Annotated in this window: 56 protein-coding genes and 2 tRNA genes (1 of these 58 cut by a window edge); 35 read left to right on the top strand and 23 right to left on the bottom strand. The window is 70.7% G+C overall.

The window, feature by feature from the left end:
- The 3 genes from ACIRVH_RS03530 to ACIRVH_RS03540 all read right to left on the bottom strand — a co-directional run.
- The coding region (locus ACIRVH_RS03530; protein ID WP_403947831.1) for a hypothetical protein at nt 1-476 on the bottom strand (476 nt) is incomplete at its 3' end.
- Nucleotides 477-556: 80 nt separating this feature from the next.
- Nucleotides 557-781, bottom strand: a complete 225-nt coding sequence (locus ACIRVH_RS03535) for a DUF397 domain-containing protein (RefSeq protein WP_403947832.1) — start codon at nt 779-781, stop codon at nt 557-559.
- A gap of 89 nt (nt 782-870) precedes the next feature.
- Nucleotides 871-1,362 (bottom strand): hypothetical protein, encoded by a 492-nt coding sequence (locus ACIRVH_RS03540; RefSeq protein ID WP_403947833.1) that lies wholly within the window; start codon nt 1,360-1,362, stop codon nt 871-873.
- 192 nt (nt 1,363-1,554) lie between these two features.
- Between ACIRVH_RS03540 and ACIRVH_RS03545 the strand changes: the two genes are divergently transcribed.
- The gene (locus ACIRVH_RS03545) at nt 1,555-2,832 is read left to right on the top strand and encodes a transcriptional regulator (protein WP_403947835.1); all 1,278 of its coding nucleotides are present in this window, start codon (nt 1,555-1,557) and stop codon (nt 2,830-2,832) included.
- Here the strand turns inward: ACIRVH_RS03545 and ACIRVH_RS03550 are convergent.
- Nucleotides 2,813-3,475, bottom strand: coding sequence for an HAD family hydrolase (locus ACIRVH_RS03550; protein ID WP_403947836.1), 663 nt, complete (start codon nt 3,473-3,475; stop codon nt 2,813-2,815). The genes ACIRVH_RS03545 and ACIRVH_RS03550 overlap by 20 nt on opposite strands.
- Nucleotides 3,476-3,603: 128 nt before the next feature.
- On the opposite strand from ACIRVH_RS03550, the gene ACIRVH_RS03555 reads away from it, so the two are divergent.
- Both ACIRVH_RS03555 and ACIRVH_RS03560 read left to right on the top strand, forming a co-directional pair.
- A complete protein-coding gene (locus ACIRVH_RS03555) occupies nt 3,604-4,140 on the top strand; it encodes a YDG/SRA domain-containing protein (protein WP_403947838.1) in 537 nt (178 codons plus the stop codon).
- A complete protein-coding gene (locus ACIRVH_RS03560) occupies nt 4,076-4,567 on the top strand; it encodes an HNH endonuclease (protein ID WP_403947839.1) in 492 nt (163 codons plus the stop codon). Before ACIRVH_RS03555 ends, ACIRVH_RS03560 begins: the two co-directional genes overlap by 65 nt.
- Before the next feature lie 46 nt (nt 4,568-4,613).
- Here the strand turns inward: ACIRVH_RS03560 and ACIRVH_RS03565 are convergent, their stop codons facing one another.
- Nucleotides 4,614-5,627, bottom strand: coding sequence for a hypothetical protein (locus tag ACIRVH_RS03565; protein ID WP_403947840.1), 1,014 nt, complete (start codon nt 5,625-5,627; stop codon nt 4,614-4,616).
- A gap of 161 nt (nt 5,628-5,788) precedes the next feature.
- Between ACIRVH_RS03565 and ACIRVH_RS03570 the strand changes: the two genes are divergently transcribed.
- Together ACIRVH_RS03570 and ACIRVH_RS03575 are read left to right on the top strand one after the other, a co-directional pair.
- Nucleotides 5,789-6,832 (top strand): permease, encoded by a 1,044-nt coding sequence (locus ACIRVH_RS03570; RefSeq protein WP_403947841.1) that lies wholly within the window; start codon nt 5,789-5,791, stop codon nt 6,830-6,832.
- The gene (locus ACIRVH_RS03575; RefSeq protein WP_403947843.1) at nt 6,829-7,590 is read left to right on the top strand and encodes a TIGR03943 family putative permease subunit; all 762 of its coding nucleotides are present in this window, start codon (nt 6,829-6,831) and stop codon (nt 7,588-7,590) included. The genes ACIRVH_RS03570 and ACIRVH_RS03575 overlap by 4 nt, the downstream gene beginning before the upstream one ends.
- On the opposite strand, the gene ACIRVH_RS03580 is transcribed toward ACIRVH_RS03575, so the two are convergent.
- The gene (locus ACIRVH_RS03580; RefSeq protein ID WP_403947845.1) at nt 7,580-9,055 is read right to left on the bottom strand and encodes a beta-1,6-galactanase; all 1,476 of its coding nucleotides are present in this window, start codon (nt 9,053-9,055) and stop codon (nt 7,580-7,582) included. The genes ACIRVH_RS03575 and ACIRVH_RS03580 overlap by 11 nt on opposite strands.
- 238 nt (nt 9,056-9,293) lie before the next feature.
- Here ACIRVH_RS03580 and ACIRVH_RS03585 point away from each other — a divergent pair, with 238 nt between their 5' ends.
- A complete protein-coding gene (locus tag ACIRVH_RS03585) occupies nt 9,294-10,064 on the top strand; it encodes a class E sortase (RefSeq protein WP_403947847.1) in 771 nt (256 codons plus the stop codon).
- A gap of 53 nt (nt 10,065-10,117) precedes the next feature.
- Here the strand turns inward: ACIRVH_RS03585 and ACIRVH_RS03590 are convergent, their stop codons facing one another.
- Complete coding sequence (locus ACIRVH_RS03590; RefSeq protein ID WP_403947849.1) at nt 10,118-11,527, bottom strand: MFS transporter; 1,410 nt, start codon at nt 11,525-11,527, stop codon at nt 10,118-10,120.
- A gap of 68 nt (nt 11,528-11,595) precedes the next feature.
- On the opposite strand from ACIRVH_RS03590, the gene ACIRVH_RS03595 reads away from it, so the two are divergent.
- The 5 genes from ACIRVH_RS03595 to ACIRVH_RS03615 all read left to right on the top strand — a co-directional run bounded on the left by ACIRVH_RS03595 (nt 11,596) and on the right by ACIRVH_RS03615 (nt 15,465).
- Nucleotides 11,596-12,123 carry a winged helix-turn-helix transcriptional regulator gene (locus ACIRVH_RS03595; protein WP_403947851.1) on the top strand — a complete coding sequence of 176 codons (528 nt, stop codon included), beginning with the start codon at nt 11,596-11,598 and terminating at the stop codon, nt 12,121-12,123.
- 42 nt (nt 12,124-12,165) lie between these two features.
- Nucleotides 12,166-12,492, top strand: a complete 327-nt coding sequence (locus ACIRVH_RS03600; RefSeq protein WP_403947853.1) for a DUF6412 domain-containing protein — start codon at nt 12,166-12,168, stop codon at nt 12,490-12,492.
- A 278-nt stretch (nt 12,493-12,770) separates the two neighbouring features.
- Complete coding sequence (locus tag ACIRVH_RS03605; RefSeq protein ID WP_403948722.1) at nt 12,771-13,487, top strand: YidC/Oxa1 family membrane protein insertase; 717 nt, start codon at nt 12,771-12,773, stop codon at nt 13,485-13,487.
- Nucleotides 13,488-13,626: 139 nt separating this feature from the next.
- Complete coding sequence (locus tag ACIRVH_RS03610; protein WP_403947855.1) at nt 13,627-14,484, top strand: fumarylacetoacetate hydrolase family protein; 858 nt, start codon at nt 13,627-13,629, stop codon at nt 14,482-14,484.
- 270 nt (nt 14,485-14,754) lie between these two features.
- Nucleotides 14,755-15,465: a hypothetical protein gene (locus tag ACIRVH_RS03615; protein WP_403947856.1), complete on the top strand. Its 711-nt coding sequence runs from the start codon at nt 14,755-14,757 to the stop codon at nt 15,463-15,465.
- A 10-nt stretch (nt 15,466-15,475) separates the two neighbouring features.
- Here the strand turns inward: ACIRVH_RS03615 and ACIRVH_RS03620 are convergent, their stop codons facing one another.
- From ACIRVH_RS03620 to ACIRVH_RS03630, 3 genes are all read right to left on the bottom strand, one after another.
- Nucleotides 15,476-16,360: an LLM class F420-dependent oxidoreductase gene (locus ACIRVH_RS03620; protein ID WP_403947857.1), complete on the bottom strand. Its 885-nt coding sequence runs from the start codon at nt 16,358-16,360 to the stop codon at nt 15,476-15,478.
- Between the two features lie 92 nt (nt 16,361-16,452).
- Nucleotides 16,453-16,953 (bottom strand): heme-degrading domain-containing protein, encoded by a 501-nt coding sequence (locus ACIRVH_RS03625; RefSeq protein WP_403947859.1) that lies wholly within the window; start codon nt 16,951-16,953, stop codon nt 16,453-16,455.
- Nucleotides 16,953-18,020 (bottom strand): Gfo/Idh/MocA family oxidoreductase, encoded by a 1,068-nt coding sequence (locus ACIRVH_RS03630; protein ID WP_403947860.1) that lies wholly within the window; start codon nt 18,018-18,020, stop codon nt 16,953-16,955. Before ACIRVH_RS03630 ends, ACIRVH_RS03625 begins: the two co-directional genes overlap by 1 nt.
- Nucleotides 18,021-18,076: 56 nt before the next feature.
- Here ACIRVH_RS03630 and ACIRVH_RS03635 point away from each other — a divergent pair, with 56 nt between their 5' ends.
- The 15 genes from ACIRVH_RS03635 to ACIRVH_RS03705 all read left to right on the top strand — a co-directional run bounded on the left by ACIRVH_RS03635 (nt 18,077) and on the right by ACIRVH_RS03705 (nt 32,268).
- Nucleotides 18,077-19,213, top strand: a complete 1,137-nt coding sequence (locus ACIRVH_RS03635) for an ROK family protein (protein ID WP_403947862.1) — start codon at nt 18,077-18,079, stop codon at nt 19,211-19,213.
- A 165-nt stretch (nt 19,214-19,378) separates the two neighbouring features.
- Nucleotides 19,379-19,663, top strand: a complete 285-nt coding sequence (locus ACIRVH_RS03640; RefSeq protein WP_403947864.1) for a hypothetical protein — start codon at nt 19,379-19,381, stop codon at nt 19,661-19,663.
- A 79-nt stretch (nt 19,664-19,742) separates the two neighbouring features.
- Nucleotides 19,743-20,600, top strand: a complete 858-nt coding sequence (locus ACIRVH_RS03645; protein WP_403947866.1) for a hypothetical protein — start codon at nt 19,743-19,745, stop codon at nt 20,598-20,600.
- Nucleotides 20,601-20,650: 50 nt separating this feature from the next.
- Nucleotides 20,651-21,406: a GntR family transcriptional regulator gene (locus tag ACIRVH_RS03650; protein WP_403947868.1), complete on the top strand. Its 756-nt coding sequence runs from the start codon at nt 20,651-20,653 to the stop codon at nt 21,404-21,406.
- A 140-nt stretch (nt 21,407-21,546) separates the two neighbouring features.
- On the top strand, nt 21,547-22,671 hold the full coding sequence (locus ACIRVH_RS03655) for a TIGR03364 family FAD-dependent oxidoreductase (protein ID WP_403947870.1): 1,125 nt from the start codon (nt 21,547-21,549) through the stop codon (nt 22,669-22,671).
- Between the two features lie 5 nt (nt 22,672-22,676).
- On the top strand, nt 22,677-23,375 hold the full coding sequence (locus ACIRVH_RS03660) for an HAD family hydrolase (RefSeq protein ID WP_403948723.1): 699 nt from the start codon (nt 22,677-22,679) through the stop codon (nt 23,373-23,375).
- A 1-nt stretch (nt 23,376) separates the two neighbouring features.
- On the top strand, nt 23,377-24,423 hold the full coding sequence (locus ACIRVH_RS03665; RefSeq protein WP_403947871.1) for an ABC transporter ATP-binding protein: 1,047 nt from the start codon (nt 23,377-23,379) through the stop codon (nt 24,421-24,423).
- The gene (locus ACIRVH_RS03670) at nt 24,416-25,297 is read left to right on the top strand and encodes a 2-aminoethylphosphonate ABC transporter permease subunit (RefSeq protein WP_403947873.1); all 882 of its coding nucleotides are present in this window, start codon (nt 24,416-24,418) and stop codon (nt 25,295-25,297) included. The genes ACIRVH_RS03665 and ACIRVH_RS03670 overlap by 8 nt, the downstream gene beginning before the upstream one ends.
- Nucleotides 25,284-26,081: an ABC transporter permease gene (locus ACIRVH_RS03675; RefSeq protein WP_403947875.1), complete on the top strand. Its 798-nt coding sequence runs from the start codon at nt 25,284-25,286 to the stop codon at nt 26,079-26,081. Before ACIRVH_RS03670 ends, ACIRVH_RS03675 begins: the two co-directional genes overlap by 14 nt.
- 48 nt (nt 26,082-26,129) lie before the next feature.
- On the top strand, nt 26,130-27,185 hold the full coding sequence (locus tag ACIRVH_RS03680) for a 2-aminoethylphosphonate ABC transporter substrate-binding protein (protein ID WP_403947877.1): 1,056 nt from the start codon (nt 26,130-26,132) through the stop codon (nt 27,183-27,185).
- 180 nt (nt 27,186-27,365) lie between these two features.
- Nucleotides 27,366-28,892: an alkaline phosphatase family protein gene (locus ACIRVH_RS03685; RefSeq protein WP_403947878.1), complete on the top strand. Its 1,527-nt coding sequence runs from the start codon at nt 27,366-27,368 to the stop codon at nt 28,890-28,892.
- Nucleotides 28,893-29,020: 128 nt separating this feature from the next.
- Nucleotides 29,021-29,800 (top strand): HAD-IIA family hydrolase, encoded by a 780-nt coding sequence (locus ACIRVH_RS03690; protein ID WP_403947879.1) that lies wholly within the window; start codon nt 29,021-29,023, stop codon nt 29,798-29,800.
- Nucleotides 29,801-29,918: 118 nt separating this feature from the next.
- The gene (locus ACIRVH_RS03695; protein ID WP_403947881.1) at nt 29,919-30,464 is read left to right on the top strand and encodes a hypothetical protein; all 546 of its coding nucleotides are present in this window, start codon (nt 29,919-29,921) and stop codon (nt 30,462-30,464) included.
- A 15-nt stretch (nt 30,465-30,479) separates the two neighbouring features.
- Complete coding sequence (locus tag ACIRVH_RS03700; RefSeq protein WP_403947882.1) at nt 30,480-31,139, top strand: class F sortase; 660 nt, start codon at nt 30,480-30,482, stop codon at nt 31,137-31,139.
- A 103-nt stretch (nt 31,140-31,242) separates the two neighbouring features.
- Complete coding sequence (locus tag ACIRVH_RS03705) at nt 31,243-32,268, top strand: glycoside hydrolase family 6 protein (protein ID WP_403947884.1); 1,026 nt, start codon at nt 31,243-31,245, stop codon at nt 32,266-32,268.
- Here the strand turns inward: ACIRVH_RS03705 and ACIRVH_RS03710 are convergent, their stop codons facing one another.
- The 4 genes from ACIRVH_RS03710 to ACIRVH_RS03725 form a co-directional block, all read right to left on the bottom strand.
- The gene (locus tag ACIRVH_RS03710) at nt 32,269-34,206 is read right to left on the bottom strand and encodes a galactose oxidase-like domain-containing protein (RefSeq protein ID WP_403947886.1); all 1,938 of its coding nucleotides are present in this window, start codon (nt 34,204-34,206) and stop codon (nt 32,269-32,271) included.
- Nucleotides 34,203-36,257, bottom strand: a complete 2,055-nt coding sequence (locus ACIRVH_RS03715) for a glycosyltransferase family 2 protein (RefSeq protein ID WP_403947888.1) — start codon at nt 36,255-36,257, stop codon at nt 34,203-34,205. Before ACIRVH_RS03715 ends, ACIRVH_RS03710 begins: the two co-directional genes overlap by 4 nt.
- Nucleotides 36,258-36,564: 307 nt before the next feature.
- Nucleotides 36,565-37,287, bottom strand: a complete 723-nt coding sequence (locus tag ACIRVH_RS03720; protein WP_403947889.1) for a FadR/GntR family transcriptional regulator — start codon at nt 37,285-37,287, stop codon at nt 36,565-36,567.
- A 172-nt stretch (nt 37,288-37,459) separates the two neighbouring features.
- Nucleotides 37,460-37,533: transfer RNA gene (locus ACIRVH_RS03725), tRNA-Lys, on the bottom strand.
- Between the two features lie 184 nt (nt 37,534-37,717).
- Between ACIRVH_RS03725 and ACIRVH_RS03730 the strand changes: the two genes are divergently transcribed.
- The 5 genes from ACIRVH_RS03730 (at nt 37,718) to ACIRVH_RS03750 (ending at nt 43,280) form a co-directional block, all read left to right on the top strand.
- Nucleotides 37,718-39,019, top strand: a complete 1,302-nt coding sequence (locus tag ACIRVH_RS03730; RefSeq protein WP_403947890.1) for a peptidoglycan-binding protein — start codon at nt 37,718-37,720, stop codon at nt 39,017-39,019.
- Nucleotides 39,020-39,114: 95 nt separating this feature from the next.
- A complete protein-coding gene (locus tag ACIRVH_RS03735; protein ID WP_403947892.1) occupies nt 39,115-40,254 on the top strand; it encodes an SPFH domain-containing protein in 1,140 nt (379 codons plus the stop codon).
- A 144-nt stretch (nt 40,255-40,398) separates the two neighbouring features.
- Nucleotides 40,399-41,013, top strand: coding sequence for a lytic polysaccharide monooxygenase (locus tag ACIRVH_RS03740; protein ID WP_403947894.1), 615 nt, complete (start codon nt 40,399-40,401; stop codon nt 41,011-41,013).
- Nucleotides 41,014-41,104: 91 nt separating this feature from the next.
- Nucleotides 41,105-41,569, top strand: a complete 465-nt coding sequence (locus ACIRVH_RS03745; protein WP_403947896.1) for a DUF3592 domain-containing protein — start codon at nt 41,105-41,107, stop codon at nt 41,567-41,569.
- Between the two features lie 40 nt (nt 41,570-41,609).
- Entirely contained in the window at nt 41,610-43,280 is a 1,671-nt protein-coding gene (locus ACIRVH_RS03750) for an AMP-binding protein (RefSeq protein ID WP_403947897.1), read from the top strand.
- A gap of 53 nt (nt 43,281-43,333) precedes the next feature.
- On the opposite strand, the gene ACIRVH_RS03755 is transcribed toward ACIRVH_RS03750, so the two are convergent.
- The 6 genes from ACIRVH_RS03755 to ehuB form a co-directional block, all read right to left on the bottom strand.
- Nucleotides 43,334-43,410 (bottom strand) — tRNA-Lys (locus tag ACIRVH_RS03755).
- Nucleotides 43,411-43,494: 84 nt separating this feature from the next.
- Nucleotides 43,495-44,253 carry an IclR family transcriptional regulator gene (locus tag ACIRVH_RS03760; protein WP_403947899.1) on the bottom strand — a complete coding sequence of 253 codons (759 nt, stop codon included), beginning with the start codon at nt 44,251-44,253 and terminating at the stop codon, nt 43,495-43,497.
- A gap of 213 nt (nt 44,254-44,466) precedes the next feature.
- Nucleotides 44,467-45,237 carry an ectoine/hydroxyectoine ABC transporter ATP-binding protein EhuA gene (gene ehuA, locus ACIRVH_RS03765; RefSeq protein ID WP_403947901.1) on the bottom strand — a complete coding sequence of 257 codons (771 nt, stop codon included), beginning with the start codon at nt 45,235-45,237 and terminating at the stop codon, nt 44,467-44,469.
- A 52-nt stretch (nt 45,238-45,289) separates the two neighbouring features.
- Nucleotides 45,290-45,934, bottom strand: coding sequence for an ectoine/hydroxyectoine ABC transporter permease subunit EhuD (ehuD, locus tag ACIRVH_RS03770; protein ID WP_390851289.1), 645 nt, complete (start codon nt 45,932-45,934; stop codon nt 45,290-45,292).
- A complete protein-coding gene (gene ehuC / locus ACIRVH_RS03775) occupies nt 45,931-46,677 on the bottom strand; it encodes an ectoine/hydroxyectoine ABC transporter permease subunit EhuC (protein ID WP_403947904.1) in 747 nt (248 codons plus the stop codon). The genes ehuD and ehuC overlap by 4 nt, the downstream gene beginning before the upstream one ends.
- A gap of 15 nt (nt 46,678-46,692) precedes the next feature.
- Complete coding sequence (ehuB, locus tag ACIRVH_RS03780; RefSeq protein ID WP_403947906.1) at nt 46,693-47,589, bottom strand: ectoine/hydroxyectoine ABC transporter substrate-binding protein EhuB; 897 nt, start codon at nt 47,587-47,589, stop codon at nt 46,693-46,695.
- 227 nt (nt 47,590-47,816) lie between these two features.
- Between ehuB and ACIRVH_RS03785 the strand changes: the two genes are divergently transcribed.
- Entirely contained in the window at nt 47,817-48,311 is a 495-nt protein-coding gene (locus ACIRVH_RS03785; protein ID WP_403947908.1) for a DUF3830 family protein, read from the top strand.
- Here the strand turns inward: ACIRVH_RS03785 and ACIRVH_RS03790 are convergent.
- A complete protein-coding gene (locus ACIRVH_RS03790; protein WP_403947910.1) occupies nt 48,292-49,680 on the bottom strand; it encodes an amidase in 1,389 nt (462 codons plus the stop codon). The two genes, ACIRVH_RS03785 and ACIRVH_RS03790, sit on opposite strands and share 20 nt — an antisense overlap.
- Before the next feature lie 16 nt (nt 49,681-49,696).
- Complete coding sequence (locus ACIRVH_RS03795; RefSeq protein ID WP_403947911.1) at nt 49,697-50,650, bottom strand: D-2-hydroxyacid dehydrogenase; 954 nt, start codon at nt 50,648-50,650, stop codon at nt 49,697-49,699.
- A gap of 130 nt (nt 50,651-50,780) precedes the next feature.
- On the opposite strand from ACIRVH_RS03795, the gene ACIRVH_RS03800 reads away from it, so the two are divergent.
- From ACIRVH_RS03800 to ACIRVH_RS03810, 3 genes are all read left to right on the top strand, one after another.
- Nucleotides 50,781-51,578 carry a decarboxylase gene (locus ACIRVH_RS03800; RefSeq protein WP_403947913.1) on the top strand — a complete coding sequence of 266 codons (798 nt, stop codon included), beginning with the start codon at nt 50,781-50,783 and terminating at the stop codon, nt 51,576-51,578.
- Nucleotides 51,575-52,312 (top strand): decarboxylase, encoded by a 738-nt coding sequence (locus tag ACIRVH_RS03805; protein ID WP_403947915.1) that lies wholly within the window; start codon nt 51,575-51,577, stop codon nt 52,310-52,312. Before ACIRVH_RS03800 ends, ACIRVH_RS03805 begins: the two co-directional genes overlap by 4 nt.
- A 101-nt stretch (nt 52,313-52,413) precedes the next feature.
- Entirely contained in the window at nt 52,414-53,502 is a 1,089-nt protein-coding gene (locus ACIRVH_RS03810; RefSeq protein WP_403947917.1) for an LLM class flavin-dependent oxidoreductase, read from the top strand.
- Here the strand turns inward: ACIRVH_RS03810 and ACIRVH_RS03815 are convergent.
- A protein-coding gene (locus ACIRVH_RS03815) for a putative bifunctional diguanylate cyclase/phosphodiesterase (protein ID WP_403947919.1) crosses the window boundary here: on the bottom strand, nt 53,481-54,784 show its 3' portion. 511 nt of this gene lie beyond the right edge of the window; 1,304 of the gene's 1,815 nt are visible here — the last part of the coding sequence; its start codon lies beyond the right edge, outside the window; it ends in the stop codon at nt 53,481-53,483. The genes ACIRVH_RS03810 and ACIRVH_RS03815 overlap by 22 nt on opposite strands.

A 54,784-nucleotide genomic window follows, 5' to 3' on the forward strand; every position in this document is an offset into this window, starting at 1 on the left:
GCGGCCCGGGAAAGAGAACACGAGCCGTCAATCAGCCCACTACACTCACCCAAACCACCCCTGAACAGGGAAAACGTCAAAGCGCTGCTGGAGTAATAGAACCCGAGCGACACATCGCCCCCGGAACTCAGCTTCTCGACAGCCAAGTTGACCGATACGGCAAGTTCGATGAAGCCACGCTCCCATTCGGAGGCAAACCGGGGCGCGTACTCGGCCACGCGCGCTGCGATCCAGGAGGCCGCGTCCTTCGCCTCATCCCACGTGTCACGAACCAGGGAACGCGGTTTGACGAGCCAGTAAGCCGTCTCCAGCGGAGGGAGGTCCACGGTCGTGAACGCCGCCGCCACCTCGCGATAGCGCTGGGTCAGCTCGGGCTTGCTTCCGGCCGGAGGCGCCACGGGATGCGGAGGCCGCCGGAGGGCCTCCTGGTCAAAACGCTCTTTCGCCCCGACCCATAGATAGCCGTGGTAGTGCACCAGTCGTTCCTGTCGGGCGTCGAAGGTCGAGGGAGGGCCGGTCCCGGTTCCATGCGGGAGCCGGGACCGGCCAGGGGGGATCAGACAGGCAGCCCGAACCTCGCCGGATCGATGCCGGCTGCGTCCAGCTCCTCGGTGGTGAACCGCATCGGCTCCACATCCGGCCGCTTGCTGTTCCCCAGCGCCCAGGCGTCGTTGCCGATCCGGGCCAGGGTTACGCACCCCTCAGTGCAGGGACCTCCGCAGGCCTTCGCGAAGGAGGCCCCGCTGATGTCGAGCCCGTACAGCTTGGTTCCGTCCAGCATCACTGCACCTTCCTGCTCAGCTAACGCGGCCATGACTGACCGCCGCCGCCCTAGGTGGGCGGGAGTTCATCGGGGAGGAGGCGGGATCCTCAGGCCTCGGCGCAGGGGGGCAGTCGGGACCGGCCTAACTCGACCAGCGGGATGATCGATCGCGGTGCGCACAGGTCGCCCTCGTAGCGAGGCGGAACTACCCAGTACGTGCCGGGTGGTTGTTGCTGGTCGAGTCGTGGCACTCCGAGGTAGGTGCCGTGCCCGAGACATGTCGCGATGTCGTCGTATGCCCAGACCAGACCAGCGTGCCCTTGGATCAGGGCGTAGTAAGTCCCGCCCGTGACACGGTGGTCGTAAATGATGGAACCGCCCAGCAACTCGCCGAGAGAGGCCGCGACCTTGTCCCGGTCGCATGAAGCCACAGCGGCATGAACCACGTCGGCTGGCATACGCACTGCGGCAAACCGATCGCCGAGAGGCAGGAGTGCGACGCCTTGGATTGCCCACTCGGCCCTTGCCCGCTCGGGCGCTGGATGGGCCCGGGCGAGCCACGCTGCAATGGCCCTGTCCAACGCCTCCTGTGTATCCACGCCTGACTCCTGTCCTGGGTTCCATCAGGTACGGCACACAGCGTTCTGGAAGCAGTAGACATATTCGAGGACTTGGAAGGGTCGCTGGAGGGACTCCAGGAGGGCCTTGGGTGCCCCTTCTGAGGTAAAGGCTGCTCAACAAGGGACTCTGTGTGGGACTGTTGGAGGAGTCAGCAGCAGGAGGTGTCCCAAGTGCCCAGGCCCACAGGCAACGTCCGACTCAAAGCTGCTCGCGTAGCCGCCGGGTTCAACTCGCAGCAAGATCTGGCCGATGCCCTCACTCGGCACGCCAAGGACATGGGCATTCGAGGGTTGTCGATCGGGGTACGGCAGGTCCGGCGCTGGGAGTCGGATACTCCTCCCTGGCCGCAGCCGGACTGCCAGCGCATGCTGGTTCACCTGCTAGGTCAGAGCATGGAGGCGCTTGGCTTCGCACCCCCGTGGAGTTCTGGCGGATCGCAGCAGACTGGTCACTCGCGGCGGCCCCTGATCGCCGGTGACGCTGCGACACAGGGGCTGGTGACGCTGCCTCGTCGACCCGGTGCAGCGTCACAACCCTCCACGGCCGGAGCCGACTTCCAGGCAGTCACTCGTTCTCATCGTCGGCTTTACTGGTCGGTCACGCCAACCCAGTTGCACCCAGCTGTTGTTGCTCACGCAACTCTGGGCTGTGCCTTGCTGCCGGAGACGACGGATTCGACTCGTCGCACGGTGGCCGCAGCCCTGGCCGAGACGCACCTCCTGGCAGGACGGATCGAGTTCTTCGATCTCCGTGAACCGAGCAGGGCCAACGGCACACTCCTACTTGCCCTGCAGGCCGCTGGGGAAGCCGACGACTCGTTGCTCGGCTCGGCGATCCTCGCCCACATGGCCTTCGTCCCGGGCTGGGTAGCGGATCGTGACGGAGCCCTGGAGCGCATGACAGCGGCCCGTACATACGCCCGTCGTGCTCCTGCCTCCGCCGAGTTCCTTGCCTGGCTCGACGCGGTGGAGGCTGAATGCGAAACCCGGTGCGGGAACACCCGTACAGCACTGAACCTGATCGGTCACGCCGAGGACGTACTGGCAGCCGGTAATGACCACTCGTCGCGGGATTGGATGGACTGGTTCTCCCCGGCCCGTCTGGCAGCCTTCAAGGGCAACACTCAGATGATCGCGGGGCACCTTCCGCAGGCCCGCGAGAGCCTCCTCCACGCCCTGGCCTCGATGACGCCGGCCGAGGACAAACAGCGCTCAGTGATCTACGGCGATCTGGCAGCCGTGGAGGCAGCATCGGGAAATCCCGAGCAGGCGTGCGGGTACGCGGAGCAGGCCCTCGATCAGCTGGCGATCACCTGGTACGCCACCGGCATGGACCGAGTACGCGAGGTTCGCCGCGCGCTCAGTCCTCACCAGCATGCGCGCTGTGTCCGTGACCTCGACGACCGTCTGTACGACTGGACGACAACGCTCAGTGCCCTGGGCCGTTGAACTTGCTGATCAGCTTCGGCAGTTCCAGGAGGCTCTCGACACGGAAGGTTGGCAACTCCCTGGCCTCATCGGTGTTCCACTGGATCGTGGCCCAGGGCCCGCGACGCACAAGTGCGGTCCGCATGCCGGCCTCCCGCGCGGGTCGGATGTCGTTGTCGCACCGATCCCCGACGTAGAGGATCTCGTCTACGTCGAACGGCACGGTCTCGGCGACCCTCTTGAAGAACCCGAGGTCGGGCTTGCTGGCCCCCCAGTCGTCCGACGTACCGATCAGATCGACGTCGTGTGAGAACAACTCTCGCAAGATCTTCCCGGCCCGCACGGTCTGGTTCCCAGCGATACCGAGCCATAGCCTGTCGGCTCGCAGCGCGGACAGGGCTGGGCGGACGTCCGAGTACAGGTCCTCGTCCCCGAACGTCTCCGGCTGCTTCGCGTCGGCTCGCTTCTCCCGCTCCGCATACAGGTCGAACCCGGGCCGAAACTCCTGGAAGACCTCCCGGTAGTCCCGCCCCTGCGCGATCACGGCCCCGAACATTGCATGGAACGTGTGCCGTGGCACCCCCAACCAGTCGGCCCAGGTCCCGTACTCCCGGGTCTCGTCCACGAGGCACTCACCTACGTCGAAGACGACTGCGCGAATCATGGGGGCAGGGTACCGACGTGGGATAAGTCCTCTGCCGCCGAGAGCTAGATAGACGTGCAGCATCCGCGATCAGCCAACTTCGCGCGTCAGGTGTGACATGAGTGATCAACCTGGGTCACCATGGGGCGATGGGAGAGCGAGTCATCGGTCACATAGACGGCGTAGTCCCTGGTGCGGTCTTCCCGCGCCGGACGGATGTGAAGCGAGCCAACCTGCACAGCGACACCATGCGGGGCATCTCGCGGCTGAAAGACACCGACGGCAGTTACGTTGCGGACGCGATCGTCTTGAACGGCGGCTACGAGGACGACGAAGACGACTGGATATCGATCAAGTACACCGGCGCCTCTCCGGACAAAGATAAGAGCAAGGACGGTAAGAGGCTACTGCGAAGCCAGTCTTGGGAGTACCGGGATAACGCTGCGCTCAAGCTCAGCTTCGAGCGAGAGTATCCCATTCGGATCCTCCGTGGGCCTGAGGGGGACTCGCGCTATTCATTGCCCGGAAACTATAGGTATGACGGTCTGTATCAGATCACCGCGTCTCGCACGGCCTTCTCCAAGTCGCCAGCCCCCGACGGCTCTCGCATAGAACGTGCTGGTGAGGCAGGAGGAGCTCCTCAAGGAGGGGTCGGAACAGACTTCCGTCGACCCGGGCAATCTTGAGCATCTGGACAGTGAACGGTTCCCCGCGACACGCACAACCAGCATTCAGAGGATTGTGCGCGATGCCGCTGCGGCGCAGCGTATCAAAGAACTGTACGAGCATGAGTGTCAAATATGCGAGATGCGGTTGATGGGGCCAGATGGAAAGCCTTACAGTGAAGGTGCTCACATAAGGCCGTTGGGTAATCCCCATAATGGGCCGGATGTTGAGAGGAACATCCTCTGTCTCTGCCCTAACTGTCACGTGCGCCTCGATATCGGTGCCATCGTCATCGGTGACGATTGGTCGATCATCGTGCGTGCTGGAATGTTCGGCGAAAACATACGGCCGACGCTCAAGAGGCACAAGAAGCACAGGGTGTACGAGGAGTACGTGCGCTATCACAGGGACTGGTGGCAGGAAGAGAGGGGCCCCAGCCAGGTGTGAGGCCGGGGCCTGCCCATGTGTAGGCCTGATTTCGGGGGCGAGGTCCCTACTCGGCCCCGTGGCACCCTCCGTAGACCTGCGTCGACCCACACCAACAAACCGCCCCCCGCTGCGGCGGCCAAACCACAGCCCTCCCCCGCGCAGCCAAAGTCGTCGCATACTGCGGCAGCAACGCCACATCCCCCGGCGACGCCCCCTCCGACGCCGCGAACGCCTCGTACGACGGCACGGTCCCCGTCACGATGCCAAGGTTCGGGGTGCCCGAGGACGACAGTTCGCGGAGCGAGGACTCTATGGTCGTGAGGTGCTCGGGGTGGGAGGGGTACTCGTCGGTCAGGTCCGGGTACGCCGAGAGCAGTTCGCCCAGCTCGTCGGCCGGCCAGTGCAGGACCGCCACGGGGAAGGGGCGGGACAGGGCCTCCCGGTATGCGCCCAGCTCCGCCCGCAGTCGGGAGATCTCGGCCTCAAGTTCCGCGGGGTTGTCCGAGCCCAGGGACCACACGCGCTTCGGGTCGTGGAGTTCGTCCAGGGAGACCGGGGACGAGTGGAGGGTGTCCGCCAGGGTGTCCCAGTCGTCGTGGGCCAGGCCCAGCATCCTGCGTACGCGGTGGCGGCCGAAGAGAATCGGGTGGGTCGAGTAGGGGGGCTCCGAGTCGTCCGTCAGGAGCAGGCTCGCCGCCTCCGTGAAGGTCTCCGCCGCCGCCTGCAGCTCGTCGTGCGACTCCAGGGACTCGGCCACGATCACCCAGGGGGCCGGGTCGCGGGGCGCCGATGCCCGGATTCCGTCGATGATCGCCCTCGCCTCCGCCTCGTGGTCGTACTCCCAGAGGTTCGACGCCTTCAGGGCCCGCACCAGGTGGGGGTTCTCCAGCGAAGCAGGCTCGGACAGCAGACGGTCGTAGAGCGTCGTCGCGGCTGGGCGATCGCCGGAGAGTTCGAGGTGGGCCGCGGCGCGTAGCAGCAGGGCCTCGGCGTCCTCGGGGTACAGGCCGGAGGTCCGCTCCAGGCGTGCCGCCTCGGCGGTGTGGTCGACATTCTCGGCAGACGTGTCGGGGCGCATGGGTGACACCGTACTGCCGGGCGGTGACAAACGTGAGGCGCAAAGGGGAGGGAAAGAGGTGAGAAAGGGGAGGTGGGAAGTGGGTCCGGGCGCGCGGGAGATGGCGTGAGGGGCGATATGGGCCGCTATCGTCGACGCTGACATCGACAAGCGGAGTCGGCATGGAGAACACAGGCGCCCTGGTCGCCGAGGAGCAGGCGGCGGTCGGCGCCGTGGCGGACGGTGCGGGAGACCGCGAGAGGCGGGAGGAGCGGGGCCGGTACTGGCCGCTTCTGCTGATCGGATCAGCCGTCGTGCCCGGCACGGCCGTCGTTCTCCTCGGGCGCTGGGGGGACGCCCCTGCCGTGCAGGCCTGGCGGACCGTGTGCCTGGCCGTCACCGTGCAGGCCCTGCCCTTCCTGTTGCTCGGCACGGCCCTGTCCGGCGCGATCAACGCGTTCGTACCGGAGCGGGTGTTCACCCGGATGCTGCCGCGGCGGCCGGTGCTCGCCGTACCGGTCGCCGGTGTCGCCGGGGCCGTCCTGCCCGGGTGTGAGTGCGCTTCGGTGCCGGTCGCCAGCAGTCTGATCGGGCGTGGGGTCGCACCCGCCGCCGCCTTCGCCTTCCTGCTGTCCGCTCCGGCCATCAACCCGGTCGTGCTCACCGCCACCGCCATCGCGTTCCCCGGGAACCCCGCCATGGTGCTGGCCCGCCTGCTCGCCTCGCTCGCCGCCGCCGTCGTCATGGGGTGGCTCTGGCTCCGGTTCGGGCGGGAGGAGTGGCTGCGGCCCTCCGTACGGCACACCGGGCACCAGGAGGGGCACAGCCGGTGGAACGAGTTCCGGCTCGGGTTCCAGCACGACTTCCTGCACGCCGGCGGGTTTCTCGTCCTCGGGGCCATGGCGGCTGCCACCTTCAATGTCGCCGTTCCCCGCTCCGTCCTCGACACCTTCGCCGGGGCGCCCTGGCTGTCCGTGCTCTTCCTGGCGGGTCTGGCTGTGCTGCTCGCCGTGTGTTCCGAGGCGGATGCCTTTCTGGCCGCCTCGCTGACCGGGTTCCCGCCGGTCGCGCGGCTGGCGTTCATGGTGGTGGGGCCCATGGTCGACCTGAAGCTCATCGCCCTGCAGGCGGGCACCTTCGGGCGGGCCTTCGCCGTACGGTTCTCCGCCGCCACCGTCGTCGTGGCCGTCGCGTGCAGCTCGGTGATCGGCGGGGTGCTGCTGTGAAGCGATTCCTCCAGCCCCTCCTGCTCGTGCTCTGCGGGCTCGGACTGCTGCACGTCTCCCTCTTCACCGACCTGTACCTGAGGTACGTCAAGGAGGGGATGCAGCCTCTGCTGATCGCCTCCGGGGCGGTGCTGCTCCTGCTGGGCCTGGCCGGCGCCGTGCTCGACAAGCAGAAGGAAGAGGAGGAGGGAGAAGAGGGGCACGGTGGGCACGGGCACGATCACTCCGGCCTGCCCCGTGTCGCCTGGCTGCTCCTGCTCCCGGCGCTCAACCTGCTCTTCTACGCGCCTCCCGCCCTCGGCGCCTACACCGCCTCCCGGCAGCCTCCCAAGGTCATCGCCGAGGAGAGCGACTTCGATCCGCTCCCCGCCACCTCGCCCGTCCCCATGACCCTCTCCGACTTCACCAGCCGGGTACAGCAGGACCGGGACGACCAGGACGTCAAGGGGCGCAGCATCCTGATGACCGGGTTCGTCACACCCGGAGAGCCGGGCGGGAGCTGGGACCTGACCCGGGTCATCCTCAACTGCTGCGCCGCGGACGCCCAGTCCGTGAAGGTGCGGATCTACGGCGGTCCCGAGCTGCCCGCCAACACCTGGGTGACGGTCACCGGGACCTGGCACCCGGGTGGAAAGCTGGGTACCAGGTCCGCGCCGGTCGCGCTCGACGTCCGTACGGTCAAGAAGGTGCCCCGCCCGTGGAACGCGTACCAGGACTCGCTCCCTCCCGGGGCCCTGAGCCTCGGGGCTACACGGTGACCCCGTCGACCTGCAGTGTCTGCACCGACCTCGCCGCGAAGGGCACGGCCACGGTTCTGCCGGACAGGTTCGTGTCCGAGTGGGAGGTGTAGAGGTCCCCGCCGCCCGTCGTCACCGTGTTCCAGCGGGGGACCAGGCCGCCCGTCCCGCCCGTCACCGTGGTGAAGCGAGACAGGTCGAAGGTGAGTGTCTGGGCCGAGGACGAGGTGTTCGCCGCCACGATCACCAGGCGTTTCGCCGACTTGTCCAGCGCCGCCACCGCGTAGCTCACGCCCGTGTCCAGGATCGTCATCCCCGGGCGGATGTGGCGGCTGAACTGGGCCATCACGTAGTACTTGGTCTGGACGGCCCCGGGCTGCAGCGTGCTCGCGTCGTACGCGATCATCGCCCAGCCCGCGCTCGGGTCCATCACCTGCCAGTAGACCCAGGCCGTGGGGTGCAGCCAGCGGAAGTCGTAGAGGAGGTTGCCGGCCAGGGTCATCCCCGTGCCGTCGCTGTCTCCCGTTTCCGAGTTCCACAGGGCCTTGCCCGCCGTCCTCACCACGTCCGTGTACAGCAGGTCCCTGCGGCCGCCCGAGCCCTGGTAGCCGTGGACGTTGACCCGGTTCACGTAGCCCTTCGTCGTGGCGGAGAAGGAGTTCCAGGTGGTGCGGGCCAGGTCGTAGCTCGTCTCGTCCGATGCCGAGATCTTCGTGGCGGTCAGGCCGCGCTTGTCCAACTCGGTTCTCAGGTACGGGAGTACGGCCGACTGGAGCGTCGCGTCCATGTGGCAGCCCTCCTGGGTGCCCGTCGCCGTCCACCAGGACGACGACGGCTCGTTGAAGGCCTCCACCGTCGCGAAGTTCACGCCCCAGTTCTGCTTCGCGTAGAGGGCCACCGCCGCGAGGTGTGAGGCGTGCTGGCGGTAGTTCCAGGACTGGAGGTTGTTGCCGCCGCCGGAGGCACCGGAGGGGTTGTGGTTGAGGCACATCCACCACATCGGGGAGTTGGCGAACAGCTCGGTCGTGGCGCCTCGCGCCGTCGCCTTCACCAGCATCGCGCGCTGCGTCGCGTCCGCAGTCCACTTCCAGGCCGAGGACGTGGGGTCCTCGTTGTTCCAGTCCTGCCAGTAGCCCTCGATCTGCTTGAAGGACGGGATGTTGGGGGAGGCCGCCATCGACTCGCCGCCGACGCTGTTCGTGCTGCACGCGCCCAGGTTGTAGCGGGCGATGTTGAGGCCCAGGCCGGGGAGCGCCGTGCCGTTGTACGTCGTCGTCCTGGTGGTGAAGAAGAGGTCCGCGAAGTCGTCCCGGGCGCCGAAGACGTTCGCCCACCAGGCGAGCGAGGTGCCCCAGCCCTCCCAAGTGCCGTAGGTCGTCGACGGGTTGACGGCGATCGTGGCGTCGGCGCGGGCCGTGCCCGTGGCCAGGGCGCTGCCCAGGAGGCCGCCGCCCGTGGCGGCCAGCAGCGTTCTGCGTCGGATCATGGCTTCTTCTCTGCCTCTCCGTGCGGCTCGAACACCGGTTCCCGGACCGGCGTCGACTCGTCCCCCCGCATGCCAACACGAAGCATCGGGTGTGGCGTTGGAGGTTGTCGAGGGTTGTGACAGCCCTTTCTAAAACCCGTTGAGGAAGCCGATGTCAGCGGCCGGAGGCCTTACGGCTCTGGTGAGTTCACCCGACTCGCCCTATCGTGCGGGCGGCTCCTGGGAGGTGGGTGTGCGGATGCGTGTCGTGCAGCACCGTGATCGGCGCAGGCGGGCCAGGTGGCGGCGGGGGCTGTGGGGTGGCGGCGAGGTGCTCGTCACCGTCGGGGCCGTGCTCATGCTGCTTGTCGTACACCAGTTGTGGTGGACCAACAGGGAGGCGCGGCAGGGGGCCGAGCGGAAGGTCGCCGCCCTGGAGAAGGAGTGGGGGAGCGGCAGCTCCGCTTCGGGTGGCGCGCCCTTTGCATCGGCGTCGGCGCCGGCGGCCACGAAGGCTCCCGGCCGTGCGCGGCAGCGGCCGTACACCCCCGTCCTCGTCTCCGGCACGCCCCGTCGCTCCCAGGCGTACGCCGTCCTCACCATCCCCCGGCTGCATCTCCGTGTCCCCGTCGCCGAAGGGGTGAGCAAACCGGACGTCCTCAACAAGGGGTATGTCGGCCACTACCCGGGCACCCAACAGCCCGGCCAGGCAGGGAACTTCGCGCTCGCCGGGCACCGGAACACCCACGGCGAGCCCTTCCGGTACCTGCCGAGGCTCCGGCCCGAGGACACCCTGCAGGTGGAGACGGGGTCGGCCACGTACACGTACGCCGTCGACAAGATCCTTCCGCAGACGTCCTCCCGGGACTCCGGGGTCGTACGCCCCGTGCCGCGGTCGCTCGTCCGGCCCTCCTACGGGTACGACCAGCCGGGCTACTACATCACCCTGACCACCTGCACCCCCGAGTTCACCTCGCGCTACCGGCTGGTGGTCTGGGGGAAGCTGGTGTCGATGCGGCCCAGGGGGTAGGCCGCAGTCCCGGGGTCCGACCCAGGGGGTAGGCCGGGCTCAAGGGCCTTCTCTCACGCCCGCTCACGCAGCACCGACACGGCCACGGCGCCGAGCGCTGCCAGACCCGCCGACACCACCATCGCCACGTCCGCGCCCCGCGCCAGGCCACCGCCCGACGACGTGACGAGGGCGATGGTCAGGGCCACGCCCGCGCAGGAGCCGATGTAGCGGAACGTCTGCTGGGCGCCGGAGCCCATGGCCGCCCGGCCGGCTGGTACCGACTCCACCGCCAGGAGGGGCAGGGCTGCGTTCAGGAGGCCGCTGCCCACGCCGCCGAGCACCAGTCCGGGCAGCAGCCGCGTCCAGGAGCCAGCGCCGATCGCGCCCAGCATCGCCAGCGCGCCGACCGCGTGGAGCAGGAAGCCGGCCGCGAGCTGCCGGCGCGGTGCCACCCGCCCCGCCAGCCGCTTCGCCTGCAGCGCGACGGTGAAGGAGACGCCGGACCAGAGCAGGAACAGCCACGCCGTGTCCATCGCGGACATGCCGAGGGCCTGCTGCAACAGGGCCGGCAGGAAGCTGAACAGGCCGATCACGGTCAGCCCGGTGAACAGGCCGCCGGCGGAGGAGGCCAGGAAGCGGGGATGGCGCAGCAGGCCCAGGTCGATCATCGGGGTCTTCGCCACGCGGGTCTCCACCAGTGCGAACAGCCCGAGCAGCACCACGGCCGCCGCCAGCAGCAGGCCGACCGGAGCCCGCAGCCATCCGTCCCGGCCCAGCGTCAGCGCGGCCACCAGGGCCACCAGCGCCAGCCCGAAGGTGAGGGCGCCGAGCACGTCGGGACGCCCGCCCCTCGGCGCCCGGGACTCGGACAGCCGGCCGAGTGCCAGACCGGCCACGACCAGCGTGGCCGCGCCGAGGACGACGTAGGTCAGCCGCCAGTTCGGTATCGCGCCCGAGACCAGCGGGCCGACCGCTATGCCACCGCTCACGAAGGCACCCCACACACCGGTCGCGTGCAGCCGGCCGCGTGGGCTCGGGAAGGCCGTCACGATCAGGCCCAGGCTGCTGGCCAGGATCGCCGCGCTCGCCGCGCCCTGGGCGACCCGGGTCAGGGTGAAGGCCCAGGTGGAGGTGGTCAGTCCGCTCAGTGCGGTGGTGAGGCCGAGGGCCAGGGTGCCGGCGAGGAAGACACGGCGGCGGCCGTAGTCGTCGGCCAGGCTGCCGGCCACCAGGAGCAGGGCTGCGAGGCCCAGCGGGGTGCCGTTGAGGAGCCAGGCCTGGGCGGAGAGGGGGGTGTGCAGTGCGGCCGCGGTGTCCGGGAGGGAGACCGCCGGCGCCGTGTACGTCATCAGGGCCACGCCGGTCGCGGCGCTGGTCAGAGCCAGGGTCGCCCGGGGGCGGTGCGGGGGTGCCGAGGGGTGGGTGTCCGGTCGCGCGGCCGTACGCCGCGCGGTGAGAGTTCTTTCATTGAACCTAGGCATGGATGTACCGTAACACCGTAGGTTCAGTCATTGAACCAAGATGTCGGAAAGTGGCTAAGGTGGACGCCATGGCACTGGGCAAGGACTATGCGACGCAGGAATGCTCGATCGCCCGCGCGCTCGAGGTCGTCGGCGAGCGGTGGACGCTCCTCGTCGTCCGCGACGCGATCTACGGCGTCCGGCGCTACAACGACTTCCTCGTCCACCTCGGCATCCCGCGCGCGGTCCTCTCGGCCCGGCTCAAGACGCTCACCGAGGAGGGGATCCTCGACAAGCGCCGGTACCAGGATTCGCCACCGCGCGACGAGTACGTCGTCACCGAGCGCGGTATCGCGCTGTGGCCGGCACTGCGGGCCCTCGCGCTCTGGGGCCGCGAGAACTTCCAGGCGAGCCGGCTGCGGTCCTTCCGGCACGCGGAGTGCGGCACCGAACTCGGGCCGTACGGCGAATGTCCCGCCTGCGGAACCGTCGTGCCCGTCGCGGACGTTGTACTGATGCCGGGCCCGGGACTCGATCCCGACCCGGCGGATCCGGTCAGCAGGGCGCTGCTCAAGCCGAAGAGGCTCCTGGAGCCCCTGGAGATCGATCCTGTATAACCGGAAGCGAGCAGAAACAGCAGGTCAGCGAAGGGGGAGGAAGTGGATCGCAGTCGTGTCGTCGGCGCGCGTCCCGTCGCCCTGCTGCTCGTTCTGGTGAATCTGCTCCTGCTCCAGGCCGCACTCCTCGACACGGGCAGCCTCTCCACCACCGTCGCGCTCGCCGCGACCGCCGCCGCCGGTTCCGCGCTCGCCGCGAGCTCGCTCGTCGCCGCCCGCTGCGCACCCGCCGTCCCGCCCACCCGGGTCCGTACGGCGATACGCGACCGTGCCCGGCGTACGGCCTTCCTGCCCCAGCGCGACCCCGACGCCTCGGGACGCCGCCGGCCCCGGGCACCCGGACACGCCCTCGCGACGATCTGCGCGTAGGGCACGGCCGAACCCGGTCACACACCTGGTTCCCGCCGGACTCGGTCACGGCTGGTCCCCGGCGGACTCGGTGACATCCGGTTTCCGACGGTGAGGGCCCACCTGGCCCAGCCAGCCGACTCCGGTCAACCCCGGCCAGGCCGAACCCGGTCACACCCGGTCCCGGCCGACCCCGGTCACCCCTGCCCCCGCGCGGGTCGTCATGCCGCCCTGCCATCTCCGGTCACCCCGGCACGACGACACACCCCTGCACGGAGGGTCCCGCCATGTCCGCGTTCATGTCCGTTTTCGCCCGCCTGGTCGAGCAGCTCGCCGACCTGCTCCAGCCGCTCTTCCACGCCTCCGCGGCCGCCGCCGCGATCGTCCTGTTCACCGCGCTCGTACGACTGCTCGTGCATCCCCTGTCCCGGGCCGCCGCCCGCGGCCAGCGCGCCCGGGCCGAGCTCCAGCCGAGAATCGCCGAGCTGCGCAAGGAGCATGCCAAGGACCCCGAGCGGCTGCAGAAGGCGGTGCTGGAACTGCACGCCGAGGAGAAGGTGTCGCCGCTCTCCGGCTGCCTGCCCAGCCTGCTCCAGCTGCCCGCCTTCTTCCTCCTCTACCACCTCTTCTCCAACACCTCGATCGGCGGCGAGGCCAACACGCTGCTGACCCACTCGCTGTTCGCCGCGCCGCTCGGCGGACGCTGGGCCGACGCCCTCTCGGGCGGTGGGGTCTTCGGGGCGGCCGGACTCGTCTACCTCGCGCTGTTCGCCCTCGTCGCGGCCGTCGCGGCCTTCAACTACCGGCGCACCAAGCTGATGATGGCCAAGAACCCGGGCACGGTCACCGCCGGTGGGGGAGAGCAGGTGCCGGGGCTCGGCGCGGTCAACAAGGTCATGCCGTTCATGTCCTTCTTCACGCTCGTCACCGTGGCGGTGATGCCGCTCGCGGCCGCGCTGTACGTCGTCACCAGCACGACGTGGAGCGCGGTGGAGCGGGCCGCGCTCTACCGCTGAGCCGCCTCCTGGGGGGCTCTGGTTACGGTCCAGTCCGTGAACAGGGTCTTGCAGACTGGACAGCCGGATTGGAGGATCGACCAGTCCTCCGATGGCTGCACCCATTGGCGGGCGCCCGCGATCGAGGGAGATTGTGACCATGAAGCTGCTGCGAGTCGGTACGGCAGGGGCTGAGCGCCCCGCGCTGCTCGACGCCGGGGGGACCCTGCGGGATCTGTCGGGGATCGTGGACGACATCGACGGGGCGCTGCTCACGGACGCCGGCGCGCTCGGCCGGGTACGGGCTGCGGCCGAGGCCGGTGAGCTGCCCGCGCTGGACGCGGAGGGCCTCAGGATCGGGCCCCCGCTCGGCCGGATCGGCAAGGTCGTGTGCATCGGGCTCAACTACCACGACCACGCCCGCGAGACGGGGGCCGAGCCGCCTGCCGAGCCCGTGATCTTCTTCAAGGCCGCGGACACGGTCGTCGGGCCGAACGACACCGTGCTCGTGCCGCGCCGGTCCACCAAGACCGACTGGGAGGTGGAGCTGGCCGTGGTCGTCGGACGTACGGCCCGCTACCTGGAGTCGGCCGAGGAGGCGCTCGCGCACGTCGCCGGGTACGCGGTGGCGCACGACGTGTCCGAGCGGGAGTTCCAGATCGAGCGGGGCGGGACCTGGGACAAGGGGAAGAACTGCGAGACGTTCAACCCGCTGGGGCCGTGGCTGGTGACCGCCGACGAGATCGCCGACCCGCAGGCCCTGCCGCTCAGGCTGTGGGTCAACGGGGAGCTGAAGCAGGACGGGAGCACCGCCGACCAGATCTTCCCGGTGGGCGAAGTCGTCCGCTACGTCAGCCAGTTCATGACCCTGTACCCCGGCGACGTCATCAACACCGGTACGCCGGCGGGTGTCGCGCTAGGTCAGCCCGAGCCGAAGCCGTTCCTGCGGGCCGGGGACGTGGTGGAGCTGGAGATCGAGGGGCTCGGGCGTCAGCGGCAGGAGTTCAAGGACGCCTGAGGCGCTGGGGCGTCGTGCTTGCCAAGCGGCACTTCCGCGGGCAAGCATGGCGCCGTTGCCGGCAGTGCCGAAGGGTGGGGGATGGCCGCGACGGGAGCTGATGAGACCTCGACGACCGGTCGGAGAGGAGTCAGGCCGTTCCGGTGGGCGGCGGCTGTGCTGGTGGCACTGGCTGCGGGCGCGGCCATTGTTCTGTTCTTCACCACCGACGTGTGCGACCAGCAGATGGCTTCGAACGGGAACGTCGTCACGGTCTGTCGACACCCGCAGATGACGGATCCTCCGATGGTCGTCCTCGGCCTCGTGATCCTGGTGTTTCTCGGCGTCTTCTTCTCCGAGATCTCCGGATTCGGCATCACCCTGAAGCGCCAGGTGGAGGAAGCTCGGAGTACGGCGCAGGAGGCCATCCGCGAGACGCGGGAGGTCGAGGCGAGGCATCAGGAGACCGCGGACGATCTGGCCGACGGGGTGAGGGAGGCGCTCAGCAGAGCACAGCCGGGCGGCCGGGCCGCCGTGCCGGCGTCGGCCGACCCTGTCGCCCGGCTGGCGGCACGGTACAACGAGATCCGGTGGACCATGTCGAGTGGGCAGGCCAGGACACAGGCGATGTCCGACGTGGTGGACGAGATGGTCGGACTGCTGCGAGGCGCCCGGGACTTCGACGTCGAGAGCCATCTCCGGAGCAGCGACCGGGGGTTGCGGCTGGCCGCCGCCGCGTACTTGTACGCCAATCCGGACCCGGCGTGGGGACGCGCACTCGCCCAGGCGGCGGTGTCCGAGGACAAACCGTTCAACGAGTACTGGGCGCTCAAGGCACTGCGCGAGGTTTTCAGGGGGCACTGCGAGTTCCTGGACGAGGAGACGAGGGACCTGCTTCAGCGCCGCATGAATCAGTTGCTCCCGGGTAACGACCGCGCCGGGCAGATCAGGAAGCTGCTGCGCGACTGCCCGGCGCGGCGCGGCGGTCAAGCCGTGGCCTGAGCCGCGCCGCTCAGTCCAGTACGGACGCCAGCCTGCGCCATGCCTCGCGCGGCAGCGCGTCGCGCGTACCCCCGTCGACCACCTGGATCGCCACATGGTCCGCGCCCGCGTCGTGGAACGCGTTGATCCGCTCCCGGATCCGGTTCTCGTCACCCCACGCGTAGAGCGCGTCGACCAGGCGGTCGCTGCCGCCGGCGGTCAGGTCGTCCTCGGTGAAGCCGATGCGCAGGAAGCTGTTGGTGTAGTTGGGGAGCGCGAGGTACAGGCCGAGGTGGTCGCGGGCCAGGGCGCGGGCACGGGCCGGGTCGGTCTCCCAGACCACCCCGAACTCGGGGGCCAGCAACGGCTCTTCGCCCAGGATCTCGCGGGCCCGGGCGGTGTGCTCGGGGGTGACGAGGTAGGGGATCGCGCCCGCCGCCCGGTCCCGGGACAGCTCCAGGGTCTTCGGGCCGAGGGCCGCCAGGACCCGGTGCCCGGCCGGGACGCCGGCTGCGTCCAGCGCGTCCAGGTAGGCGACCAGCGCCGAGTACGGGCGGCGGTACTGGTCCGCGAGCTTGGCGTGGCTCACGCCGAGGCCGAGCAGGAAACGGCCCGGGTGGGCCGACTCCACCTCGGCGACGGCGGCCGCGCTCGCCTTGGCCTCGTACTGCCAGATGCTCTGGATGCTCGTGCCGACGACCAGCCGGGACGTCGCCTCCAGGAGCGGGGCGGCATGCCGGGCGGCGCTGCTGCCGCCCAGCCAGGCGGCGCCGTACCCGAGTTGTTCCAGCTCCGCCGCGGCCTCGGCGATGTCGCCGCGCCGGGCCGGGTCCTCCGAGCGGAGCCCCACGCTCCAGACGCCGTACCGGCCGATCGCCTCCTTGAAGGAGCGCGCGCTGCTCGTCGACTCGCTCATCGGGTCCGTTCCCTCCGGGTGGGTGTCGTGCCGTGATCGTCGTGCACGTCGGTGCCAACCGGAGGGAGCCGCGCGGTAATCCCCCGCACGGGCTATTCGCCCAGGAACTGCTCCAGCGCCTCCACCACGAAGCGGTGGTCCTGCAGTTGGGGCAGGCCGGACACGGTCACCGTGCCGATGACGCCCGCGTTCTCGACGTGGATCGGGAACGAGCCGCCGTGGGCCGCGTAGACGTCCGGGTCCAGACGGGAGGAGTCCTCGAACGTCGTGCCCTTGGCGCGAAAGCGCGCGCCGACCAGGTAGGAGGAGGCGCCGTAGCGCTCCACGACCCGGCGCTTGCGGTCGATCCAGGCGTCGTTGTCGGGCGTGGAACCGGGCAGGGCCGCGTGGAAGAGCTGCTGGCCGGCACGGTGGATGTCGATGGCCACCGGCGCCTGGCGCTCCCTGGCCAGCTCGACCAGGAGGGAGCCGAGGGCCCAGGCGTCGTCGTGGGTGAACCGGCGGAAGACCAGGCGGCGTTCCTGAGCCTCCAGCTCCTCCACGCTCGGGGTGATCTCGGGGGCGAACTTCGGGGTGATCTTCGGGTGGTGCATCAGAGGGTCACCGTCACCTTGTCGCGGGCGGAGCGCCGGGCAGCTTCCAGTACGTCGAGGGTGGCGGCCGCCTCCAGGGCGGTCACCGGGTTGGGCCCGGCGCCGGTCAGGGCCGCAGCCACGGCGGCGTAGTAGGCCGGGTAGTCGCCGGGGACGGTCGGGACGGGGCGGCCGCCGCCGGTCAGCGGGGACTCGCCGGAGCCGATGCGGCCCCACAGGGACTCGGGTTCGGCGCCCCAGGCGGGGCCCGGCCGCAGGCCTTCCCTGAGCGCCGCCTCCTGCGGGTCCAGGCCGTACTTCACGAAGCCCGCCTGCGAGCCGAGGACCCGGAAGCGCGGGCCGAGCTGGGCCGTGGTGGCGGAGACGTAGAGGTGGGAGCGGACGCCGCTCCCGTGGGTCAGCGCGATGAAGGTGTCGTCGTCCGTCTCGGCGCCGGGGCGGCGGACGTCCGTCTCGGCGTACACCTCGGTGACCGGACCGAAGAGGACCAGGGCCTGGTCGACGACATGGCTGCCGAGGTCGTAGAGCAGACCTCCGATCTCTGCCGGGTCGCCGGACTCGCGCCAGCCGCCCTTCGGCTGCGGGCGCCAGCGCTCGAAGCGGGACTCGAAGCGCCAGGCGTCGCCGAGTTCGCCCTTCTCCAGCAGTCCGCGCAGGGTCAGGAAGTCGCTGTCCCAGCGGCGGTTCTGGAAGACCGAGAGCAGCAGGCCGCGCTCCTCGGCGAGGGCGGCCAGCTCGCGCGCCTCGGCCGCCGTACCCGCCACCGGCTTGTCCACGACCACCGGCAGGCCCGCCTCGAGGGCGGTGGTGGCGAGCGGGACGTGCGTCCTGTTCGGGGAGGCGACGACGATCAGGTCCAGCTCGTCGGCGCGGTCGAACAGCTCGTCGGGGGTGTTGACGACGCGGACGCCGGGGAACTCGGCCTGGGCCTGCTGCTGCCGCTCGGGGTACGAGGTGACCACCGTGTCCAGGGCGAGGCCCTCGGTGGCGCCGATCAGCGGGGCGTGGAAGACGGAGCCTGCGAGGCCGTAGCCGACCAGGCCGACGCGGAGGGGGGTACCAGTCATGCGTCCCACTTTCGCAACGCTGTTGCCAAAGTGCAAGCGGCGGGGAGAATGGTGGCGTGGACAGGACGAAGAACGGCGGGCCGGTGGGAGCGAACCTGCTCGCGGTGCGCAGTCACAACACCGCGCTGGTGCTGGATCTGCTGCGCGCGGCGGGGGCGGAGGGCATCAGCCGTCTGGAGCTGGCCGAGCGGACCGGGCTGACCCCGCAGGCCGTCAGCAAGATCACCGCACGGCTGCGCGAGGAGGGCCTCGCGGCGGAGGCCGGGCGCCGGGCGTCCACCGGGGGCAAGCCGCGCACCGTGCTGCGGCTGGTGCCGGAGGCCGGACACGCGGTCGGGGTGCATCTGGACCGGGACGAGCTGCGGGCCGTGCTGGTGGATCTCGACGGGGCGGTGGTCGGGGAGCGGCGCGAGGGCGTGGACCTGGGGGCCGGGGCGGAGGCCGTGCTGGGAGTGCTCGCCGGCGCGGTGACCGGGCTGGTCGGGGAGGTTCTGGGCGGCGCCGACGGAGGACTTCCCGCCGTCGGGTCGCTGCTCGGTGTGGGGGTCGCTCTCCCCGGGCCGCTCGATCACGCGCGCGGGGTGCTGCACCGGGTCACCGGGTTCCCGGAGGAGTGGGACGGGTTCCCGCTGCGGGACGCGCTGGCCGGACGGCTGGGGGTGCCGGTCGTGGTGGACAAGGACACCAACGCGGCGGCGCTCGGGCTCTCCGTGGGGGGCGAGGGCGGGTCCTTCGCCTATCTGCACCTCGGTACGGGCCTGGGCGCCGGCCTGGTGATCGGTGGCGGCGTGCATCGAGGTGCGCGGACCGGAGCCGGGGAGTTCGGGCACCAGGTGCTGCAGCTGGACGGGCCGCTGTGCGAGTGCGGGAACCGGGGCTGCGTGGAGGTCCTCTGCCTGGGGGCCGTGGCGCGGGGCGAGACGGCGGAGGCCGCGCGGGTGCTGGGGGTCGGGGCCGGGAATCTGGTGGGGCTGCTGGACATCGACCTGGTGCTGCTCGGAGGGCGGACGATCTCCGGAGCGCCGGAGCCGTTCGTCCGCGGGGTCGCCGAGATGCTCGACGCGCGGGCCCGGCGGGAGGGTGTGCCCGGCGGACCGGTCCCCGTGCGGGTCGCCCCGCGAGGGGAGCGGGTCGTCGCGGAGGGCGCCGCACAGCTGCTGCTGGCGCCGATGTTCGGGCGGGCGGACGGCTGACTCGGGCGGTCCGCTGATCCGGGCGGGCGGCCGGCTGCGGGGTGCACCGTCCGGACCACTCGCCGTCCCCTTCAGGTGATTGCCGGACGACACGCGAGCGGAGCACGCGTCGCACGGGTACGGCGTCTGCGCACCGAGATGTCCCGGACTCGTGAGGAGAACAGCGTGTACGCAGCCGTCAGACGGTACGAAGGGGTGACCGATACGGCCGAGGCGGGCCGCCGGGTGAACGAGGGCTTCGTGCCGCTCATCCGTGACATTCCCGGTCTCCTGGCCTACTACTGGGTCGACGCCGGCAACGGGGTCATGATCTCGACCAGTGTCTTCGAGAACGAGGCGGGAGCCGACGAATCGATCAGGAAGGCGGCGGTCTTCGTGCGCGACCACCTCGCGTCGCTGCTCCCCAACCCTCCCCAGGTCATGTCCGGCCAGGTCGTGGCTTCCCTCTAGCCCGTCGGCCGATCGAGCGGACTTGCCCCCGCCCCCGGAGTGGCACGCCCCGCCTGCGCTCCCCACCCGGAATGGTCATGTGTTCATGCGACCGTGCACGTCCCTGCCCCTCTGCCTCGCCGCAGCCGCCGTTCTCGTGCCCGTGTCGTCGGCTGCCGCGCACGCGGACGCGTCCTCTTCCTGTGCGGAACCCGGCGGCCGTGCCTTTCCGGTGACCACCCGGATCCACGACGGGCCCGCCTCCTACGAGGCGGGCGGAGGCTTCGGCACCTGGGCCATCGACCTCACCAACACCACCAGCCGCACGTGCACCGAGGTTCACCCCGTCGTCGTCCTCGTCGACGACAAACGGACCCTGAAGCCGTCCCAGCCCAAGCTCGACTTCTACGACGGCTCCCGCGCCCGGCCCGTCACCTTCGAGAGCACCGACGAGCAGGAGCTGGTCGGCGTGCTGGACGGTGCGGGGTTCGACGGGTTCACCGTGGCGCCCGGCGCGACCGTCACCGTCAAGCTCAGGCTCTCGCTCACCTCCGACGCCGTACCCGACACCATCACCGTCAACGCGGCCGTCGTCCAGCGCCGGGGCGAGGACGGCGACTGGATCGGGGAGTCCAACGACTACCGCTTCGGCATCGGGGGCGAGCCGGAAGAGACTGCGGATCCGCAGAAGTCGCAGGGTCCGGGGGAGCCGGAGGCGACGGCGACCGCCCCGTCCGGCACTCCCCGGGCCACCCCGAGCAGTACCGGCGACCCTGACGAATTCGACGACCTCGACGACCCCTCCCTCCCCTTCGCCGCGGAGGCCGAGGAGGCCGGAGAGCGGGCCCGGGAGCTCGCCCGTACCGGGCTCGGGCTCGCGCACGGGCTGCTCGCGGCGGGCGCCGCCCTGCTCGCCGTCGGCGGAGGCGCGTTCCTCCTGGCCCGCCGACGCCGCTGAGGCGCGGGCCGCCGTCCGACCGACCCGCCCCCGTCTGCGACGATCCCTCCGTGGACTACCCGAACGACCAGGCCCCCGGCGCCCCCGTCCGCTCCGGCATCCCCGAGCACGGGCGCATCCCGAAGTACTACGCGGTCAAGGCGCGCATCGCCGGACTGCTGGAGGAGCTGGGGGAGGGCGGCCTCATCCCCACCGAGCGCGATCTCGCCGAGCGGTACGACGTCGCCCGCGAGACCGTACGGCAGGCCGTGCGGGAGCTGGTGCTGGAGGGGCGCCTCCAGCGGCGCGGCCGGGGAACCGTCGTCGCCGGGCCCAAGCTGGCCCAGCCGCTGTCCCTCGCCAGCTACACCGAGGGCGTGCGCCGGCAGGGCCGTACGCCCGGACGTACGCTCGTCACCCTCGACCGCTTCCCGTGCCCGGAGCCCCTGGCCGCCGAGACCGGGCTGACCCGGGGTGAACTCGTCTGGCACCTGGAGCGCGTCCTGCTCGCCGACGACGAGCGGGTCGGCCTGGAGAGCACCTACGTCGCCGTCGGCCGGGTCCCCGACCTCGACTCCCGCTTCGACCCCGACTCCTCGTTCTACGCCTATCTGAAGGACCAGGGCATCGAGTTCGGCGACGCCGACGAGCGCATCGAGACCGTGCTGGCCACCCCCCGCGAGGCCCTGCTCATCGGCACCCCGCCCGCCCTTCCGATGCTGCTGATCCACCGCGTGTCCCGGGACACGGAGGGGCGCCCGCTGGAGCGCGTGCGCACCCTGTACCGGGGTGACCGGTTCTCCTTCACCACGCACCTGAAGGGCTGAAAACCGCCCAAAATTACCCATCAGCCACCCCCCTATTGTCACGAGAAGATAACGGGTCTAGCCCAAACGTGATGGGTCGTTCACGCTCTCGTTGTCAGCCGGACCCTTCCGGTTCCCTGTGCGCGAGGAGCGTTGTCGTCGTGAGAGTGACAGTCGTCGGAGCAGGCGTGGTGGGCACCATGCACGCCTGGCAAGCGGTGGAGCGCGGCCACCAGGTCGTCCAGATCGAGCGTGAGGCGGAGGCGCGCGGCGCCTCGCTGCGCAACTTCGGACAGATCTGGGTCAGTGGGCGCGCCGGTGGAGAAGAGCTGGAGACGGCGCTGCGGGCGCGGGAGTTGTGGGAAGGGATCGGCGGGCGCGTGCCCGGGCTCGGCTTCCGGGCCAACGGGTCGCTCACCCCGGTGCGCGGCCCCCTCGAACTCGCCGTCGCCGAGGCCGCCGTGGCCCGCCCGGACGCCGCCGAACGCGGCTACAAGCTGCTGACCCCCGGCGAGGCGCGGGCCCTCAACCCCGCCCTGCGCGGCGAGTTCACCGCCGCCCTGCACTGCGAGCGCGACGCCGCCGTCGAACCGCGCACCGCCCAACTCGCGCTGCGCGCAGAGCTGCTGAAGTCCCCGAACTACACCTTCCTGCCGGGGCGCGAGGTGCGCGAGGTGGTCGGTGCCGGGGCCGTCCGGGACGACCACGGCGACGTGCACCACGCGGACGCCGTCGTGCTGTGCACCGGCGCCTGGCTCGGCGGACTGGTACGGGAACTGGCCGGGCCCGAGCTGCCCGTGCGCCGCGTCCGCCTCCAGATGATGCAGACCGACCCGCTCGGCGAGCCGCTCACCACCTCGGTCGCGGACGCCGACAGTTTCCGCTACTACCCGGCCTACGCCTCCCCGGCGCTCGACGCGCTCAACGCCGGCCGGCCGCAGCCGGCGACCGCCGCCGAGCACAGGATGCAGCTGCTCATGGTGCAGCGCGCCGACGGCGGCCTGACCATCGGCGACACCCACGAGTACGAGCACCCCTTCGCCTTCGACACGCTCGAGGACCCCTACGACCACCTCACCGAGGTCGTCGAGTCCCTCCTCGGCCGGCCGCTGCCGAAGATCCGGCGCCGCTGGGCCGGTGTGTACGCGCAGTGCACCGACACGAGCCGGGTCGTGCACCGGCAGCAGGTGAGCGACGGCGTGTGGCTGGTCACCGGGCCCGGCGGGCGCGGCATGACCTGCTCGCCGGCGATCGCCGAGACCACCGCGAACGAACTGGGCTGGTGAGAGAGTTGACCACCGACATCCACGACATCCGTCTCGTCGTCCTCGACATGGCCGGCACCACCGTCGCCGACGGCGGCCTGGTCGAGCGCGCCTTCGCGGCGGCCGCCGCCGAACTGGGCGTCGAGCCCGGCTCCGCCGACCACGCCGAGAAGCTGGACTACGTCCGCGCCACCATGGGCGAGTCCAAGATCTCCGTCTTCCGGCACCTGTTCGGCGCGGAGGGCCTCGCCCAGCGCGCCAACACCGCCTTCGAGAAGGCGTACGGCGACCTCGTCGACGCGGGCCTGATCGCCCCGGTCCCCGGCGCCCGCGAGGCGATCGAGGAACTGACGGACAGCGGCCGTACCGTCGTCCTGACCACCGGCTTCGCCCGCGTCACCCAGGACGCCATCCTGGCCGCCCTCGGCTGGCAGGACCTCGTACCGCTCACCCTCTGCCCGGCCGACGCGGGCGGGCGCGGACGGCCCTTCCCGGACATGGTCCTGGAGGCCTTCGTGCGGACCAAGGCCGCGGAGGGCGTCCGGCAGGTCGCCGTGGCCGGCGACACCTCCTACGACGTGCTGAGCGGCGTACGGGCCGGGGCGGGCCTGATCGCGGGCGTGCGCACCGGGGCCCACGGGGACGCCGCGTTCCGGGCCGCCGGCGCCACCCACGTCCTCGACTCCGTCGCCGCCCTGCCCGCCCTGCTCACGGGAGCCCGGTGAGATGGGCATCCGCTTCGACTCCGTCACGGTCGCCTACGACGGCAACGTCGTACTCGACTCCCTCGACCTGACCGTCGAGCCCGGCGAGGTCATGGCGCTGCTCGGGCCGTCCGGATCCGGCAAGACCACCGCGCTGCGGGCGGTCGCCGGGTTCGTACGGCCCGCCTCCGGGCGCGTGTTCCTCGGCGACCGGGACGTGACGGACCTGCCGCCCCACCGGCGGGGCATCGGCATGGTCGTCCAGCAGTACGCCCTCTTCCCGCACCTGCGGGTGGACGACAACGTGGCCTTCGGCCTGAAGGCCCGCAGGACTCCCAAGGGCGAGATACGGGGGCGGGTGGCCGAGGCGCTGGAGATGACCGGGATGGCCGCCTACGCCCGCCGCTTCCCGCGGGAGCTGTCCGGCGGCCAGCAGCAGCGCGTCGCCATCGCCCGCGCGCTCGCCATCCGGCCGGACGTGCTGCTCCTGGACGAGCCGCTGTCCGCGCTGGACGCCCGGCTGCGGTCCGGGATGCTGGCCGAACTGGCCAGGCTGCACCGAGAGTTGCCGGACGTGTCGATGCTGTACGTCACCCATGACCAGGTCGAGGCGCTGACCCTGGCCGACCGGATCGCGGTGATGGACACGGCGCGGCTTCAGCAGTGCGGGACTCCTCGCGAGCTGTACCGGGCGCCGAAGAGCGAGTTCACGGCTTCCTTCGTGGGCGGCGCGAATCTGTTGCCGGTGACCGTGGGCTCCGGGGGAGTCGACTTCGCGGGCACCGAGCTGAAGGTCGACACGGGAGAGGTGGTCGCGCAGGCGCGGGCCACGTTGTGCGTACGGCCGCATCTGGTCGGGCTCGGGGAGGGACCCAACAGGATCGTCGGCACTGTCACCGAGATTCAGTGGCGGGGGGCCACACACCGGCTGTACGTGGAGGTCGGTGGGCACACGGTCATGGCGGACCTGCGTGAGCTGAAGGCTCCGCCGGTGCATGGGGACTCCGTGAGCCTGTACTTCGCTTCCGAGGACGCGGTGTTGCTGCCCGCAGGGGTGAGCCATGGCTGAGGTCGTTCGCAAACCGCGGGCCGTCCTGGGCTGGTCGCGCAGTTCCCCGCGCCCCCATGGGGCGCGGCTGCTCTGGACCCTCCCCCCAATTGCCCTGCTAGGCCTCTTCTTCCTCTACCCCCTCGCCCTCGTCGTCCAGCAGTCCCTCCACCCCGACACCGGTGGGACCTCCTTCCAGCCCTACACCGACGTCTTCGCCTCGGAGGCGTTCCGGCACGCGCTGTGGACCACCGTGTGGCTCGCGCTGGCCTCCACCGCCGGGTGTCTGGTGCTCGGGTTTCTGCTGGCGCTGGTCATCGCGTTCGTGCCGTTTCCCGGGGCGAAGGCGGTCGCGCGGTTCGTCGACGTCTTCCTGTCCTTCCCGTCCTTCCTCATCACGCTGGCGCTGCTGTTCATCTACGGCAGCGTCGGCATGGCCAACGGTCTGTGGACGGACGTCACCGGGGCGGGAGAGGGACCCTTCCAGTTCCTGACCACGCCGTGGGGCGTGCTGCTGGCGGAGGTCACCTACTTCACGCCGTTCGTGATGCGGCCGCTGCTCGCCGCCTTCTCGCAGCTCGACACCGCCCAGCTGGAGGCGGCCAGTTCGCTCGGCGCCCGCGCGCCCCGCATCGTCCGGCAGGTGATCCTGCCGGAGGCGCTGCCCGCGCTCGCGGCCGGCGGGAGCCTCGTCCTGGTGCTGTGCCTCAACGAGTTCGGGATCGTGCTGTTCACCGGCGCGAAAGGGGTCACGACCCTCCCGATGCTCGTCTACAGCAAGGCGATCCTGGAGTCCGACTATCCGGGCGCCTGCGTGGTCGCCGTCGTCAACGTCCTGATCTCCGTGGGGCTGTACGGCCTCTACCGGGTGGTGAGCCGTCGTGCTGGTGCATAGCCGCAAGGGCAGATGGGCCGTGTGGGCGGTGTTCCTCGTTCTCTTCGTACCGCTGTTCGCCCTGCCCCTCCTCGTCGTCCTCGGCGCCTCCTTCGCCACCCACTGGTCCAGCGTCCTGCCCTCGGGCCCGACGACCACCAACTACCGCTCCGCCACCCGCGGCGAGGCCCTCCAGGCGCTGACCACCAGCCTGGTCACCGCCGTCACCGCGAGCCTGCTCGCCCTGGCCGTCGGCACCTGGGCCGCGCTGGCCGGTGCGGCCCTGAGGAAGCGCCACCGCCGGGTCCTCGACGCGCTGTTCGTGCTGCCGGTCGCCGTGCCCTCGGTGGTGGTCGGACTGTCGGTCCTGGTGGCCTTCTCCCAGCCGCCGCTGCTGCTCAACGGCACCCGGTGGATCGTGATCGTCGCCCACACCGTGCTGGTCACCGCCTTCGCCCACCAGTCCGTGTCGGCGGCGATCACCCGCCTCGACCCGGCCTACGAACAGGCCGCCGCCTCCCTCGGGGCCCGGCCCGCCTACGTCCTGTGGCGGGTGCGGCTGCCGCTCCTGCTGCCCTCGCTCACCGCCGCCGCCGGCCTCTGCTTCGCCCTCTCCATGGGCGAGCTGAGCGCCACGATGATGCTCTACCCGCCCGACTGGACCCCGCTTCCCGTCCTGATCTACGCGGCCACCGACCGCGGCGCCCTGTTCACCGGGTCCGCCGTCGCGGTGGTGCTGATGGCCGCGACCCTGCTCGTCCTGTTCGTCGTCTCCCGGGTCCGCACCCGGGCGTCGTACCGCTGAGCCACCACCCGCCCGACCCACCCTCATCTGCAAGGAGTTCGCCTCGCCATGCCCAGAAACAGCGTCACGCTCGCCATAGCCCTCACCCTCCTCGCCACCCCGCTGCTGTCCGCCTGCGGCGGCTCCTCCGCCGCCTCCGACGAGAAGGTTGTCACCGTCTACAGCGCCGACGGCCTCAAGGGCGAGAACGGCGACGGCTGGTACGACAAGGTCTTCGCCGACTTCCAGAAGCAGACCGGTATCAAGGTCAAGTACGTCGAGGGCGGCTCCGGCGAGATGCTGCAGCGTGCCGTCCGCGAGAAGAGCAACCCCCAGGCCGACGTGCTGGTCACCCTCCCGCCGTTCATCCAGCAGGCCGCCGGCAAGGGCCTCTTGGAGAAGTACGAGCCGAAGGACTCCGAGCTGGTCAGCGGCGCCGACAAGGCCGTCGACGGCACCTGGACCTCCGTCGTCAACAACTACTTCGGCTTCGTCTACGACAAGAAGGAGCTGAAGCAGGCGCCGAAGACCTGGGACGAGCTGCTCGACGCCAAGTACAAGAACAAGCTCCAGTACTCCACCCCCGGCGTCGCCGGTGACGGCACCGCCGTCCTGATCAAGGCGATGCACGACTTCGGCGGCAAGGACGCGGCCCTCGCCTACCTGAAGAAGCTCCAGGCCAACAACGTCGGCCCGTCCGCCTCCACCGGCAAGCTCGCCCCCAAGGTCGACAAGGGCGAACTCCTCGTCGCCAACGGGGACGTGCAGATGAACTACGCCCAGTCCAAGGACATGCCGGGCCTCGGCATCTGGTTCCCGGCCGGGAAGGACGGCAAGCCCACCACCTTCGCCCTGCCCTACGCGGCCGGCCTGGTCACCAAGGCCCCGCACAGCGAGAACGGCAGGAAGCTGCTCGACTTCATGCTCGCGCGGAAGCAGCAGCAGGAGGTCAGCGTGATCGGCGGCGGCTTCAGCGTCCGCGGGGACGTCAAGGCCACCGACGCCAACGCCACCGCGCTCACCAAGCTGATGGACGGCGTGGACATCTTCCAGCCGGACTGGAACGACATCGACAAGAACCTCACGACCTACGTCGAGGACTGGAAGTCGGCTACCGGCAGCTGAGCCCTCCGGGGGTTCGGCCGCCCAACAGGTCCCACCCGCCGCACGTATGCGCCCCGCCGCCGTGGCTGGTCGCGCCCACGCGGCGGCAGCCGCAAATCAAAGACAGCCCCGCGCCCCTGAGGGAGTTGCCCGCCCCGTCGGCTGCTCCGCACCGCCCCTGGTACCACCGGGGGCGGTGTCATGCCCCCTGCACGTCCACCCTCTCCTACGGAGGACTCCGTGCCCAACCCGTCCCGCCGCACCTTCCTCGTCTCCGTCGCCGCAGTCGCCGCATCGGCCGGCCCGCTCGTCTCCCTCGCCCACGCCGCCGCCAGGACTCCCAAGGTCCTCGTCATCGGCCTGGACGGCGCCCTGCTCAAGCGGATCGAGGACGCCGACGCCCCGAACCTCGACGCCCTGATGGCCGCGGGACTCACCGCGCCCAGCAGCATCTACGCCAACCCGCTCGCCCCCACCATGTCCGGGCCCGGCTGGTCCACGATCATCACCGGCGTCTGGCCGGACAAGCACAACGTCAAGGACAACACCTTCACCGGCGCCCGGTTCGCGCAGTACCCCGACTTCCTCACCCGGGCCGAGACGGCGAAGCCGCAGCTCGCGACGTACGCGGTCGCCTCCTGGGCGCCGATCACCGACACCGTCTTCTCGTCGAAGGTCGACACCCGCGTCTCCACCCCGAGCGCCGAGTACGACACCGGAACCACCGCCCGCGCGGTCGCCCGGCTCCGGGACGGCAACCCGGACGCGGTCTTCGTGCAGCTCGACAACATCGACCACGCGGGACACAGCTACGGCGCCGCCTCCCAGCAGTACCTGGACGCCATCCACGGCGCCGACGCCCAGGTCGGGCAGCTGGTGGCCGCCGTCACGTCCCGGGCGGCCTACGCCGACGAGGACTGGCTGATCATGATCACGGCCGACCACGGCCACACCGACGCCGGCGGCCACGGCGGCTCCACCCTGCAGGAGCGCCAGACTTTCCTCATCGCCACCGGGCCCACCCTGGCGGCCGGTTCGGTCCGCTACGACGTGAAGATGCCGGACGTCGCCGCCTCCGCGCTCGCCCACCTCGGCATCGCGATCGACCCCGCCTGGGACCTCGACGGCCGGCCCGTCCAGCAGCCCGCACCCGACGATTTCGACGCGCTGCGCGGCGGGCTGCAGTCGCGCGTCGACGAGACGGCTATCCCGACGACCGTCCTGGGTTTCACCCACACCCCGCCCGCCGGCTGGTCCGTCGACAACTCCGCGATGGGCGGCGGCGGGGTCACCGAGTGGCGCGGCTGGTCCTTCACCACGGACGAGTTCTGGACCCAGGCCCAGCGCGACCAGAACCGCGAGTGCAACGTCCGCGCCCGCAACGTGTTCGCGGTCGCCGACGGCGACGAGTGGAACGACAAGGCCCTCACCGGCACCTTCGACTCCACGCTCGTCAGCCCCGCCTACCCGGTCACCGGCGGCACCACCGCCACCCTGACCTACACCACCTACTACAGGCAGGAGTCCCCGCAGAAGGGCGAGGTCCTCGTCTCCTACGACGGCGCGGCCCCCGTCTCCGTGCGCACCTACACCGCCGACGTCCCCTCCCGCACCGAGACCGTCACGCTCCAGGTCCCGTCCGGGGCCCGCTCGGCCCGGGTCCGCTTCCGCTACACCGGCGGAAACAACTGGTACTGGGTGATCGACGGCGTACGGATCGGCCGGTGATCCGCCGGTGACGAGTCAGTCCTGACCAGGGTCAGGATCAGGCCTTCCTGATTAGGCTGGGAGCGTCGGTACGCCGTGGTTCCGGCGCCCCCGCTTCTTGACCGTACGCACGCAGGAGACGCAAGCACATGGCAGACCGCAAGCCCATCGAGTCGTGGCTCACCGACATGGACGGCGTCCTGATCCACGAGGGCGTCCCGATCCCCGGCGCCGACGCATTCCTGAAGAAGCTCCGCGAGTCCGGGCGGCCCTTCCTGGTGCTGACCAACAACTCCATCTACACCGCCCGGGACCTGCACGCCCGGCTGCGCCGGATGGGCCTGGACGTGCCGGTGGAGAACATCTGGACCTCCGCCCTGGCCACCGCCCAGTTCCTGGACGACCAGCGGCCCGGCGGCAGCGCCTATGTGATCGGCGAGGCGGGCCTGACCACCGCACTGCACGACGTCGGCTACATCCTCACCGACCACGACCCCGACTTCGTGATCCTCGGCGAGACCCGCACCTACTCCTTCGAGGCCCTGACCAAGGCCGTACGCCTGATCAACGCAGGCGCCCGGTTCATCGCCACCAACCCCGACAACGTCGGCCCCTCCATCGAGGGCGACCTGCCCGCCACCGGCTCGGTCGCCGCGCTGATCACCGCCGCGACCGGCAAGCAGCCGTACTTCGTCGGCAAGCCCAACCCGCTGATGATGCGGGCCGGACTCAACGCGATCGGCGCCCACTCCGAGAACTCCGCGATGATCGGCGACCGCATGGACACCGACGTCCTCGCGGGCCTGGAGGCCGGGATGCGCACCTTCCTGGTGCTGACCGGCGTCACCCAGCCCGGAGACATCGACCGCCACCCCTTCCGCCCCTCCCAGGTCGTCGACTCCATCGCGGACCTCATCGACCTCGTCTGAGCAGGGACGTTCAAACCTGGCCCGCACCCCGTACCACCCGTATGGAGCAGTCGCGCGCCTCCCTGGGATGCGGAGGCGCGCCGTACGGGGGAGCCTCCCACTATCTGGAGGTTTCACGATGGGCTCAGCACGCCTCACTCTCTGTACAGCAATCCTGGCCGTCACCGCCCTGACCCCGGCGGCGTACGCGGCCGACGGCGGCCCCGGCGTCACGGTGACCCCGGCCTCCCCGGCCCCGGGCGGTGACGTGTCCCTGCTGGTGCGGGGCTGCACCGGAGCCCAGGGCACCGCCGTCTCCGACGCCTTCGTCTCCGACGCACGGCTCACCGGCAGCCAGGGCGCACTGGCCGGGCAGACCCGCATCCGCAGCTCGCTCGAACCGGGCGGCTACCAGGTGCGGATCAGCTGTTCCGGAACGGTCGTCACCGGCAGGATCACCGTCGTGGAGGCGTCCTCGGGCCAGGACGAGGAGCCGTCCGACATCGCCGCCTCGCCCGTCGCCCCCGTCGACGCGGGTGGCGGCGGCACCGCACACTTCGCCACGGTGGCCACCAGCGGGTCCGCCCCCGGCACCGGCCAGGCGATGACCGGCCTGGCTCTCGCCGGGGTCGCCGCGGCCGCCGTCGGGCTGCTCAGGGCCCGCCGGAGCCGCGGCGCGGACTGAGGGCGTACCGCGGCCATGTCCGACGAATCCGGGCGCACCACCGGCCCCACGCGCCTGATCACCGTCCTTGCCTGGGCGCTCCTGCTGCTCGGACTGTGGCTGTGGGGCCGGGGCGTGACCGACGTACCCGAGAGCCCGTCCGGCCCGGGTGACGTGGCCGGCCTGGGCGCAGACGCGGTCCGGCTGCCGCCCGCGGCCAAGCCGCTCGGCGCCGCGATCCCACAGCGCATCGACATCCCCCAACTGGGTGTGCAGGCACCGGTGATGGCCCGCGGCCTGGACAGCCGGGGCGCCGTCGACCCGCCGCCGTTCGGCCGGCCGGGAGTGGTCGGCTGGTACGGCTCCGGGACCGCGCCCGGCGCGGCAGGGGCCGCGCTGATGGTGGGTCATGTCGACACCGAGACCCGGCCCGCCGTCTTCTACAAGCTCAGCACCCTGAAGCCGGGCGAGACGATCCGGGTGGTCCGCGCGGACGGCAAGGTAGCCCACTTCACCATCGACGGCATCCGCGTCCTGGCCCGCGACGACTTCGACGCCCGGCAGGCCTACGGCCCCCACCGGCCGGGACGCGCCGAACTCAGGCTGATCACCTGCGGTGGCACCTTCGACCGGACCAGCCGCAGCTACACGGCCAACGTGGTGGTCTCCGCGTACCTCACGGGCACCGGTCCGTGACACCTCTGACACCCCCCGCGCGACCTCGTGACCGACGCGGCCGGTATGCCACGATTGGTACTCGGTCGACCGGGCCGGAACGATGCGCTCAGGGGGGAATCGCATGTACGACACCAGGGGGGCCCGCTCCTCGGCACGGGCACGGGCGTCCGCGGCGGTGCTGGGGGCGGCGCTGCTGCTCGCCGGGTGCTCCTCCTCGGACGGGGACAAGGCGGCCGGCGCCGGCGCCGGGATCACTCAACAGCCCAGGTCCGCCGACCCGTTCTGGGTGAACCCGGACGGCACCGCGGCCCGCCGGCTCGCCGCCTACGAGAAGGCCGGCAAGAAGTCCGAGGCCGCGCAGATCCGTAAGATCGCCGAGCAGCCGACGGGGGAGTGGATCGGCCCGGAGAACCCGGAGCGGGAGGCCCGCGGTTTCACCGAGGCCGCCGAGAAGTCCGACCGCACGGCCCTGCTCGTGCTGTACGACATCCCGCACCGCGACTGCGGTCAGTACTCCCAGGGCGGCGCGGCCGACGGCAACGCCTACCGCGACTGGATCGACGGCGTCGCCCGGGGCATCGGGGACCGCCCCGCCACCGTCGTCCTCGAACCCGACGCCCTGCTCCACCTCGTCGACGGCTGCACCCCGGACGAGTTCCACGAGGAGCGCTACGACCTCCTCAAGGGCGCCGTCGCCAAGCTCAAGTCCCTGAAGAACACCAAGGTCTACCTGGACGCCGGCAACGCCGGCTGGGGCCACCCCGACCAGATCTTCCAGCCTCTCCGGCAGGCGGGCATCGACCAGGCCGACGGCTTCGCCGTCAACGTCTCCAACTTCTACTCCACCGAGGACTCCATCGCCTACGGCAAGCAGCTCTCCGCCAAGGTGGGCGGCAAGCACTTCGTCGTCGACACCAGCCGCAACGGCAACGGCCCCTACACAGCGGGCGACCCGGCCCAGAAGTGGTGCAACCCGCCCGGCCGGGCCCTGGGCGAGACGCCGACGACGAAGACGGCGGACCCTCTCGTGGACGCCTACCTGTGGGTCAAGCGCCCAGGAGAGTCGGACGGCACCTGCAAGGGCGGCCCGAAGGCGGGCCAGTGGTGGGCGAGTTACGCACTCGCCCTGGCCGGGAACAGCAAGTAGCTACGGCACCTTGACCCACTGAGCCGTGGACGGCGTCCCCTGGTCGTCGTCCACGAACAGCATGTACCAGCCCGACTGCACCAGGTTCCGGTTCTTCGGCACGGTGACCGTGATCTTGTCGCCGGCGGTCCTGAAGTCCAGAGAGACCGACCGCTGATCCACGTCCGTCACATGGGTCGAGGCGCTCGGCCGGATCAGCCGCACCTTCTTGATGCTCGCGGCGTGCTTCGAGGTGAACGTCCCCGAGGCACCCCGGGCGATCGTCTGCGGCCCCCCGCTCAACGACGGCCGGGAGTCCCGGTACAGGTAGGGAGGCGTGTAGATCTCGATGCGCTGCTCGAACTTCCCCGGCTTGGTGTTCGCCTTGTCCGCGTACAGCGAGTCGGACCCGAAGAACATCACCCGCCCGTCGGGCAGCAGGATCGACCCGGAGTGGTAGTTCCGCCCGACCAGCGGATCGGCGACCTGGGTGAAGCTGTTGCTGTCCGGGTGGTACAGCCGGGCCTGATGGATGTTGGAGTCGCCGCGCCCCCGGTAGTCCTCCGAACCCCCGGACACCAGCAGGCTGTCGTCGGGCAGGATCGAGGTCTGCGGATACCGGGTGCCCTTCTCCAGTTCGGGCCCGTCGACGAAGTGCGGGTTCTTCGCCTTCAGGTCGATGAGCCGCGTCTTCTTGCTGGACAGCTTGGACTCGCCGACCCCGCCCCCGCCGATCACCATGAACTTCTCGTCCTGGGCCGGAGGCAGCAGCACCGTCCCGGACGTCTCCATCCGGTCGGGGTCGCTGAGCCCGGGCAGCTTGGTGAACTTGTTGGTGTCGACGTCCCAGACGCCGGGAACACGGCCCACGTTGTCCGGTCCGTAGCCCGCGTTGGAACCCGAGTAGAAGATCTTCCCGTTCTGCATCAGGAACAGCGCCGGGTACGTCGGGAACTGCCGGATCTTCTGGGTGTACGTCCACTTCTTGGTCTTGGGGTCGAAGATCTCGTTCTTCCCCGGGACCAGCTGACCGATGTCGTCGAGACCGGAGACACTGAGGATCTTCCCGTCCGACAGGGTCGTGAGCGTCGGGTACCAGCGGGCCTCGTTCATCGGGTCGACCTTGATGTACCGCTCGGCGACCGGGTCGAACTCGTAGGCGTCGCGGATGCCCTGGAAGTCCTTCTTGTCGAGGGCGAGCTTCTGCGCGATGCCGTACGTGTTGCGCGCGTCGGTGCCGCTCAGGCCCTGGATCCGGTAGTTGTCCTGGGTGCCGGTCTCGTACTTGGTGCCGCTCCGCTGCGCCTCGACGTAGATCCGCCCGAGCCCGGGGTCGTTGCGCAGGAACGCGCCGGTCTGCGGGTCGAAGACCTTCTTCGCGCGCGGTACGAGCACCGGGTCCTTGGAGACGAAGGTCTTGCCGTTCTCCTTGCCGGTGAACTTGGTGCCGGCGGGCAGCGTCATCGGCTTGTCGGGGTTCTCGTTGTGCACGACCATCAGGCCGCCGGCCTTGGTGACGTCGCCCTTGAGCTTCTCGTAGCGCTTCGTCCCGCCCGCGATCAGCAGGTTGCCGTTGGCCAGCTGGGTGTGTCCGGTGCAGAACAGGTCGGCGGGCGTCGGCACCTTCTTGATGGTGCCCTTGACCGGGTCCCAGATGCGGGTGTCGAACTTCTTCTTGTCGAAGTTGTCCTGGTTATTGCCCGAGCCCGCGACCAGCAGCACCTTGCCGGTGTGCAGGAGCGCGGCGTGGATGGTGTCCTGGCGGTACTCCTCGGGGAACTCGACGATGTCCCAGTGGCCGTTGGCGGCCTTGTACTCCGGCTTGTTGATCTTGTACTGGTGGTACTGCTCGGTTCCGAAGCGGTACAGCCACGGCCCGTTCATCCCGGCCAGCGCGAGTACCACCGCCGTGCCTATCGCGAGTCGACGGGCGCGACGGCGGCCGGCCTGGTCCTTCATTCCTTACGTCCCCCAAGTCCACCGAGCGCGATCTGCATGGTCTGGTCGTCCTCCGCCGCGGGCTCCTCGCCCGGCCCGCGGGGCGTGGCGGCCCAACTGGGCCGCTGTTGCGGGGCGTGCGGGGTGTGGCCGCGCGCCGCGTGGGCCGCGTACTGCGCGGGCACCGCGTCCTGCGGCTCCGGCGCCGGCCCGGGTGCGGCCACCCCGGCGGCCGGGTCCGCGCCCGGGGCCGTGTCCGCCGTCTGCCGGGGCTTCTTCTTCTCCTGCCGCACCGCGTGCCGCCAGGCGAAGATCGGCGAGGCGGTGATCAGCATGGCGAAGACCGCCCAGGTGATCATCGCCGGGTGGGAGTGCCCGAACACGAAGCCCGCGGCGAGCGAACCACCGAAGACCAGGATGAAGAACCAGTGGATCCGGAAGGTCCCGAACAGCGTGTCCGGGCTGGCCGAGTCGCCCTTCGGGGTCACCACGAACTTGCTCTTGCGGCGCAGCACGGCGTCCATCAGCGAGCGGGCGTAGATCGGCGCGGACAGCGCCGACATCACCATGCCCGCGACACCGCCGGAGCCCTCCGGCTCGTGCGGGGAGACGTTGTGCCGCCGGTTCCAGATGTACAGGCCGATCTGCAGCGCGGACGCGTTGCCGTACAGCATCAGCCACACGGTCGGGTCGATGTTCACACCCGAGGCGCCCAGGCCCAGGAACAGCGCGCAACTCAGTGCCGCCAGGATCCAGTTGAGGGCGGACATCGGGTAAAAGATGATCATCATCGTGTAGTTGAAGAGCTTGCCGGGCGGCAGCGAGTAGAAGCCCTTCCAGTACTGCTTGAGGATCGTCTCGTACGTCCCCCGGGACCAGCGCATCTGCTGGGTGAAGAAGTCCGTCCAGGCGTTCGGGCCCTCACCGACGGCGAGGACGTCCGGGGTGTACACCGACTTCCACTTCCGGCCCGTGGCCGGGTTCGTGGCGCGGTGCATCTCGAACCCGGTGGCCATGTCCTCGGTGATCGAGTCGTACAGGCCGCCGATCTGCTTGATCGCGCTGATCCGCACGGCGTTCGAGGTGCCCACGAACATCGGGGCGCCGTAGCGGTTGCCGGCGCGCTGGATGAGGGCGTGGAAGAGGAACTGCTGCGACTCGGCGGCCTTGGTGACGAACGTGTCGTAGTTGCCGTAGACCTGCGGGCCGATGACGAAGCCGACGTCCGGATCGCGGAAGTAACCGAGCATCCGCTCCAGGTAGTTGGGCAGCGGTACGTGGTCGGTGTCGACGGAGGCGAAGAAGTCGTACTCGCCGCCGTGCGCCTCCAGCCAGGCGTTGTAGTTGCCGTGCTTGGTCTTGGCGCGGTGCGGGCCCTTGGGCTGGTTCCACCGGGCGACGCCCTTGCGGGAGAAGTGGTGGACGCCGAGCCGGGCGCAGACCTCCTTGACGGCCGGGTCGTCGCCCTCGTCCAGCAGCCACACGTGCATCAGGCCCCGGTGGCGCAGCTTGACCGCCGCCTCCAGGGTCTTGGTCACCATCTCCAACGGCTCCTTGCCGGGCACGAAGGAGGTGAGGAAGGCGACGCGGGTGCCGGTCTCCGGTACGACCGGGACCGGGTCCCGGGCGACCAGCGTGGCGTGCGCGTTGGACAGCACGTTCATGCAGCGGAAGAACTCGATCAGACCGATCGAGACGAGCATGACGATGTCGAGCGCCGGCAGGAAGTCGTAGGACGGGTAGTCCCGTTCGGTCCAGTGCTCGGGCTGCAGCAGCCAGAACAGCAGGACCAGGGAGAGCACCGGGGCGGCGCCCAGCATGAGCGCGGCTCGTACGCGGTGCGGCTCCTGCGAGAGCAGCGAACGGTACTGCACCGTGTAGGGCTTGCCCGGGTCGGGCTGGGTGAGGGGGCCCGCCAGTCGGCTGTAGTGCTCGTAGTCGTATCTCGGCAGGCTCTTTCTGATGCGGCGGAACTGGCCGGTCCGGTGCCCGATCGCACGGAGCTGGGTGGTCTGTGACGGGTCGTTGTGCTGATCGTGGCTCTGCCGGGCGCCCTTCGGCGTCGACGTCATGAGTCATTCCCCCCACACGCAGGTCACCGCGTGTTCGTCGGTCCTTCGCCCGGTCCGGGCCCCCTCGGCCGTCACAGGCGGTTCAGTGGTGAGTCACCGTCACCACGCCTTGCTCACCCTATAGACACGGGACTGCGACCCTCCGGTTGCATGATGCCCCCCTCGGCACCGGTTCATGAGCGGGGCCCCCTCCCCGCCGGTACGCAACCGCTTTCCCCCCAAGTGCCGCGAATCCGCGGCTTCATGAACAACCAGGGTTCTACGGTGCTCGGCATGATCGCAAGACGCGAAACGCCGTGTTTACCGGTCAAACCCGTTCATTGTGGCGCGGGTGGGGCTCGGGAGGCTCGGGTGCGCCGGTGGGGGCGAGGCGGGCACGGATATTGCCGAAGTGATCTCTTATGGCCTCCTCCGCCCGTATGGAATCGCCGGACCGGACCGCGTCGAGGATCTCCCGGTGCTGGCGGCAGGTGACCCGCGGGTCCTGCGGTACGTCCACCAGGTCCCGCTGGACCCGGTGGAACGCGTCCCAGAAGGCCTCCAGCACCTCGCACAGCAGCACGTTGTCCAGCCCCCGGTAGAGGGTGGCGTGAAAAGCGCGGTCGGTCTCGGCGAGACCGCAGCCCTCGGCGGCCTCCTGTTCCATACGGATCACGAGGGCCTCCAGTTCAACGAGGTCCGTCTCCGGCAGCCGCCCGGCCAGCCGCGAGACCAGTCCCGTCTCGACCGCCTCGCGCAGCTCCAGCAGCTGGAGCAGGGAGTCCTCGCCCCGGTAGTGGCCGGCGACGGTGCGGAAGGCGAGCCCCTCGATCATCGGGGCGAGCGACATCGGACCCACGTAGGTCCCGAACCCGTGCCGGATCTCCACGATCCCCATCGCCTGCAGCGCCTTCAGTGCCTCCCGCACGGAGTTCCGGCTCGCCCCGAGGAACTCCATCAGCTCGGGCTCGGTCGGCAGGGGGGCGCCCGAGGGCAGCCGCCGGTCGATGATGAGCTTCTTGATTCGCTCCTGGAGGTCACGCGCTGCCATGGCCAGAGGGTATCCGGCCAAACAGCAGCAGGCCCCCCGTTCGCACGGGGGGCCTGCTGTCGTTGGGGGGTGTGGGTGGCGGAGCCCCCACTGCGCGCGGCGCAGCCGCGCAAAAACAGAGATGGCGAGCCAGGTCCGCGTTTTCTGCGGACGTAGCTCGCCATCGTCATCGTGCGCCGCCAGGGACTCGAACCCCGGACCCGCTGATTAAGAGTCAGCTGCTCTAACCAACTGAGCTAGCGGCGCCTGCTGACGAGAGAACTCTACCTGACCTGGAGGAGTGCTGCCGACCACCCTCGGGTGCCCCGGGGGCGGTCATATCGGTCTGTACATCATTCGGACCGTCAACATGCGCGTCCCGGCCACAGTTGTGAAACTGATCAACGTGCACATCCGCGGACAAATCCACCCCGAATGTGAGGCAGATCGCATGACCGCTCCGGCGTTCGAGGAAGTCGACCCCGCGAGCGACTGCGGCTGCCCCGGCTGCGCCCGCCATCGGGCGAGTCCCCGCCCGACCGGCCGCTTCGGCGGCAACCCGGCCGCCCGAGGGGTGGTGGTCGTGGCCGCCGCCGCGTCCGCCGCCTTCGGAGCGGTTCCCCCGGCCGCCGCCCTCACCGCCCCCCATGCCCCGCCCCGCCCCGGCACCTCCGCGGCGGACGACGGGCCCGCCACCCCACAGGGCCCCCGGGCCCCGCTGCACGGCCCGGCCGGCAAGCCGGTCGAGCCCCCGGGCGTCCCGACCCCCGCCACCACCCGGACCAAGATCATCAACCGGGCCAAGCTCTGGGTCGCCGCCAAGGTGCCGTACAGCATGGACGACTACTGGTCCGACGGTTACCGGCAGGACTGCTCGGGCTATGTCTCCATGGCCTGGGGCCTGGGCACCAACGAGTGGACCGGCAGCCTCGACCAGTTCGGGGAGAAGATCACCAAGGAGGAGCTGCAGCCCGGCGACATGCTCCTCTTCCACAACCCGGACAACCCCGAGAAGGGCTCCCACGTCGTGCTCTTCGGCGGCTGGACGGACCACACGCACACCAACTACCTGGTCTACGAACAGACACCCCCGCACGCCCGCAGCCAGCCCACCCCGTACCCCTACTGGACCCACGCCGACAAGTACGTCCCCTACCGCTACAAGGGCGTGACGGCCGGCACCGCGGGTGCCCAGCAGGCCGCATACAGCAAGAAGCCGGCGTCCTTCCCGGGTGCCGGGTTCTTCGGCCCCGGCACGAACAACAAGTACGTCACCCAGCTCGGCCGGCTGCTCGTGTCCCGCGGCGCCGGCTCCTTCTACACCGAGGGCCCGGGCCCGGCCTGGGGCGAGGCGGACCGGCAGGCAACCCGGGCGTTCCAGCTGGCCCAGGGCTGGACGGGCGAGGAAGCCGACGGGCTGCCCGGTCCGCGCACCTGGAAGCTGCTCGTCACCGGGCAGGGCAGGAGCGTCCCCTCCGGAGCGGCCGGATCCGCCCGGCCCGCCTCGCACGGGGTGCCCGGTTATCCCGGCCGGACCCTCTTCCGCCCGGGTGCGGAGAACGAGCACGTCACCCGGCTCGGGCAGCAGCTGGTGAAGAAAGGGTTCGGCAGGTTCTACACCGACGGGCCCGGTCCGAGCTGGGGCGAAGCGGACCGGCGCGCCGTGGAGGCGTTCCAGCGCAGCCAGGGCTGGCGGGGCGGCGCGGCGGACGGCTACCCGGGCCCGGAGACCTGGCGCCGCCTGTTCGCGTAGGCGGCGCCGCCCGCGCTCGTGAGCACCCCCTGATCCCACTCCCACTCTCATTTCTCACTGTCATGACGCATCTGGCGCGGAGGCTGGAGGCACGCATGAGTACGACCACGTCACACACGTCCGAGTCCGGGGAACAGCCGGAGAGCGCGGTGGGCACCGGGGGCATGACCACCCGCCCCGCCCGGCTGATCCAGAACGAGGTGACCACCGAGATCCCCGTCCATCTGCTCTTCCGCGACGAGCCCGAGCCGGTGCCGGTGCCGCTGAAGCCCGCTGTCGTGGGCCGCCGGCAGGCGACCGGCGAGCAGCCCCGCCTGAGGCGCCCGGCCCCGGCCCGCAGCCGGACGGTGCCGCAGGTGGACCCGGAGCTGGTGGAGCGTCCGGCGCGGGCGCTGCCCGGCCTGGCCGGGGTGCTGGCCGGGGCGGGCGGCATCGTGGGGTGCCTGGCCACCTCGTGGTGGGCGGGCGTGCTGCCGCCGCTCGCCGCGCAGGCGCTGCGCCTGCCGGCCTGCACGGGCACGGGGCTCGGGCCCGCGCAGTGGGCGGCGTACGCCGGGGCCGGTTCGCTCGGTGTGCTCGGCTTCGGCGGGCTCGCCCGCGGCCGGACCGGACAGGCCCGGCTGCTCGGGCTGTTCGGCCGCTACCGGGGGACGGTCCGGCGCACCGGGCTGCTCTGGGTGAACCCGCTGCTGGTGCGCCGCCGGGTGAACGTGCGGCTGCGGCACTGGCGCAGCGAGGCGATGCCGGCGGCGGACGCCAACGGGGTCGCGCTGCGGGTCGTCGTCCTCGTGGTGTGGCGGGTGCGGGACACCGCGCGGGCCGTGCTCGGCATCGACGACCACGAGACCTATCTGCAGGAGTGCGTCGAGGCGGCACTCGCCCGGGTCCCGGTGGACCTGCCGGGCTCGGCGCGGGGCGGGGTGGCCGTCGCGGGGGAGGCGCTGACCCGGCTGGTGGCGGCGGACGCGGGGCCGATCGGTCTGGAGGTGTTCTCGGTGCAGCCGCTCCGGGTGGAGTACGCGCCCGAGGTCGCCGCCGCGATGCACCGGCGCACCATCGCCGCGCTGGACGCCCGGCAGCGGGCCACCATGCTCAACTCGGTCGTGGACTCCGTGGAGGACACGGTGACCCGGCTGACCGTGCGCGGTCTGGTCGAACTGGACGACTACGAGCGCAAGGTGCTCGTCCGGGACCTGACGGTGGCGTTCTGCTCGGGCCGCAGGGAGCCGATGTGACGGCCCCGCCAGCGGCTCGGGACAGGCAACGCGATTGGTATGGACATGTTCAACTAACGGCAATAATCTGGGACTTGGTCTAGACCTACTGCACGGCTCAGCTCGGCTCAGTGAACCTCCCCCACGTTCTCCAGGAGCGGCAGCATGCGTACGAAGACCAGATTTTCTGCGTTATCCGCAGTCGTGCTGGGTGTGGTGACCGCCGGAGCCTTCGCGCTCTCCACCGGCGGCGCCAGCGGGCACGGCTACACCGACCTCCCCATCAGCAGGCAGAAGCTCTGCCAGAACGGCACCGTGACGAACTGCGGCGACATCCAGTGGGAGCCGCAGAGCGTCGAGGGCCCCAAGGGCTTCCCGGCCGCCGGACCCGCCGACGGCCAGATCTGCAACGGCGGCGTGAGCCGCTTCGCCCAGCTCAGCTCGCCGAAGACGCCGTCCGGCGCGGCCTGGCCCACCACGAAGGTGACCGGCGGTCAGTCGTACACCTTCCGCTGGCAGTTCACCGCCATGCACGCCACGACGGACTTCAAGTACTACGTCACCAGGCAGGGCTGGAACCAGAACCATGCCCTGACCCGTTCGGACCTCAACACCACCCCGTTCCTGACGGTGCCGTACAACGGCCAGCGCCCGCCGGCCACCCTCAGCCACAGCGGCACCCTGCCCGGCGGGCTGAGCGGTCACCACGTCATCCTCGCGGTGTGGACGATCGCCGACACGGGCAACGCGTTCTACGCCTGCTCGGACGTCACGTTCTGAGCATTACTTGAGTCAGTCCGGCGGACTCCGCGGGTACCGTCCTGACACGCCTACCGACGGGTAGGGGCGGTACCCAAGACCGGGGGATCCCATGGACGTGCTGTTCTACCTCGTGCCCTGCCTGATCATGGCCCTGGCCCTCTTCATGGCGTACCGCGTGGTGCGCCGCTGGCTGCAGATCCGCAGCGCCTGGAACAGCGGGCTCACGGCCCAGGGCCGATGCCTGCGGATGTTCACGACGACCCACGGCGGCGCCAACGACACCTCGGTGCGCACGACGATCCACCACGTCTACGAGTTCACGGCCCGCGACGGCCGCGAGATCCGCTTCGAGGAGGAGAACGGCCCCGCCACCCGCCTGGAGGGCGACCTCGTCACCGTCTACTACAAGGACGGCCCCTCGGTGGTCGCCACGGCCCACGAGCCGGGGCAGGTCAAGCAGGCGGCGGCGACCTTCGGCATCCTCGCCTTCCTCGGCGTCGTGGTCGTGTTCTGCGCCGGCTTCATGGTCACGTACACCGACGTCTTCGTGAACAACGACATGGGCGGGTTCTGAGCCTCCACATCTGATGGCATGTCAGTTACCGTGCCTCGCCATGAAGTCCACGATGCGCACGGTGGCCGAGCTGGTCGTAGCACGGTGGGGGGATCACCGGCCGGGGCTGTGGTGCGAGGAGCGGGTGCTGACCCATCACGAGGTGGCCGCGGGGGCGGCCGCCCGGGCCGCGCTGCTCGCGGATCTGCTGCCACCGGGTGCCGTCCCGCACGTCGGCGTGCTGCTCGACAACACCGAGGAGTTCCCGCTGTGGCTCGGGGCGGCCGCGCTCGCCGGGGCCGCCGTCGCCGGGATCAACCCCACCCGCCGGGGTGCCGAGCTGGCCCGGGACATCCGGCACACCGAGTGCCCGGTGCTGGTCACCGAGCGGGCCCGGCTGCCGCTGCTGGCCGGGCTGGAGCTGCCGGGTGTGCGCGTCCTCGTCACCGACGACGACGCGTACGACGCCCTCCTCGCCCCGTACGCCGGCGCCGTACCCGACCCCGCCCGGGCCGCACCCGCCGACCGGATGCTGCTCTACTTCACCTCCGGCTCCACCGGCGCGCCCAAGGCCGCCCTCTGTTCCCAGGGGCGGCTGGCCGCGGCGGGGTATGCGCTGGTCGGGCAGTTCGGGGTCCACGCGGACGATGTGCACTACGTCTGCATGCCGATGTTCCACGGCAACGCGGTGATCGCGGACTGGGCGCCCGCGCTGGCCGCCGGGGCCGGGGTGGCGCTGCGCCGGCGGTTCTCGGCGTCCGGGTTCCTGGCGGACGTGCGGCGGTACCGGGCGACGTACTTCACCTATGTCGGGCGGGCGGTCCAGTACATCCTCGCCACCGAGCCGGGTCCGGACGACCGGGACAACCCCCTCCGCATGGGCTTCGGCACCGAGGCCGGGGCGGTGGACGCGGCGGCGTTCGAGCGGCGGTTCGGGGCGCGGCTGGTCGAGGGATACGGGTCGTCCGAGGGCGGGGCGGCCATCCAGTGGGCGCCGGGGACCCCGGCGGGGGCGGTGGGGCCGGCGGGGCCCGGCCTGGTGGTGCTCGATCCGGGTACGGAGCTGGAGTGCCCGGTGGCCGAGTTCGATGCCGCCGGGCAGCTCCTCAACGGTGGCGAGGCCATAGGGGAGCTGGTGAATCAGGGGCCCAGTCCCTTCGAGGGGTACTGGCGCAATCCGGCGGCTGAAGCCGAGCGGCGGCGGGGAGGGGCCTACTGGACCGGGGATCTCTTCTACCGGGACGTCGGCGGGTACCTGTACTTCGCCGGCCGTACCGACGACCGCATCCGGGTCGACGGGGAGAATCTGGCCGCCGCGATGATCGAGAACGTCGTCGCCCGGTACGAGGGGGCGGTGGCCGTCGCGGTGTACGGGGTGCCGGATCCGGTCACCGGGGATCAGGTGATGGCGACCGTCGCCGGGCGGTTCGACCCGTGGTCCTTCGCGGAGTTCCTGCGGTCCCAGCCCGACCTCGGGACGAAGATGGCGCCCCGGTTCGTGCGGGTGGTGGAGCGGATGCCCGTGACGGCCACCAACAAGATCGAGCGGGCGCGGCTGCGCCACGAGGGGTTCCGGTGCGCCGACCCGGTGTGGTGGCGGCCGCCGGGGGAGGACACGTACCGGAGGCTGACCGGGGAAGACGTCGAGGGGCCCCTCGCTTCGGCGAAGGGCCCGTCAGTGGGGGGTGTGGGTGGCAAAGCCCCCACGGCGCGCGGCGTAGCCGCGCAATAACAGAGATGGCGATCCAGGTCCGCGCTTTCTGCGGACGTGGATCGCCATCGTCATGGTGCGCCGCCAGGGACTCGAACCCCGGACCCGCTGATTAAGAGTCAGCTGCTCTAACCAACTGAGCTAGCGGCGCATGACTCTCGCCTTCCGCGGATTTTTTCTCCCGCGGTGGCGACGAAGAAAATACTACCCGGTCCTCAGGGGTGCTCGTGACCACCTAGATCGCGAGCGAGAGTAGCACCGGAGCCGCGTTCCGATTCAGCGTGTCCGCGGCCCGCCGGAGCCGGTGTGCGTGCTCCACCGGGAGGGACAGGGCCAGGCAGCCGACCGAGGAGCCCGCGGTGATCGGGACGGCCGCGCAGACCGTGCCGATCGCGTACTCCTGCAGGTCCAGCATCGGCACCGTCGGCGGCTGGGACTCCAGGCGGGACAGCAGCAGCTTGTCGCTGGTGATGGTGCGCGAGGTGAGGCGGGCCATCTTGTGCCGCGAGAGGTGGTCGCGGCGGGCGTTGTGGTCCAGCTGGGTGAGCAGGCTCTTGCCGACGGCGGTGGCGTGCGCGGAGTAGCGGAAGTCGACCCACTCGTTGACCGCCGGGGTGCCCGGCCCGGCGGCGTACTGGGTGACCCTGACCTCGCCGTCCACGTACCGGCTCATGTATACGGCGGCGCCGACGGAGTCCCGCAGCCGGTCCAGGGTCTGTTGGAGCTTCTCGCGCAGGGCCCGCTCGTGGTCGTGCGTCGAGGTGAGGCGGCGCAGGGTCTCGCCGGTGACGTACGCACCGTCGGTGATCTGCTCGACGTAGCCCTCTCGGCGCAGCATGCGCAGCAGCGCGGTCAGCCGCTCGGGGAGCAGGCCGGTGTGGCGGGCCAGCTCGGTGTCGGTGACGCCGGCGGGGTGACGGGCCACGGTCTCCAGCACGCGCAGCGCGTCCTGGGCGGAGTGGTACGGGGCGGTCGGCTCGTGCATCAGCGCCACGGTGTTTCCCCCTGCGCTCGCCTGTCTGTGGCCGCTAAGTCCGGTCGGCGGATCGCTACCACGATAACGGGCAAAGGGCCGTTGGGGAGAGGGGGTTGGCGAGATTGTGGTGCCCGCCGCCCCTCTCTCAACTGCGACGCAGACCCTCTGGCATATGCCACAGTCATCACCCAGCGCCCGGACCTCGGCTCTTCCCGCCTTCACGCCTCGTAGTCACAGGACCGCGCTGAGGAATTCCCGGGTCCGGTCCCGCTCCGGATCGCTGAAGATCTTCTCCGGCGGGCCCGATTCGATCACCCGTCCGGCGTCGAACATCAGCACCTGGTCGGAGATGTCCCGGGCGAAACCCATCTCGTGGGTCACACAGAGCATCGTGATGTCGGTGGTGCGGGCGATGTCCCTGAGCAGGTCGAGGACGCCCGCGACCAGCTCGGGGTCGAGCGCCGACGTCACCTCGTCCAGCAGCAGGATCTCCGGCCGCATGGCGAGCGCCCGCGCGATCGCCACCCGCTGCTGCTGACCGCCGGAGAGCTGCGAGGGGTGCGCGTCGACCTTGTCGGAGAGCCCGACCAGGTCGAGCAGCTCGCGCGCCCGCGCCTCGGCCTCCTCGCGGCCGATCCCCAGGACGTTGACCGGCGCCTCCGTGATGTTCTGCAGCACCTTCATGTTCGGGAACAGGTTGAACTGCTGGAAGACCATCCCGATCTTCCTACGGACCCCGCGCAGGTACTTCTCGCTCGCCGGCCTCAGCTCGCCGTCCGGGCCGCGCATATGGGACAGCGGCTCGCCGTCCACCCAGATCACGCCGCCGCTGACCCGCTCCAGCGTCATCAGCAGCCGCAGGATGGTCGTCTTGCCGGAGCCGCTCGGCCCGATCAGCGTCACGTGCTTGCCGCGCTGGACGCCGAAGTCCAGCCGGTCCAGCACGACATGGTCGCCGAAGCGCTTGACCACGTGGTCGAAGCGGACCAGATCAGGGGGCATGCCCGGGGTTCCGTCCTGCGCGGATGGCTTCTGCAAGGGGTTGTCCAGGGGATCAATGGCCAAGGCGCTGCTCCAGCTTTCTCATCAGAAGCGAGGTCGGATAACTGGCCGCCAGGAAGATCAGGCCCGCGAGCGTGAACGTCTCGGCGTACGTGAAGTGGTCCGCGCCGTACTCCCGGGCCTCGGCGACCATCTCCGTGACCGTGATGACGGCCAGGAACGGGGTCTCCTTGAACATGGAGATGGCGTAGTTGCCCAGCGCGGGCAACACGCTGCGCACCGCCTGCGGCAGGATCACCGCCTGCCAGGTGCGGCGCGGTGGCAGCGACAGCGCCCGGCAGGCCTCCCACTGGCCCTTCGGCACACCGTCGATCCCTGCCCGGTACACCTCCGACAGATACGCGGCGTAGTGGACGCCGAGCACCGCGATTCCGATGGTCAGCGGCTGCACCGTGTTGAAGACGGCGTAGGCGCCGACCAGTTGCACCAGCAGCGGGGTCGACCGGACGAACTCGGTGATCACCCGGACCGGAACGGTCACCAACCGGGTCGGCGCCCGGCCCGCCACGGCGACGACCAGCCCGAGCACGGCGGCGACCAGCGTGCCGAGGACGGTGGCCAACAGAGTGGTGAGAAACCCGTCCCACAGCAGCGGCAGCGAGTCGCGGACGGCACCCCAGTCCCAGCTGTAGTTCACAGGGCGCCTCCCGCCGTCGCCTCGGGCCGCTCCGCCGGCTGCGCGCTGCGGCTGCGCAGGAGGCTGCGGGCGCTCGGGTGCTGGCCGAGCCTGGTCTTGGCGTGCCGCTCCAGCGCGCTCATCAGCAGGGTCAGCGCGTAGGCGAGCACGAAGTACATCACCAGCAGGGTCAGATAGGCCCAGGTGGTCGAGCCCGTACGGTCACGCATCTGCTGGACCACTGTCGTCAGGTCGGCCGCGGAGATCAGCCACAGCAGCGGGGTGCACTTCAGCAGCTGGATCAGCAGGTTGGTGAACGGCGGGATCATCTGCGCCCAGGCCTGCGGCAGGATCACCCTGCGCATGCGCTGCGCCGGCGTCATGTTCAGCGCGACCGCCGCCTCCCACTGCGCCCTCGGTACGGCGTTCAGCGCGCCGCGCACCACTTCGGAGCCGTAGGCGCCGTAGTTCATGCCGAACGCCACCACGCCGCAGACCAGCGGGGAGAACTGGTACCCGGTCAGCAGTGGGAACGCGTAATAGAGCCAGAACAGCTGGACGTACAGCGAGGTGCCGCGGAAGAACTCCACGACGACCCGGGAGAGCCCTCGTACGAGCACGGACCTGCTGTTCGCCATGAAGCCGAACACGAAGGACAGGGTCAGGGCGACGGCCGAACCGAGGACCGTGGCCTCCAGCGTGACGGTCAGCCCGGACCACACCTGGGGCAGGTGGCCGAAGAAATAGGAGTAGAAGTCACCCATGGGCAGTGGCCCCCGTCAGGCCTTGCACAGGTCGGCGGTCTTCAGGTTCGCCGGCGGGATGGTGTCCTTGCCGAAGCCGTACTGCCCGATGAGCCTCACATACTGCGCCGGATCCGAGGTGATCTTCTTCAGCTGCGCGTCGAAGGCGTCCCGTAGTTCCTCGCTGCCCTTGCGGAACACGGCGCCGCCCGGGCTGTACTGCTGCTTGCCGTCCACCACCGGGACGAACGAGTGGGTGACCTCCACCTGCGGGTTGGTCTTGGCGAGCCAGCGCAGCGATATCCCTGTCAGCACGAAGGCGTCGATACGGCCGCCCTTGACCGCGTCCGCGCCGTCCTGCTGCTTCTGCAGCGTCTTGATGTCACCCTCGGAGAACCCGGCGGCGGTGGCGTAGCTCTTCTCGACCGCGCCCGCCAGCACTCCGACGGTGGCACCGGCCTTCTTCGCCGACGCCAGATCGGTCAGGTGCTTCGGGTTGCCCTTCTTGACCATCATCGCGGTGGGCGAGATGAACTCCGGCTCCGAGAACAGTGCCTTCTCGCACCGCTCCGGGATGATGGCCATGCCGGCGCTGATCACGTCGTACTTACCGGCCTGCAGACCGGGGATCAGGCCGTCGAACTCGGCGAAGGTCGGGCGCAGTTCGTCGACGCCCAGCGCCTTGAAGATCACCTGGTGCAAGGTGGGCGCCTCGCCCTTGAGCTTGCCGTTCTCCTCGTAGCCGTAGGGGGCCTCGTTCGCGTAGGCCACCCGCACATAGCCCTGCTTCTTGAGCTGCGCCAGCTTCGAGGCCCCGCTGTCGCCGGCGGTCTTGCTACAGGCGGTCAGGAGCCCGGGGACGGTCAGCAGACCACCGACGGCCGCGCCTCTGGTGAGGAAGCCGCGGCGAGACAGGTTCGGGAACTCGGACATGGGCGCGCAACCTCCACAGAGAGCCTTGCCAGGTCTGGCCGTAAACCAGTGGTGGCGCCTGCCCGATCTCCGTGAACTATGCAGTGAGACTGGGGGGCGTAATGCAACCGTGATCTGCGTGACCCTGTTCCGTGTCCCCTCACCGGTGTGTACGACGCGCTTGAGTTGCGGCGGTCCGGGCAGACGTACCCGCGGAGAGGGCACCCGCGGAGACGTGAGGAGAGGGAATGTCAGACCGTCATGTCGAAGTGGCGCTCGACCGGCGCGGAGTCCGCTGCACGGCACGGCTGTTCGACGACCGGGCACCGCTCACCTGCGCCGCGGTCTGGGACGCGCTGCCCCTGAGCGGCGACGTCTTCCACGCGAAGTACGCGCGCAACGAGATCTACGCCCTCTTCCCGCCGTTCGCCGCGACGGAACCCCCGCTGGAGAACCCGACGGTCACCCCGATCCCCGGAGACCTCTGCTACTTCTCGTTCGCCGGCACCGAACTGGGCACGAAGGCCTACGGCTACGACCGCGAGGTCCGCCCCAACACCACCGTGGTCGACCTGGCCCTGTTCTACGAGCGCAACAACCTGCTGCTCAACGGGGACGTGGGCTGGGTGCCCGGGATCGTCTGGGGCCAGGTCGTGGCCGGACTGGAGGAGATGGCCGAGGCCTGCAACGACCTGTGGCGCAGCGGGGCGGCGGGGGAGACGCTCAGCTTCCGGAGAGCGTGAGCCCCTTCTCGTAGAGGGCGTGCGAGGCCTGTAGCACCAGGTCGTCCCGGTGCCGGGCCGCGACGATCTGCATCCCGACCGGCAGCCCGTCGCCGTCGGTGCCCACGGGGACCGTCGCCGCGGGCTGCTGGGTGAGGTTGAAGGGGTAGGTGAACGGCGTCCAGCCGGTCCAGCGTCGCAGGCCGGACCTCCCGGGGACCTCCTCGTCCGCCTCGAAGGCGGTGATGGGCAGGGTGGGCGTGACCAGCAGGTCGTACCGCTCGTGGAAGCGGCCCATCCGGCGGCCGAGGTCCATGCGGACGTCCACCGCGGCCAGGTAGTCCAGCGCGCTGTACCGGGCGCCCTGGGCGCAGATCTCGCGCAGGCCGGGGTCGAGCAGCTGCCGCCGGTGCGGCGAGAAGCTCTGGGTGAGCCGGGCCGCGCCGCTGAACCACAGGGTGTGGAAGGCGTCCACCGGGTCGCTGAAGTCCGGGTCGGTCTCCTCGACGTACGCGCCGAGATCCGCGAGTGCGGCCACCGCCCGCCGTACGGCCGCCGCGACCGCCGGGCGGACGGCCACCTGCCCGCCCAGGGTCGGCGAGTACGCCACCCGCAGCCCGCGCACGCCCTGGTCCAGGCCCGCGGTGAACGACTCCGGCGGCGGGCTCAGCGCCGACCAGTCGCGGGCGTCGGGGGCGGCGACGACGTCCATCATCAGTGCCGCGTCCGCCGCGTCCCGGGTCATCGGGCCGACGTGCGCCAGCGTGCCGAACGCGCTCGCCGGGTACAGGGGCACTCTGCCGTACGTCGGTTTGAGGCCGAAGATCCCGCAGAACGCGGCCGGGATACGGATGCTGCCGCCGCCGTCCGTGCCCAGCGACAGCGGGCCTGCGCCGAGTGCGACGGCCGCCGCGCTGCCGCCGCTGGAGCCGCCCGCGGTGCGCGCGGGGTCGTACGGGTTGCGGGTCACGCCGGTCAGCGGGGAGTCGGTGACACCCTTCCAGCCGTACTCGGGTGTCGTCGTCTTGCCGAGGAAGACCGCACCGTGCTCGCGCAGCCGGGCGACCGAGGGCGCGTCCTCCTCCCAACGGCCCTGCTCGGACACGGTCTTCGAGCCGCGCAGGGTGGGGTGGCCGCGCAGCAGCAGGATGTCCTTCACGGTCACCGGCACCCCGTCCAGCAGCCCGGCCGGCTCGCCGCGCCGCCAGCGCTCCGCCGACTCCTGCGCCCGCGCGAGCGCGTCCTCCTCGGTGAGGCGCACGAACGCGTTCACCTCCGGCTGGATCCGCCGCGCCCGCTGCAGGGCCTGTTCGGTCGCCTCCACGGGGCTGAACTCGCCCTTGCGGTAGCCGTCGAGGAGCTGTACGGCGGTCAGGTCGGTGAGCTGCATGCACCCTCCTGGTGGTTCAGTGACCGGGGACGTAGCCGCGCTTCTTGTCGACCACGTTCACCAGGGATCTGCCCGCGGCCCACCGCTCGTACAACTCCACGAACTGGCTGCCGAGTTCATCGCGCCATCCGACCGTGTCGCCGCTCATGTGCGGGGAGACGATCAGCCCCGGCAGCCCCCACAACGGGCTGTCCTCGGGCACGGGTTCGGCGGCGAACACGTCCAGGGCGGCGCCCGCGATCCAGCGCCGCCGCAGCGCCTCGGCGAGCGCGTCCTCGTCGACGAGCGGCCCGCGGCCGACGTTCACGAAGACCGCCGAGGGCTGCATCACCCCGAACCGGTGGGCGTCGAACATGCCGTGCGTCTGCTCGGTCAGCGGGGCGGCGGCGATCACCCAGTCCGCGCGCGAGATCAGCCGGTCCAGATCGCCCGGGCCGTGGATGCCGGTGCGCGGGACCCGCCCGACCAGTGCCGTCGTCACGTCCAGGGCCTTCAGCGTGCGCGCGATCGCCCGGCCGATCGGCCCGGAGCCGACCACGCACGCGCGCGTGCCCGCCACCCGCCGGGTCTCCCGGTGCCGCCAGGTCCGCTCCCGCTGCAGCTCCAGCGTGCGCGGCAGATCCTTGGCGACCGCCAGCACCAGCGCGGCCACGTACTCGGCGATCGGCTGGTCGAAGATCCCGCGCGCGTTGGTCACCACCGTCTCGGAGGCGGCGAGTTCCGGGCACATCAGGTGGTCCACACCCGCGCTCGCCGTGTGCACCCAGCGCGGCCGCGGCCCCGCCCCGGGCCAGGCCTCCCGTACGGCGTGCGAGGTGAAGTCCCACACCAGCAGCACGTCCGCCTCCGGCAGCCGCCCGGCGAGCCCGGCCGCGTCGGTGTGCACGACCCGGGCACGCCCGGTGAGCCGGCCGAGCCGCGGTGGCGGGTCGGCGTCCAGGACGAGCAGGGTGGGCAGGGTCAGCGTCATTCGGGGCCGCTCCGGGCGTCTGACATGCGCGGATTGACCACGCTCGCACCGGAACCTACCTTCGTCAACACGGGCGACCTCACCGACCGTTGCCCCTCGTGTCCTCCCAGCGTGAGGCGGGTGTCTTGCCATGGACATCTCCTTTCTCGGCGGTCCCCGCCCCCAGCGCGGCGTCGGGGTGGTGGCCCCCTTCGACTTCGCCCTCGACCGCGAGCTGTGGCGCTGGGTGCCCGACGAGGTGTCGCTGCATCTGACCCGGACCCCGTTCGTGCCGGTCGAGGTGAGCCTGGACCTGGCCCGGCTGGTCAGCGAGCACCAGACCCTCGGCGAGGCGGTGCGCGCGCTGATCGCCGTCGCCCCCGAGGTCGTCGCCTACGCCTGCACCTCGGGCAGCTTCGTCGGCGGTGTCGCGGGCGAGCGGGCGATGTGCACGGAGATGAGCAGGGCCGGCGGCGCCCTGCCCACGGTCACCACCTCGGGCGCCCTGCTGGAGGCCCTGGCGGAGCTGCGGGTCCGCCGGGTCGCCCTCGTCACCCCGTACACGGTGTCCGTCACCCGGGCCCTTCAGGAGTACGTCGCCGAGGCCGGCGTACGGGTGACCGGCTGCGCGTTCATGGGCCTGACCCGGCACATCTGGCAGGTGCCGTACCGGGACGTGGTCACCATGGCCCGCGCCGCGGTCCGCCCGGGCGCCGCCGACGCGCTGTTCATCTCCTGCACCAACCTTCCTACCTACGACGTCATCCCGCAGCTGGAGGCCGAGCTGCGCATCCCCGTGCTGTCGGCCAACCAGGTCACGATGTGGGCGGCGCTGCGCCGGCTGGGTACCCGAGCGGTGGGGCCCTATCAGGCGCTGCTGGACGAGGCCGCGCGGGAATGGCCCGTACTGCCGGAAGAAACGCAGGAACACCAAGAAGGGCCGTCATGACTGCACTCGGACTCCTCTACCCGGGCCACTCCGGCGAGGACGACTATCCACGCATCGAGCAGCTCCTGGGCAGCGACATCCGGGTGGATCTGGTCCACACCGACATCGGCGTGGACGCACACCGGGTGGACGCACTGCGGGAGATGGGTTCGGCGGAGCGGCTCGCCGCCGGCGTGGCGGAGCTCCGGCTGACCGGGGCCGAGACGGTGGTCTGGGCGTGCACCAGCGGCAGCTTCGTGTACGGCTGGGAGGGCGCTCAGGAGCAGGTACGGGCACTGGCCCGGCTGGCCGGGATGCCGGCCTCCTCGACGTCCTTCGCCTTCGTGCACGCGGCCCGGGAGCTGGGGGTACGACGGGTCGCCGTGGGTGCGACCTACCCGGAGGAGGTGACCGCGCTGTTCGCCGACTTCCTGCGGGCCGGGGGCCTCGAAGTGGTCGCGGTGCGGTCGTCCGGGATCGTCACGGCGGCGGAGGTCGGGACGTGGGGGGAGGAGGAGGTGCTGACGCTGGCGCGGGCGGCGGACGCGGACGCCTCCGGCGCGGAGGCGGTGCTGCTGCCCGACACGGCGCTGCACACGGCGGCGTACCTCGGCCTGCTGGAGAAGGCGCTGTCCAAGCCGGTGCTCACGGCCAACCAGGTGTCGGTGTGGGAGGGGCTGCGGCTGGCCGATCGCCGGGTGAACGCGCCGCGGCTGGGGAAGTTGTTCACCCGCGAGCCGATCGTGCAGGTCTGAGCGGCCGGCCCCTGGTCGGTCGAGAGGTGGAGGAATAAACGGGGACTGCCTCCTGTTAAGCCCGGGCAGAACAGCTCACGGTCGAAACAGGAGGCCACACCGTGTCGGCAGACGAGATCCGGGGCACGACGCACGGGACCGCCCCCGTCCCCCTCTCCGTACTGGACCTGGTGACCGTCGGCGCGGGCAGTACCGCCACCGACGCGCTGCGCACCAGCGTGGAGCTGTCCCGGTTCGCCGAGTCGCGCGGCTTCCACCGGTACTGGGTGGCCGAGCACCACTCCATGCCCGGCGTCGCCTCCTCCTCGCCCGCCGTGATCCTCGCCCACCTCGCCGCCCACACCGACCGCATCCGGCTCGGCTCGGGCGGCGTCATGCTGCCCAACCACGCGCCCCTGGTGATCGCCGAGCAGTTCGGCACGCTGGAGGCGATGGCGCCGGGGCGGATCGACCTGGGCCTCGGCCGGGCGCCCGGCACGGACGGTGCCACCGCCGCCGCGCTCCGCCGCACCGACACCCTGAACGAGGGCGCCGACGACTTCCCGCAGCAGCTGGCCGAACTCACCCGCTTCCTGGACGACGACTTCCCCGAGGGGCATCCCTACCGGCGCATCCACGCGATCCCGGGTCCGGTGCAGGGCAGCAGTCCGGGCGGCGTCCAGTCCGCTCACCGGCCGCCGATCTGGCTGCTCGGCTCCTCGGGCTTCAGCGCCCGTCTCGCCGGTCTCCTCGGGCTGCCCTTCGCCTTTGCGCACCACTTCTCCGCGCAGAACACCATCCCGGCCCTCGACCTGTACCGGCAGACCTTCCGGCCCTCCGAGGTGCTGTCCGAGCCGTACGCCCTCATCGGTGTCTCCGCCCTCGCCACGGACGACGAGCGGGAGGCCGGCCGGCAGGTGCGGGCGGCCGCGCTGAACATGCTCCGGCTGCGCACCGGCCGCCCGGGCCTGTTCCCCGACCCGGCCGACGCCGAGAAGCACGAGTTCGGCCCGATGGAGGAGGACTTCGTCGCCTCCTGGACCGGCAACATCGTGCACGGCACGGCGGACGAGGTCCGCTCCGGCCTGGACGACCTGCACAAGCGCACCGGCGCCGACGAGCTGATGCTCACCTCGCACGCCCACCGCGGCGAACTGCGGCTGCGCTCCTACGAACTGATCGCCGACGCCTACGGCTTGCCCACCGCGTAGGCCGCCTGGCCGCCCAGCAGCTCGGAGATACGATCCGGCGGCACCGGACGGGAGTACAGCCAGCCCTGCCCGGTGTCGCAGCCGATCCGGCGCAGCCGTGTGGCCTGCGCCGAGGTCTCCACGCACTCCGCGGTGACCGTCAGACCGAGGCGGTGGGCCAGCTGGATCATCGCCTCCACGATCACCTCGTCGGCCGGGTTGGGCGGCACGGCCACCGTGCTCTTGTCGCCCTCGTACTGGAAGCCGCGCACGAAGGAGCCGTCCAGCTTCAGCACCGACACCGGCAGCCGGCTCAGGTAGGCCAGGTTCGAGTAGCCGGTGCCGAAGTCGTCGATGGCGATCCGGACGCCCATGTCGCTGAGGGCCTGCAGGGCCTGGAGCGGGCGGCCCGAGGACCCCATCACGGCCGACTCGGTCAGCTCCAGCTGGAGCAGGTGCGGGGCGAGCCCGGTCTCGGCGAGGGTCCGGGCCACGTCCGCCACCAGGTCGGAGTCCCACACCTGGCGTACGGCCACGTTCACGCTGACGAAGATGGGCGGCTCGTCGGGATGGTCCACCTGCCAGCGGCGGGCCTGCCGGCAGGCCGTTTCCAGCGCCCAGCGGCCGAGCTGCACGATCGAACCGTCCTCCTCGGCCAGTCCGATGAACCGATTCGGCGTCAGTGTGCCGAACTGAGGATGATTCCAGCGGACCAGCGCCTCGACCCCGCTCAGCCGACCGTCCTCCATACCGACCAACGGCTGGTATTCAAGGGCGAACTCACCGCGCTCGATGGCGGGTCGGAGGGTGGAGGAAAGAGCCTGACGGGTCACCAGATGCGCGTTGCGCTCGGGGTCGAACAGGGTCCAGCGGGCCTTGCCGTCCGCCTTCGCCCAGTACAACGTCGTGTCGGCCGCCTGCATCAGGCCCGTGGCGGTGGTGCCGGCCGCGTGCCGTTCCACGACCCCGATGGACGCGGTCAGCGACAGCCGCTGTCCGGCCAGGTCGAAGGGTGCCTGCAGAGCCTTCAGTGCGGACTCGGCGAGGTCGGCGAGCTGCTCGGTGCCGGTGGAGTCCTCGACCAGCAGGGCGAATTCGTCGCCGCCGAGCCGGGCCACCAGGGGGGTGCCGGCGCGGGCGTACCCGGTCTCGTCGGCGACCCGGGTCAGCCGCTCGGCCACGGCCGAGAGCAGCCGGTCGCCGACGCGGTGGCCGAGGGTGTCGTTGACGGCCTTGAAGCCGTCCAGGTCCAGGTAGCACAGGCCGATCCGGCCGGTGCCGCTCTGCTCGTACGACTCCGCCT

Origin of the sequence: Streptomyces sp. NPDC101165, from assembly GCF_044768135.1 — a bacterium.
In the GTDB taxonomy this organism is placed as follows: domain Bacteria; phylum Actinomycetota; class Actinomycetes; order Streptomycetales; family Streptomycetaceae; genus Streptomyces.

What these genes read in the sequence shown, in the direction of transcription:
- ACIRVH_RS03790 (WP_403947910.1), bottom strand. Translation starts at nt 49,680, where the DNA reads ATGCAGCTCACCGACCTGACCGCCGTACAGCTCCTCGACGGCTACCGC.
- ACIRVH_RS03750 (WP_403947897.1), top strand. Translation starts at nt 41,610, where the DNA reads ATGAAGTCCACGATGCGCACGGTGGCCGAGCTGGTCGTAGCACGGTGG.
- ACIRVH_RS03705 (WP_403947884.1), top strand. Translation starts at nt 31,243, where the DNA reads ATGTACGACACCAGGGGGGCCCGCTCCTCGGCACGGGCACGGGCGTCC.
- ACIRVH_RS03580 (WP_403947845.1), bottom strand. Translation starts at nt 9,055, where the DNA reads ATGATCCGACGCAGAACGCTGCTGGCCGCCACGGGCGGCGGCCTCCTG.
- ACIRVH_RS03555 (WP_403947838.1), top strand. Translation starts at nt 3,604, where the DNA reads ATGGGAGAGCGAGTCATCGGTCACATAGACGGCGTAGTCCCTGGTGCG.
- ACIRVH_RS03615 (WP_403947856.1), top strand. Translation starts at nt 14,755, where the DNA reads ATGACGGATCCTCCGATGGTCGTCCTCGGCCTCGTGATCCTGGTGTTT.
- ACIRVH_RS03690 (WP_403947879.1), top strand. Translation starts at nt 29,021, where the DNA reads ATGGCAGACCGCAAGCCCATCGAGTCGTGGCTCACCGACATGGACGGC.
- ACIRVH_RS03685 (WP_403947878.1), top strand. Translation starts at nt 27,366, where the DNA reads ATGCCCCCTGCACGTCCACCCTCTCCTACGGAGGACTCCGTGCCCAAC.
- ACIRVH_RS03715 (WP_403947888.1), bottom strand. Translation starts at nt 36,257, where the DNA reads ATGACGTCGACGCCGAAGGGCGCCCGGCAGAGCCACGATCAGCACAAC.
- ACIRVH_RS03665 (WP_403947871.1), top strand. Translation starts at nt 23,377, where the DNA reads ATGGGCATCCGCTTCGACTCCGTCACGGTCGCCTACGACGGCAACGTC.
- ACIRVH_RS03550 (WP_403947836.1), bottom strand. Translation starts at nt 3,475, where the DNA reads ATGATTCGCGCAGTCGTCTTCGACGTAGGTGAGTGCCTCGTGGACGAG.
- ACIRVH_RS03620 (WP_403947857.1), bottom strand. Translation starts at nt 16,360, where the DNA reads ATGAGCGAGTCGACGAGCAGCGCGCGCTCCTTCAAGGAGGCGATCGGC.
- ACIRVH_RS03795 (WP_403947911.1), bottom strand. Translation starts at nt 50,650, where the DNA reads ATGACGCTGACCCTGCCCACCCTGCTCGTCCTGGACGCCGACCCGCCA.
- ACIRVH_RS03710 (WP_403947886.1), bottom strand. Translation starts at nt 34,206, where the DNA reads ATGAAGGACCAGGCCGGCCGCCGTCGCGCCCGTCGACTCGCGATAGGC.
- ehuC (WP_403947904.1), bottom strand. Translation starts at nt 46,677, where the DNA reads ATGGGTGACTTCTACTCCTATTTCTTCGGCCACCTGCCCCAGGTGTGG.
- ACIRVH_RS03745 (WP_403947896.1), top strand. Translation starts at nt 41,105, where the DNA reads ATGGACGTGCTGTTCTACCTCGTGCCCTGCCTGATCATGGCCCTGGCC.
- ACIRVH_RS03695 (WP_403947881.1), top strand. Translation starts at nt 29,919, where the DNA reads ATGGGCTCAGCACGCCTCACTCTCTGTACAGCAATCCTGGCCGTCACC.
- ACIRVH_RS03595 (WP_403947851.1), top strand. Translation starts at nt 11,596, where the DNA reads ATGGCACTGGGCAAGGACTATGCGACGCAGGAATGCTCGATCGCCCGC.
- ehuB (WP_403947906.1), bottom strand. Translation starts at nt 47,589, where the DNA reads ATGTCCGAGTTCCCGAACCTGTCTCGCCGCGGCTTCCTCACCAGAGGC.
- ACIRVH_RS03720 (WP_403947889.1), bottom strand. Translation starts at nt 37,287, where the DNA reads ATGGCAGCGCGTGACCTCCAGGAGCGAATCAAGAAGCTCATCATCGAC.
- ACIRVH_RS03570 (WP_403947841.1), top strand. Translation starts at nt 5,789, where the DNA reads ATGGAGAACACAGGCGCCCTGGTCGCCGAGGAGCAGGCGGCGGTCGGC.
- ACIRVH_RS03805 (WP_403947915.1), top strand. Translation starts at nt 51,575, where the DNA reads ATGACTGCACTCGGACTCCTCTACCCGGGCCACTCCGGCGAGGACGAC.
- ACIRVH_RS03535 (WP_403947832.1), bottom strand. Translation starts at nt 781, where the DNA reads ATGCTGGACGGAACCAAGCTGTACGGGCTCGACATCAGCGGGGCCTCC.
- ACIRVH_RS03735 (WP_403947892.1), top strand. Translation starts at nt 39,115, where the DNA reads ATGAGTACGACCACGTCACACACGTCCGAGTCCGGGGAACAGCCGGAG.
- ACIRVH_RS03670 (WP_403947873.1), top strand. Translation starts at nt 24,416, where the DNA reads ATGGCTGAGGTCGTTCGCAAACCGCGGGCCGTCCTGGGCTGGTCGCGC.
- ACIRVH_RS03700 (WP_403947882.1), top strand. Translation starts at nt 30,480, where the DNA reads ATGTCCGACGAATCCGGGCGCACCACCGGCCCCACGCGCCTGATCACC.
- ACIRVH_RS03740 (WP_403947894.1), top strand. Translation starts at nt 40,399, where the DNA reads ATGCGTACGAAGACCAGATTTTCTGCGTTATCCGCAGTCGTGCTGGGT.
- ACIRVH_RS03800 (WP_403947913.1), top strand. Translation starts at nt 50,781, where the DNA reads ATGGACATCTCCTTTCTCGGCGGTCCCCGCCCCCAGCGCGGCGTCGGG.
- ehuA (WP_403947901.1), bottom strand. Translation starts at nt 45,237, where the DNA reads ATGCCCCCTGATCTGGTCCGCTTCGACCACGTGGTCAAGCGCTTCGGC.
- ACIRVH_RS03610 (WP_403947855.1), top strand. Translation starts at nt 13,627, where the DNA reads ATGAAGCTGCTGCGAGTCGGTACGGCAGGGGCTGAGCGCCCCGCGCTG.
- ACIRVH_RS03680 (WP_403947877.1), top strand. Translation starts at nt 26,130, where the DNA reads ATGCCCAGAAACAGCGTCACGCTCGCCATAGCCCTCACCCTCCTCGCC.
- ACIRVH_RS03605 (WP_403948722.1), top strand. Translation starts at nt 12,771, where the DNA reads ATGTCCGTTTTCGCCCGCCTGGTCGAGCAGCTCGCCGACCTGCTCCAG.
- ACIRVH_RS03565 (WP_403947840.1), bottom strand. Translation starts at nt 5,627, where the DNA reads ATGCGCCCCGACACGTCTGCCGAGAATGTCGACCACACCGCCGAGGCG.
- ACIRVH_RS03585 (WP_403947847.1), top strand. Translation starts at nt 9,294, where the DNA reads ATGCGTGTCGTGCAGCACCGTGATCGGCGCAGGCGGGCCAGGTGGCGG.
- ACIRVH_RS03785 (WP_403947908.1), top strand. Translation starts at nt 47,817, where the DNA reads ATGTCAGACCGTCATGTCGAAGTGGCGCTCGACCGGCGCGGAGTCCGC.
- ACIRVH_RS03625 (WP_403947859.1), bottom strand. Translation starts at nt 16,953, where the DNA reads ATGCACCACCCGAAGATCACCCCGAAGTTCGCCCCCGAGATCACCCCG.
- ACIRVH_RS03630 (WP_403947860.1), bottom strand. Translation starts at nt 18,020, where the DNA reads ATGACTGGTACCCCCCTCCGCGTCGGCCTGGTCGGCTACGGCCTCGCA.
- ACIRVH_RS03590 (WP_403947849.1), bottom strand. Translation starts at nt 11,527, where the DNA reads ATGCCTAGGTTCAATGAAAGAACTCTCACCGCGCGGCGTACGGCCGCG.
- ACIRVH_RS03730 (WP_403947890.1), top strand. Translation starts at nt 37,718, where the DNA reads ATGACCGCTCCGGCGTTCGAGGAAGTCGACCCCGCGAGCGACTGCGGC.